The 57,671-nt window shown below is 55.1% G+C and carries 50 protein-coding genes and 3 pseudogenes (1 of these 53 running past the window's edge); 26 read left to right on the top strand and 27 right to left on the bottom strand.

The genetic code is table 11. From position 1 onward, the window contains the following. The first annotated feature begins 33 nt into the window (after positions 1 to 33). Positions 34 to 267: a YdcY family protein gene (locus L3069_RS11490; RefSeq protein WP_022648243.1), complete on the top strand. Its 234-nt coding sequence runs from the start codon at positions 34 to 36 to the stop codon at positions 265 to 267. A gap of 3 nt (positions 268 to 270) precedes the next feature. Here the strand turns inward: L3069_RS11490 and L3069_RS11485 are convergent, their stop codons facing one another. After that, complete coding sequence (locus L3069_RS11485; RefSeq protein ID WP_032624186.1) at positions 271 to 720, bottom strand: DMT family transporter; 450 nt, start codon at positions 718 to 720, stop codon at positions 271 to 273. Next, positions 717 to 1,235, bottom strand: coding sequence for a GNAT family N-acetyltransferase (locus tag L3069_RS11480; protein WP_023306282.1), 519 nt, complete (start codon positions 1,233 to 1,235; stop codon positions 717 to 719). The genes L3069_RS11485 and L3069_RS11480 overlap by 4 nt, the downstream gene beginning before the upstream one ends. A 148-nt stretch (positions 1,236 to 1,383) precedes the next feature. Between L3069_RS11480 and L3069_RS11475 the strand changes: the two genes are divergently transcribed. The 3 genes from L3069_RS11475 to L3069_RS11465 all read left to right on the top strand — a co-directional run bounded on the left by L3069_RS11475 (position 1,384) and on the right by L3069_RS11465 (position 3,985). Then, positions 1,384 to 1,959: a helix-turn-helix domain-containing protein gene (locus L3069_RS11475; protein WP_017382277.1), complete on the top strand. Its 576-nt coding sequence runs from the start codon at positions 1,384 to 1,386 to the stop codon at positions 1,957 to 1,959. Positions 1,960 to 2,025: 66 nt separating this feature from the next. Then, complete coding sequence (locus tag L3069_RS11470; protein WP_063135836.1) at positions 2,026 to 3,060, top strand: NADP-dependent oxidoreductase; 1,035 nt, start codon at positions 2,026 to 2,028, stop codon at positions 3,058 to 3,060. Positions 3,061 to 3,316: 256 nt separating this feature from the next. Then, positions 3,317 to 3,985: a GntR family transcriptional regulator gene (locus L3069_RS11465; protein ID WP_038416119.1), complete on the top strand. Its 669-nt coding sequence runs from the start codon at positions 3,317 to 3,319 to the stop codon at positions 3,983 to 3,985. Positions 3,986 to 4,116: 131 nt separating this feature from the next. On the opposite strand, the gene pqqU is transcribed toward L3069_RS11465, so the two are convergent. Continuing rightward, the gene (pqqU, locus tag L3069_RS11460) at positions 4,117 to 6,234 is read right to left on the bottom strand and encodes a TonB-dependent receptor PqqU (RefSeq protein WP_038416118.1); all 2,118 of its coding nucleotides are present in this window, start codon (positions 6,232 to 6,234) and stop codon (positions 4,117 to 4,119) included. A gap of 247 nt (positions 6,235 to 6,481) precedes the next feature. Between pqqU and L3069_RS11455 the strand changes: the two genes are divergently transcribed. Continuing rightward, positions 6,482 to 7,543 (top strand): YncE family protein, encoded by a 1,062-nt coding sequence (locus tag L3069_RS11455; protein WP_038416117.1) that lies wholly within the window; start codon positions 6,482 to 6,484, stop codon positions 7,541 to 7,543. A 92-nt stretch (positions 7,544 to 7,635) separates the two neighbouring features. Here L3069_RS11455 and ansP read toward each other — a convergent pair whose 3' ends face one another. Next, a complete protein-coding gene (ansP, locus tag L3069_RS11450) occupies positions 7,636 to 9,132 on the bottom strand; it encodes an L-asparagine permease (RefSeq protein ID WP_038416116.1) in 1,497 nt (498 codons plus the stop codon). Positions 9,133 to 9,459: 327 nt separating this feature from the next. Further along, the gene (locus tag L3069_RS11445; protein WP_022648234.1) at positions 9,460 to 10,350 is read right to left on the bottom strand and encodes a LysR family transcriptional regulator; all 891 of its coding nucleotides are present in this window, start codon (positions 10,348 to 10,350) and stop codon (positions 9,460 to 9,462) included. Between the two features lie 112 nt (positions 10,351 to 10,462). Between L3069_RS11445 and L3069_RS11440 the strand changes: the two genes are divergently transcribed. The 12 genes and pseudogenes from L3069_RS11440 to L3069_RS11385 all read left to right on the top strand — a co-directional run bounded on the left by L3069_RS11440 (position 10,463) and on the right by L3069_RS11385 (position 21,443). Beyond that, a complete protein-coding gene (locus tag L3069_RS11440; RefSeq protein ID WP_022648233.1) occupies positions 10,463 to 10,861 on the top strand; it encodes a cupin domain-containing protein in 399 nt (132 codons plus the stop codon). A 108-nt stretch (positions 10,862 to 10,969) separates the two neighbouring features. Continuing rightward, the gene (locus tag L3069_RS11435) at positions 10,970 to 11,971 is read left to right on the top strand and encodes an MsnO8 family LLM class oxidoreductase (RefSeq protein ID WP_023306275.1); all 1,002 of its coding nucleotides are present in this window, start codon (positions 10,970 to 10,972) and stop codon (positions 11,969 to 11,971) included. Next, positions 11,968 to 13,089, top strand: a complete 1,122-nt coding sequence (locus L3069_RS11430) for an amidohydrolase (RefSeq protein WP_038416115.1) — start codon at positions 11,968 to 11,970, stop codon at positions 13,087 to 13,089. Before L3069_RS11435 ends, L3069_RS11430 begins: the two co-directional genes overlap by 4 nt. Positions 13,090 to 13,105: 16 nt before the next feature. After that, a pseudogene (locus L3069_RS11425) lies at positions 13,106 to 15,369 on the top strand (NtaA/DmoA family FMN-dependent monooxygenase). A 9-nt stretch (positions 15,370 to 15,378) separates the two neighbouring features. Continuing rightward, the gene (locus L3069_RS11420) at positions 15,379 to 15,888 is read left to right on the top strand and encodes a GNAT family N-acetyltransferase (protein ID WP_038416113.1); all 510 of its coding nucleotides are present in this window, start codon (positions 15,379 to 15,381) and stop codon (positions 15,886 to 15,888) included. A 9-nt stretch (positions 15,889 to 15,897) separates the two neighbouring features. Further along, a complete protein-coding gene (locus tag L3069_RS11415; RefSeq protein ID WP_022648227.1) occupies positions 15,898 to 16,824 on the top strand; it encodes an amino acid ABC transporter permease in 927 nt (308 codons plus the stop codon). Beyond that, positions 16,808 to 17,581, top strand: coding sequence for an amino acid ABC transporter ATP-binding protein (locus L3069_RS11410; protein ID WP_100167649.1), 774 nt, complete (start codon positions 16,808 to 16,810; stop codon positions 17,579 to 17,581). The genes L3069_RS11415 and L3069_RS11410 overlap by 17 nt, the downstream gene beginning before the upstream one ends. 9 nt (positions 17,582 to 17,590) lie before the next feature. After that, positions 17,591 to 18,478, top strand: a complete 888-nt coding sequence (locus tag L3069_RS11405) for a transporter substrate-binding domain-containing protein (RefSeq protein WP_038416112.1) — start codon at positions 17,591 to 17,593, stop codon at positions 18,476 to 18,478. Positions 18,479 to 18,644: 166 nt separating this feature from the next. Beyond that, positions 18,645 to 19,262: a glutathione S-transferase family protein gene (locus L3069_RS11400; RefSeq protein ID WP_022648224.1), complete on the top strand. Its 618-nt coding sequence runs from the start codon at positions 18,645 to 18,647 to the stop codon at positions 19,260 to 19,262. A 37-nt stretch (positions 19,263 to 19,299) separates the two neighbouring features. Beyond that, complete coding sequence (pptA, locus tag L3069_RS11395) at positions 19,300 to 19,530, top strand: tautomerase PptA (RefSeq protein ID WP_022648223.1); 231 nt, start codon at positions 19,300 to 19,302, stop codon at positions 19,528 to 19,530. Positions 19,531 to 19,715: 185 nt separating this feature from the next. Next, complete coding sequence (locus L3069_RS11390) at positions 19,716 to 20,717, top strand: Kdo(2)-lipid IV(A) acyltransferase (RefSeq protein ID WP_038416110.1); 1,002 nt, start codon at positions 19,716 to 19,718, stop codon at positions 20,715 to 20,717. A gap of 90 nt (positions 20,718 to 20,807) precedes the next feature. Continuing rightward, positions 20,808 to 21,443, top strand: coding sequence for a helix-turn-helix domain-containing protein (locus tag L3069_RS11385; RefSeq protein WP_032624847.1), 636 nt, complete (start codon positions 20,808 to 20,810; stop codon positions 21,441 to 21,443). Positions 21,444 to 21,583: 140 nt separating this feature from the next. Here L3069_RS11385 and L3069_RS11380 read toward each other — a convergent pair whose 3' ends face one another. Next, entirely contained in the window at positions 21,584 to 22,060 is a 477-nt protein-coding gene (locus tag L3069_RS11380) for a GNAT family N-acetyltransferase (RefSeq protein WP_022648220.1), read from the bottom strand. Between the two features lie 85 nt (positions 22,061 to 22,145). Between L3069_RS11380 and L3069_RS11375 the strand changes: the two genes are divergently transcribed. Beyond that, the gene (locus L3069_RS11375) at positions 22,146 to 23,066 is read left to right on the top strand and encodes a LysR family transcriptional regulator (RefSeq protein WP_038416109.1); all 921 of its coding nucleotides are present in this window, start codon (positions 22,146 to 22,148) and stop codon (positions 23,064 to 23,066) included. Positions 23,067 to 23,075: 9 nt separating this feature from the next. On the opposite strand, the gene L3069_RS11370 is transcribed toward L3069_RS11375, so the two are convergent. Then, the gene (locus L3069_RS11370) at positions 23,076 to 23,378 is read right to left on the bottom strand and encodes a helix-turn-helix transcriptional regulator (RefSeq protein ID WP_022648218.1); all 303 of its coding nucleotides are present in this window, start codon (positions 23,376 to 23,378) and stop codon (positions 23,076 to 23,078) included. 161 nt (positions 23,379 to 23,539) lie between these two features. On the opposite strand from L3069_RS11370, the pseudogene fusA reads away from it, so the two are divergent. Beyond that, positions 23,540 to 25,641: pseudogene (gene fusA / locus L3069_RS11365) on the top strand (elongation factor G). A gap of 67 nt (positions 25,642 to 25,708) precedes the next feature. Here the strand turns inward: fusA and L3069_RS11360 are convergent. From L3069_RS11360 to L3069_RS11350, 3 genes are all read right to left on the bottom strand, one after another. Beyond that, positions 25,709 to 26,134, bottom strand: coding sequence for a DUF3828 domain-containing protein (locus L3069_RS11360; protein WP_038416107.1), 426 nt, complete (start codon positions 26,132 to 26,134; stop codon positions 25,709 to 25,711). Then, a complete protein-coding gene (locus L3069_RS11355; protein ID WP_038416106.1) occupies positions 26,134 to 26,496 on the bottom strand; it encodes a hypothetical protein in 363 nt (120 codons plus the stop codon). The genes L3069_RS11360 and L3069_RS11355 overlap by 1 nt, the downstream gene beginning before the upstream one ends. A 125-nt stretch (positions 26,497 to 26,621) precedes the next feature. After that, the gene (locus L3069_RS11350; RefSeq protein WP_023300182.1) at positions 26,622 to 27,194 is read right to left on the bottom strand and encodes a flavin reductase family protein; all 573 of its coding nucleotides are present in this window, start codon (positions 27,192 to 27,194) and stop codon (positions 26,622 to 26,624) included. Positions 27,195 to 27,299: 105 nt separating this feature from the next. Here L3069_RS11350 and nhoA point away from each other — a divergent pair, with 105 nt between their 5' ends. After that, entirely contained in the window at positions 27,300 to 28,145 is an 846-nt protein-coding gene (gene nhoA, locus L3069_RS11345; RefSeq protein WP_038416105.1) for an N-hydroxyarylamine O-acetyltransferase, read from the top strand. A 76-nt stretch (positions 28,146 to 28,221) separates the two neighbouring features. Here the strand turns inward: nhoA and narI are convergent, their stop codons facing one another. The 6 genes and pseudogenes from narI to L3069_RS11315 all read right to left on the bottom strand — a co-directional run bounded on the left by narI (position 28,222) and on the right by L3069_RS11315 (position 37,113). Next, a complete protein-coding gene (gene narI, locus L3069_RS11340) occupies positions 28,222 to 28,902 on the bottom strand; it encodes a respiratory nitrate reductase subunit gamma (RefSeq protein ID WP_022648214.1) in 681 nt (226 codons plus the stop codon). Further along, complete coding sequence (gene narW / locus L3069_RS11335; protein ID WP_100167650.1) at positions 28,899 to 29,594, bottom strand: nitrate reductase molybdenum cofactor assembly chaperone; 696 nt, start codon at positions 29,592 to 29,594, stop codon at positions 28,899 to 28,901. The genes narI and narW overlap by 4 nt, the downstream gene beginning before the upstream one ends. Next, positions 29,594 to 31,137 (bottom strand): annotated as a pseudogene (gene narH, locus L3069_RS11330) (nitrate reductase subunit beta). The gene narW and the pseudogene narH overlap by 1 nt, the downstream one beginning before the upstream one ends. Continuing rightward, positions 31,134 to 34,874, bottom strand: a complete 3,741-nt coding sequence (locus tag L3069_RS11325; RefSeq protein WP_038416104.1) for a nitrate reductase subunit alpha — start codon at positions 34,872 to 34,874, stop codon at positions 31,134 to 31,136. Before L3069_RS11325 ends, narH begins: the two are co-directional and overlap by 4 nt. A 67-nt stretch (positions 34,875 to 34,941) precedes the next feature. Then, a complete protein-coding gene (locus L3069_RS11320) occupies positions 34,942 to 36,327 on the bottom strand; it encodes a NarK family nitrate/nitrite MFS transporter (RefSeq protein WP_100167651.1) in 1,386 nt (461 codons plus the stop codon). Positions 36,328 to 36,537: 210 nt separating this feature from the next. Beyond that, entirely contained in the window at positions 36,538 to 37,113 is a 576-nt protein-coding gene (locus L3069_RS11315; RefSeq protein WP_038416103.1) for a TetR family transcriptional regulator, read from the bottom strand. A gap of 116 nt (positions 37,114 to 37,229) precedes the next feature. Between L3069_RS11315 and L3069_RS11310 the strand changes: the two genes are divergently transcribed. Beyond that, positions 37,230 to 38,720 (top strand): MFS transporter, encoded by a 1,491-nt coding sequence (locus L3069_RS11310; RefSeq protein WP_100167652.1) that lies wholly within the window; start codon positions 37,230 to 37,232, stop codon positions 38,718 to 38,720. A gap of 44 nt (positions 38,721 to 38,764) precedes the next feature. Here L3069_RS11310 and ompC read toward each other — a convergent pair whose 3' ends face one another. Both ompC and yddG read right to left on the bottom strand, forming a co-directional pair. After that, positions 38,765 to 39,838, bottom strand: a complete 1,074-nt coding sequence (ompC, locus tag L3069_RS11305) for a porin OmpC (protein ID WP_022648207.1) — start codon at positions 39,836 to 39,838, stop codon at positions 38,765 to 38,767. A 625-nt stretch (positions 39,839 to 40,463) separates the two neighbouring features. Next, positions 40,464 to 41,342 carry an aromatic amino acid DMT transporter YddG gene (gene yddG / locus L3069_RS11300; protein WP_023300177.1) on the bottom strand — a complete coding sequence of 293 codons (879 nt, stop codon included), beginning with the start codon at positions 41,340 to 41,342 and terminating at the stop codon, positions 40,464 to 40,466. Between the two features lie 220 nt (positions 41,343 to 41,562). Between yddG and fdnG the strand changes: the two genes are divergently transcribed. Genes fdnG through fdnI form a run of 3 tightly spaced genes read left to right on the top strand, consistent with a single transcriptional unit; the run spans position 41,563 to position 46,155 of the window. Beyond that, complete coding sequence (gene fdnG / locus L3069_RS11295) at positions 41,563 to 44,610, top strand: formate dehydrogenase-N subunit alpha (protein ID WP_103791372.1); 3,048 nt, start codon at positions 41,563 to 41,565, stop codon at positions 44,608 to 44,610. 11 nt (positions 44,611 to 44,621) lie between these two features. Further along, positions 44,622 to 45,506, top strand: a complete 885-nt coding sequence (gene fdxH, locus L3069_RS11290; protein ID WP_003857048.1) for a formate dehydrogenase subunit beta — start codon at positions 44,622 to 44,624, stop codon at positions 45,504 to 45,506. Continuing rightward, positions 45,499 to 46,155 carry a formate dehydrogenase-N subunit gamma gene (fdnI, locus tag L3069_RS11285; RefSeq protein ID WP_023300174.1) on the top strand — a complete coding sequence of 219 codons (657 nt, stop codon included), beginning with the start codon at positions 45,499 to 45,501 and terminating at the stop codon, positions 46,153 to 46,155. The genes fdxH and fdnI overlap by 8 nt, the downstream gene beginning before the upstream one ends. A 51-nt stretch (positions 46,156 to 46,206) precedes the next feature. Here fdnI and L3069_RS11280 read toward each other — a convergent pair whose 3' ends face one another. Together L3069_RS11280 and ppk2 are read right to left on the bottom strand one after the other, a co-directional pair. Next, positions 46,207 to 46,530 carry a CcdB family protein gene (locus L3069_RS11280; protein ID WP_022648204.1) on the bottom strand — a complete coding sequence of 108 codons (324 nt, stop codon included), beginning with the start codon at positions 46,528 to 46,530 and terminating at the stop codon, positions 46,207 to 46,209. A gap of 289 nt (positions 46,531 to 46,819) precedes the next feature. Then, positions 46,820 to 47,638, bottom strand: a complete 819-nt coding sequence (gene ppk2, locus L3069_RS11275; RefSeq protein WP_022648203.1) for a polyphosphate kinase 2 — start codon at positions 47,636 to 47,638, stop codon at positions 46,820 to 46,822. 161 nt (positions 47,639 to 47,799) lie between these two features. Here ppk2 and araJ point away from each other — a divergent pair, with 161 nt between their 5' ends. After that, on the top strand, positions 47,800 to 48,975 hold the full coding sequence (gene araJ / locus L3069_RS11270) for an MFS transporter AraJ (RefSeq protein WP_023300172.1): 1,176 nt from the start codon (positions 47,800 to 47,802) through the stop codon (positions 48,973 to 48,975). Positions 48,976 to 49,014: 39 nt separating this feature from the next. Here araJ and L3069_RS11265 read toward each other — a convergent pair whose 3' ends face one another. Further along, positions 49,015 to 50,217 (bottom strand): NAD(P)/FAD-dependent oxidoreductase, encoded by a 1,203-nt coding sequence (locus tag L3069_RS11265; RefSeq protein WP_038416100.1) that lies wholly within the window; start codon positions 50,215 to 50,217, stop codon positions 49,015 to 49,017. 130 nt (positions 50,218 to 50,347) lie between these two features. On the opposite strand from L3069_RS11265, the gene L3069_RS11260 reads away from it, so the two are divergent. Beyond that, positions 50,348 to 50,857, top strand: coding sequence for an Rrf2 family transcriptional regulator (locus tag L3069_RS11260; protein ID WP_038416099.1), 510 nt, complete (start codon positions 50,348 to 50,350; stop codon positions 50,855 to 50,857). 39 nt (positions 50,858 to 50,896) lie between these two features. Here the strand turns inward: L3069_RS11260 and adhP are convergent, their stop codons facing one another. The 6 genes from adhP to sra form a co-directional block, all read right to left on the bottom strand. Then, positions 50,897 to 51,907, bottom strand: a complete 1,011-nt coding sequence (adhP, locus tag L3069_RS11255; protein ID WP_022648199.1) for an alcohol dehydrogenase AdhP — start codon at positions 51,905 to 51,907, stop codon at positions 50,897 to 50,899. Between the two features lie 205 nt (positions 51,908 to 52,112). Next, positions 52,113 to 53,822, bottom strand: coding sequence for an ABC-F family ATP-binding cassette domain-containing protein (locus L3069_RS11250; RefSeq protein ID WP_038416097.1), 1,710 nt, complete (start codon positions 53,820 to 53,822; stop codon positions 52,113 to 52,115). A 586-nt stretch (positions 53,823 to 54,408) separates the two neighbouring features. Continuing rightward, a complete protein-coding gene (locus tag L3069_RS11245) occupies positions 54,409 to 54,891 on the bottom strand; it encodes a DUF2778 domain-containing protein (RefSeq protein WP_038416096.1) in 483 nt (160 codons plus the stop codon). Then, the gene (locus L3069_RS11240; RefSeq protein ID WP_032624212.1) at positions 54,888 to 55,373 is read right to left on the bottom strand and encodes an Hcp family type VI secretion system effector; all 486 of its coding nucleotides are present in this window, start codon (positions 55,371 to 55,373) and stop codon (positions 54,888 to 54,890) included. The genes L3069_RS11245 and L3069_RS11240 overlap by 4 nt, the downstream gene beginning before the upstream one ends. 301 nt (positions 55,374 to 55,674) lie before the next feature. Further along, the gene (locus L3069_RS11235; RefSeq protein WP_038416095.1) at positions 55,675 to 57,372 is read right to left on the bottom strand and encodes an NAD-dependent malic enzyme; all 1,698 of its coding nucleotides are present in this window, start codon (positions 57,370 to 57,372) and stop codon (positions 55,675 to 55,677) included. Between the two features lie 176 nt (positions 57,373 to 57,548). Next, positions 57,549 to 57,671 carry the 3' portion of a stationary-phase-induced ribosome-associated protein gene (gene sra, locus L3069_RS11230; protein ID WP_023300167.1) on the bottom strand. Its footprint extends 15 nt past the window's final position, so 123 of the gene's 138 nt are visible here — the last part of the coding sequence; the start codon falls outside the window, past its right edge — the gene reads right to left on this strand; its stop codon occupies positions 57,549 to 57,551.

The following is a 57,671-nucleotide window of genomic DNA, read 5'->3' as shown; positions in this document are numbered from 1 at the left end:
GTAGCGCCACCGGGCACGTGAAAAGGAGTGACAATGTCACATTTAAATGATGTTATCGCCCGCGTCGATGCCACCATCGAAGAGAGCGTAATTACTCACATGAACGAACTGCTGATCGAATTAAGCGATGATGCAGAGCTCAGCCGTGAAGATCGCTATACCCAGCAGCAGCGCCTGCGTACCGCGATTGCGCATCATGGTAAGCAGCATAAAGAAGAGGCGGAGGCACGCCATGCCCACCTTACGCAGGGTGGGACTATTCTGTAAGGGTTAAAACTGGCGCCGTGCCACCAGCCAGGCGCCGACCACCAGCATCACTGCGCCGCAGACCGGGCCAACCAGCGCGCGCAGGGGAACGCCGTTGCTCTTGAGGATGTCCATCACCAGACCGCCAATCAGCTGGCTTGCCACCAGGACGGCAATGGTCGTTGCCGCGCCCACATTCTGATAGCCGCTAATACTGGCAAAGACAAAAAAAGACCCCAGCAGGCCGGGGATCAACGTCCACCAGCGCACCGTTGACGCCAGTTCGTTAAACCCCGCCAGGCCATTTTTCACCAGCAAAATGCTGACAAACAGCACAATCCCCACCAGCGAGTTCAGCAGCATGGCGATAAGAATGGTGGAGGTAGATTGCGTAATGCGCACCATCAGGGTGTTTTGCACCACCAGCCCAATCCCGGCGGCTACCAGAAACGCTAACGTCAACGATTGATTCATGGCAGAGCATCCGGATCGCTGCGCTCATCAAGCTGGAGCTGCATAAAGGTTAAGTCCAGCCAGCGACCGAATTTGGTTCCCACCTGCGGCATATTGCCGGTGGTAATAAAGCCAAGGGTTTCGTGCAGATGAATTGACGCCTGGTTCTGCGCCTCAATACCGGCAACCATCACGTGTTTACCGATCTGGCGGGCTTCCTTGATTAACTCCGTCATCAGCAGCCGGCCAATGCCTTTGCCCTGATGTTCGGGATGAACGTACACCGAGTGCTCCACCGTGTGGCGAAATCCGTCGAACGCTCTCCAGTCGCCAAATGAGGCGTATCCCGTCACCACTCCGTCTTCTTCACTGACCAGCACTGGATAACCCGACAGAGTACGCGCCTCAAACCATGCGATACGGTTATCGGTGTCGACAGTTTTATCATTCCAGATGGCGGCGGTGTGCAGCACCGCATGGTTATAAATTTCACCGATAGCGGCACAATCTTCTTTGCAGGCATGACGAACAATCATGGGTAACCTCTGGCTGTGGTGTTCACTATAGTAGTACGATTTACTCACAATATTACACAGTTCTTGTATTGCATCGCTACGACAAAATCCCTATTTTTTTGTCACAAAACTGCCCCGAAAAACCATCCGTACACTATAGTATGACGTCATGAATACAATGACAGACAATATGAATCAACGCATTAGCGCCCGCATACGCCTTGAACGCGAGTCGCGGGGCTGGTCATTAAGCGAACTGGCCGAACGGGCAGGTATCTCACGCGCCATGATCCACAAGATTGAACGGGGAGACAGTAGCCCAACGGCGACGCTGCTTGCGCGGTTATCCGGTGCCTTCGGTATTAGCATGTCTACGCTTATTGCGCGCGCGGAAATGCAGGAGGGCAAACTGTTACGTCTGGCGAATCAGCCCGTCTGGCGCGATCCGCAAACCCACTATTTGCGTCGCCATGTGTCGCCGCGCAGCGATATGCCTATCGACCTCGTCCAGGTGGAGCTACCCGCAGGTAGCGATGTGCCAATGCCCGCCTCCTCTTATGCGCTGGCACGACAGCTGATTTGGTTGCAGGCAGGTGAACTGGTCTTTCTGGAGGGGGATACTCGCCATGAAATGAAGGCCGGAGATTGTCTGGAACTCGGGCCGCCGAACGACTGCCGGTTTATCAACGAAACGGATGAATCGTGCCTTTATCTGGTCGTGCGGCTTAATCAGTCCGGCTCATAATGCACAGGCGATCCGCAGGATAACGTGCCAGACTTGAATGACATTTTCAGCAGTAAGGAGCGATGAATGAGTCAATCTACTACGCAAAACCGACGCTGGGTACTGGCTTCCCGTCCACACGGCGCGCCGGTTGCCGATAATTTCCGCCTGGAAGAGCAGCCGATCCCCGCGCCCGCAGAGGGGCAGGTGTTATTACGCACCGTATGGCTCTCGCTTGATCCGTACATGCGAGGCCGTATGAGCGATGCGCCATCCTATTCACCTCCGGTCGAGATTGGCGCGGTGATGGTGGGCGGCACGGTAAGCCGCGTCGAGACCTCCCGTCATCCGGATTATAAAGAGGGTGAATGGGTTCTGGGTTACAGCGGCTGGCAGGAGTATGAACTATCCGACGGGCAGGGGCTGGTGAAGTTGGGTGAAAACCCGTCGCATCCTTCATGGGCACTCGGCGTGCTGGGAATGCCGGGCTTCACCGCGTATATGGGGCTGCTCGATATCGGCCAGCCTCAGGCAGGGGAAACCCTTGTCGTGGCGGCGGCCACGGGGCCGGTCGGCGCAACGGTGGGGCAGATCGGTAAAATCAAAGGATGCCGGGTCATCGGCGTGGCTGGCGGGGAGGAGAAATGCCGTCATGCGGTCGACGTGCTCGGTTTCGATACCTGTCTGGATCACCATGCGGATGATTTTGACGAACAACTGGCTAAAGCCTGCCCGCAGGGCATTGATGTGTATTACGAAAACGTCGGCGGTAAAGTCTTTGACGCCGTGCTGCCGCTCTTGAATACCTCCGCGCGCGTGCCGGTTTGCGGACTGGTCAGCGGCTACAATGCGACCAACCTGCCGGAGGGTCCGGACCGCTTACCGCTACTGATGGGGACCATCCTGAAAAAACGCATCTGTATGCAGGGTTTTATTATCGCGCAGGACTATGGTCATCGTATTGACGAGTTCCAGCAGGAAATGGGCCGCTGGGTGCAGGAAGGCAAAATTCACTATCGCGAGCAGGTTACGGAAGGGCTGGATGCGGCGCCGGACGCCCTGATTGGCCTGCTTGAGGGGAAAAACTTCGGCAAGGTTGTGATCCGCGTGGCGGCCGACTAAACAGAGCATCGGTTATGGCGGGCAGTGTCCGCCATAATTATTTGTGAAGATACGATATATTGTCTTTAATTAATCCATAAGCTTTGCGCGCCTCGGCCCAGCTGAGCCAGAAGTGAAAAATGCAATATTATTTGAGCGATTTTAATATTACGCGCGCCCCTCATACCAGGCATGACGATACAGGATATATCTAACCGGCGATGTTTTTTTAAACAGACGCTGAAAATGGCATTTCGTTTGGCTACGGGAATTAAACATGCTTGATTTGGAACATATGGAAAAAGCACAAAGAATCAGTCTGACTTTGCAAGTAGAGAACAGTTTAAAGGGAGCATTAATTACGGGCTCATTAAAACCTGGGGCTCGACTCGTTACAAAAGAGATTGCGGATAAATTGGGCACCAGTATCACACCGGTGCGCGAAGCCCTGCTGCGCCTGGTGTCGGCGGGGGCATTACAGGCCACGCCAGCGCAGGCGTTTTTGGTGCCAGAAGTGACGCTGGAACGCTATAACGAAATTAACGCCATCAGAAAGCAGCTTGAACCGATGGCCGTTGCGGCGGCGTGCCAGAATATGACCGAGACCAAACTGGATGCGTTACGCGCGCTGTCAGATAACTTCAGTGCCGCCATGCATCAGGGCGATATACAGAAAGCGATCCATGCCAACCGCGTGTTCCGGTTCACGCTCTATCAGTATGCCGAGATGCCGACCCTTCACTCGCTGATTGAGCAGCTCTGGGTACGGATTGGTCCGTGCATTCACTATCTGCATGAAGAGTTAAGCGAGGTTCCCGCAGCGACCTATCATTATGACGATCTGCTTTCTGCGCTTGAGCAAAGGGATGTGACGGCCAGCCGGGAAGCGATCGACAAAGCCATTGATGAAGCCAATATTCTTCTGCAACGGCAATACTACAGTTAAGGATCCCTCTGGCGCACTTATTTGTTTATTTGTATCAAACGTCCTTGATAATATTCCCGGCGCATCAGGCAACCGGGAATGATGTTATTTTGCTTATTTTTTACCGGCAACGTGCGCTGCCGGAGAATGGTTTACTCAAAACGATAAGAGACCGACAGGCCCACGCCATAGTTACGACCAGGGGCAGGTTCGTAAAAGCGGTTGTAGCCAGCGTTAACAATCTCTGAACCGGCGTACTCTTTATCGAACAGGTTATCGACGCGACCAAAGACGTCCATTCCCCATTTGCCGTAGTTGAGTTTATACCCTGTATTCAGGCCCACTACGGTATAAGAGGGCGCTTTAGCGGTGTTGGTATCGTTGGCCATGACATCACTCATGTAGCGGGCATCTGCCCCTGCGTACCAGCCTTCCTCAGGCTCCCAGCCAAACGACGCATATCCCATGTTACGGGCGATCCCCGGCATCCGGTTGCCGCTACAGTCTGCATTGCTACAGACGTTGGTGCGGTAGGTGGCATCAAGATAGGTCCACGCCATCTTCAGCTTCCAGTTCTCGGCAAACTGCTGGTCGAGCGCAATTTCCACACCCTGACGGCGCGTTTTTCCCGCGTTTTTATAAGTCGTGCGACCATCCTTGCTTTCGTCCACCACGATCTCATTGTCGGTATCCGTGCGGAACAGCGCCGCCGTCAGGATGCCATTGCCGATGCGGGTTTTGCTGCCAATCTCATAGGTGTTGTTGGTGGACGGTTGCAGGTTCATATTGAGGCCACCTTTGCCATCAGAACGGTAGGAAAGTTCGTTGATGGTCGGCGTCTCAAATCCCCGTCCTGCCGCGGCATAAAGGTTCCATGCGTCGGTCACGGCGTATTTCACCGCACCTGCCGGGAGCCATTTGTGGTAGCTGGCGTCGCCGCTGTCATCACCGTTTTGCGGGGTAATGTAACGATCGTTGGAGTCAAACCAGACGGAGCTATAACGTACACCCGCCTCTAAGGACAGTTTTTGCGTTAGCTGCCACTGGGTTTGCAGGTAGGGATCCAGGTTCCACATCAGATTGCGTTCGTCACGACGTTTATTACCCTTCACGCCATAATCTGGCACGCCGTTGTCCATCACGAAGTTCTCATACCCGCGACGATTCTCGCTCATGTTTTCGTAGTTCAGCCCGGTGGTGAATGTCACCGGAACCAGCAGCTCACCGCGGTGGGTCCAGCGCGTATCAATACCCTGATAGTGACGCTGCATATCAATCACACCGCCCGAATGCGCAGGATTCTCGCGCTGAGTGGACGCCGGAATGGACTGGTACTGAGTCATTTCACGCTCCCCGGCATACATCATCACGCTGAGGTCGTCCTGTTCGCTCATCTGACGGTCGTAGCGGATCCCGGCCTGGGTCTGCTTAATGGTCTTACGCGTGTTGTACTGATCGCCACGTGGTGACTGGCGCGGGTTGTTCTGCCACTCCTGATAGCTCAGTCCGCCCGGATCGTTGGCTTTCATGTGCACGCTGTTAAAAATCAGCGTCAGCTTGCTGACATCATTAATGCGCACGCCCAGTTTCGCGTTGGCGAGGTTTTTGCGCGCGCCGCTGTGGTCGCGATAGCCATGGGTGGTGAAACGGGTAGTGGATACGGCGTAATCCACCTCGCCCGCCTGAGTACCATCACCCACCGCCCCGGTGGCCTTCATACCGTAACGCCAGGTGCCGTAGCTGCCGTAATAGCTGCTGGCTTCAATGGTGGCTGGCTGTTGTCCGGTCTGGGTGTTGATGTTGATCACGCCGCCGGAGGCATTACCGTACAGGGCCGAGAAGGGGCCGCGCAGCACGTCGACGCTCTCTATGCTGTTGAGGTCAATGTTTGATGTCTGCCCCTGGCCATCGGGCATGGTTGCCGGAATGCCGTCCACGTACATGCGGATCCCGCGTACGCCGAAGGTTGAGCGCGCGCCGAATCCGCGAACGGAAAGTTGCAGATCCTGAGCATAGTTCTGGCGGTTCTGGATTTGCAGGCCAGGTACGCTCCCAAGGGATTCAGAAAGGTTGATGCGCGGTGTGGCATGTCGCATATCCTCGCCGCTCACCACGCTGACGGCGGCCGGGGTGTCCAGTTCTGAGACGGTTTGCGGCGTGGCGCTGACGATCATGGTCTGTTCATCCGCGGCCATCGCACTCAGCGGGCCAAAAATGACGGGAACGAACAACAGGGGTAGTGATGCCTTATGGGCAGTAATAATTTTCATGGAGTAAGCCGGTTAAGAAAAATTTCGAACCAAATCAACTGGAACCTGTGTATATATGTTAAATCCTTTGTAAATGTTATGAAAACTATAACCGCACATTTCGTGAATGTAAGGTTTTGCAGGAAAGAAATACTCCACATTCAACTCATTAATGATTACTATTCTCATTAAAATAACGGCAAAGCGATGACTTTGCCCGCCGGAAGCGATGTCAGCGGTAAATATCCTCATTTAAAAAGGAATTGTTATGTCTTTACGTCATCTGTGCTCGCCGCGCCTGCGTGGGTCTCTGCTGTTGGGCTCTTTACTGTTTGCCGGTACGTTCCAGGTTCATGCCGCTGAAGAGATGCTGCGCAAAGCGGTCGGCAAGGGCGCGTATGAAATGGCCGTCAGCCAGCAGGAAAACGCGCTGTGGGTTGCGACGTCACAAAGCCGCAAAACCGATAAGGGCGGCGTGGTCTATCGTCTGGATCCGGTCACGCTGGAAGTGACGCAGGCGATTCATAACGATCTCAAGCCGTTTGGCGCCACGATCGATAACGCCACCCAGACGCTGTGGTTCGGTAACACCGTCAACAGCGCCGTGACGGCGATTGACGCCAAAACGAGCGAGGTGAAAGGGCGCCTGGTGCTGGACGATCGCAAACGTAGCGACACGGTGAAGCCGCTTCAGCCGCGCCAGCTGGTGGCCGATGACACGACCAATACGGTATACATTACCGGCATCGGCAAGGAGAGCGTGATCTGGGTTGTTGATGGCGCAACGCTGAAGCTGAAGGACACCATCACGAACACCGGCACGTTCAGCACCGGACTGGCGCTGGATGCGAAGGCAAAACGCCTGTATACCACCAATGCGGACGGTGAGCTGGTGACCATTGATACCGCGACCAACAAAATCCTCAGCCGTAAGAAAGTACAGGAAGACGGAAAAGAGCACTTCTACCTGAACCTGAGCCTGGACACTGCCGGCCAGCGTGCGTTTGTGACGGATTCAAAACAGCCTGAAGTGCTGGTGGTGAATTTGAAAGATGGCAGCGTAATGCAGAAAATCGCCGCGCCAGAATCGCTGGCCGTACTGTTTAACCCGGCGCGTAACGAAGCCTATGTGACGCACCGCGAGGCGGGCAAGGTGAGCGTGATTGACGCCAAAACTTACAAAATGACCAAAACCTTCGATACGCCGGTTTACCCGAACAGCCTGGCGCTGTCTGCGGACGGTAAAACGCTGTACGTGACGGTGAAACAGAAGTCTACCCGTCAGCAGGAAGCCACTCAGCCTGACGATGTGATTCGTATCGCGCTTTAAGGTAGGAATTACCCGGTGGCGCTGCGCTTACCGGGACTGGAAAACCATGAAATGCAGGCCGGGTAAGGCGTAGCCGCCACCCGGCTTTTTTATTAACGCGACGTCTCTTCCACCAGCGGACCATCCTGATTGTCATCTCCAGGATGAACCGGGGCGGTACTGTGGATTTCATTCACGCGTTTACGCACGCCAAACCAGCCAGCAATCAACAGCACCGCCAGCAGCGGGATTGTGGCGATGGTGTAAGTACCGTTCGGGTAGTCGAAGGCCATCAGCACCAGCACGCTCAACAGGAATAGCAGGGTAAGCCAGGAGGTTACCGGCGCGCCCGGCAGCTTGAAGCTGACGTCAGCCGCTTTCCCTTCTTTAATTGCTTTGCGCAGACGCATCTGACACACCACGATAAAGGCCCAGGAGGCGATGATGCCCAGCGCAGCGACGTTCAGCACGATCTCAAACACCTGAGACGGCACGAGATAGTTCAGGAACACGCCAAAGATATACACCACCAGCGTAGCCAGAATACCCGCGTAAGGCACCTGCTGCTTGCTCATCTTCGACATAAACTTCGGCGCAGAGCCCCCCATCGACATGGAGCGCAGGATACGGCCCGTCGAATAGAGCCCGGAGTTCAGGCTGGAGAGCGCGGCAGTCAGTACCACGATGTTCATGATGCTGCCCACGTACGGCACGCCCAGCTTAGAGAAGAAGGTCACAAACGGACTTTGCCCCGCCTGGTATGCATTCCACGGCAGCAGCAGTACCAGCAATACCACGGAGCCCACATAGAACAGACCGATACGCCAGATCACGCTGTTGATGGCTTTAGGCACCATCGTCTGCGGATCTTTACATTCACCTGCCGCCGTACCGACCAGTTCGATGGAGGCAAAGGCGAATACCACGCCCTGGACCAGAACCAGCGCTGGCAGCAGGCCGTGCGGGAAGAAACCACCGTTATCGGTAATCAGATGGAAGCCGGTGGCGTTGCCGTCCAGCGGTTTACCGGTGCCGAGGAATACGGTCCCGACCACCAGGAAGATCACAATGGCCAGCACCTTCACCAGCGCGAACCAGAACTCCATCTCGGCGAACCATTTCACGCCAATCATGTTCATGGTCCCGACGATTGCCAGCGCCCCGAGGGCGAACACCCACTGCGGCACATCGCCAAACGCGCCCCAGTAGTGCATGTACAGCGCAACGGCGGTGATATCGACGATACCGGTCATTGCCCAGTTAACGAAGTACATCCAGCCCGCGACATACGCGGCCTTTTCACCGAGAAATTCACGGGCGTAAGAGACAAAGCTACCGCTGGAAGGGCGGTGGAGCACCAGCTCGCCGAGGGCGCGAAGAATGAAGAAAGAGAAGATACCGCACACCAGATAGACCAGGGCGAGAGCGGGGCCAGCCATTTGCAGACGTGCGCCTGCACCTAAAAAAAGACCTGTACCGATAGCGCCGCCGATGGCGATCATCTGAACCTGACGGTTGCCCATCGCCTTGTGATAGCCCTCTTCATGAGAGTTCAACCAGCGACGTTTAGCAGCATGATGATCGGCTGCGCTTTTATTGCTTGTTTTCATTGAGTTACCTGTTTGCCTGTCTGAACCATTAACGTGATAGTCCTGCCTGGCAGAAGCCGAAACAAACGATTGCTTCTGCGCAGACACATGCTGCCTTTCCAGTCATTCTGTGTATGGATAAGGCAAAACATGGCGAGGCATCCTACCCGCAATTGATAAGCGACGCAAAATATAACCGTGCCGAAAGTGATGCTCGTCGAAGGAAATCGTGTGGTCAGAGCAGACTGCGATCACAACGCGCTGAATCGTGACGTTTTTTTAGGCAAAAAGGTCGGCGAATGCTGATTTAATCATCAGGTTTACTTAATAGTTACCTATAGGTAGAACTTATGGATGCCGCAGAGCTGCGATAAGTAATGAAAACGCGGAAGTGTGCTGGCGGCGGCTCGGATAATAGAGATGATAACCGGCAAAAGCCGGACACCAGGCTTCAAGCACACGCACTAACCGGCCCTCAGCAAGGGCGTCCTGAACCGCATCTTCCGGGACGTACGCCAGCCCCAGACCGTTTTCGGCGGCATCAATGCGTTGCGGCAGGCTGTTGAGGATCAATTGGCCGTCAACCCGCACGCGCAGCTCACGTCCGTCCCGTTCAAATTCCCAGGCATATAATCCGCCGCGTGTGGGCAGGCGCATATTAATGCAGCGGTGCTGATCAAGCTGCTCCGGCGTTTCCGGTACCCCGAAACGATGCAAATAGTCTGCCGACCCGACGACCGCCATGCGCATGTCCGGGGCAATACGTATCGCAATCATATCTTTCGCCACCTGCTCACCCAGACGCACCCCCGCGTCAAAGCGGCCATCGACAATATCTGTCAGCCCATCGTCCACCGTGACTTCAACGTTGATGTCAGGATACTGCGCCATAAAGGGTTTAAGCACAGGCCACAGCACGGCAGACATGGCGTGCTCCCCGGCGGTTAGGCGAATATTCCCGGCAGGTCTGTCGCGGGTATCACGCAGCGCGGTAAGTTCCTGCTCGATCTCCAGCAGATGGGGGCTTAAGCGCATGAAGAGTTGCTCGCCGGCCTCGGTAGGGGCCACGCTGCGGGTGGTGCGGGTTAACAGACGGACTTCCAGCCTCGCTTCCAGATTGCGCATCGCGTGACTGAGCGCCGACTGAGATACCCCAAGCTGCGCCGCGGCGCGGGTAAAGCTGCGCTCCCGGGCGACAACCATAAAGGAGAGCAGATCGTTGAAGTTGTCTTTTAACATGGCGGCTTATCCTATTTATGAATTGAACTCATAGTTCCTTTCTGATTATGCACTCTAATGCTCCCCATGGCTTTACGCTACTGTTAACGCAATAGCAAACGAGGAGTAGATCATGAAAATTATCCGTAGCGGTTCGCTACCTTCCGTTCATGGGCCAGAGGCCTGGTTTACCGGCAGCGTGCGCATTGACGCACCTTTCCAGGCGACTGAACCGGCAAAAGTCGGCGGCGCGACCGTCACCTTTGAACCCGGCGCACGTACCGCCTGGCATACGCATCCTCTTGGACAAACGCTGATCGTGACGCAGGGGCGCGGCTGGTTACAGGAGTGGGGGAAAGAGGCGGAACCGCTGAATCAGGGTGATATCGCCTGGATCCCACCCGGCGTGAAGCACTGGCACGGCGCAAGCGCGCAGACGGCCATGACCCATATCGCCATCGCAGAAGCTGTCGACGGGAGCCCGGTGGCATGGCTGGAGAAGGTCACCGACGAGCAGTATCCGAACGAGTAGCGGTAAGCTATAGCTGATTTCCGGCAATCCAAATGTAAATTAATTGTTTCTCAGAGGTGAAATCCGCCTTTAATAATGACGACATGTTAAGTCAAACGAGAACGCAACATGTCATGGCGAATCAGCATTCTGGATAAAAGCCCCGTCGCAGAACACGAAACAGCCGCCGATGCGCTGGCGCGAACCTTAGCACTGGCGCAACAGGCAGAAACGCTGGGTTATCACCGCTTCTGGATTGCCGAACACCACAATACCCCGCAGCTTGCCAGCCCCTCGCCGGAGCTGCTGATTGCCTGGATCCTCGGGCAAACAAAACGTATTCGCGTGGGCTCAGGCGGCGTCATGCTGCAACATTACAGCCCCTATAAAGTCGCCGAAAATTTTAACGTACTGGCCGCCATTGCGCCGGGCCGGGTTGATCTGGGCGTTGGCAAAGCGCCCGGCGGTCTGCCGCTTTCTACCCGCGCCTTGCAGTACGGCCTAAATCCGCAGGAAAAAGGCAGCTTTACTGAACAACTGACGCAGCTTGATCGCTGGATCCGCCCTGAAAATCAGTCAGCGGAGGAGGACGTTCGCGCCACGCCGCTGCCGCCGGTGCCTGCCCGAGGATTTCTGCTGGGCGCCAGTACCGAAAGCGCGCTACTGGCGGCCTCCCTCGACTGGCATTTTGTCTTTGCCGCCCATCTGAACGGTGATCCTGAGCTGCTGCGCGAGGTCGTCACAGCGTGGCGTCAACACAGCGTCCGGGAGGTGATTGTGGCCGTGCAGGTCATTGTTGCCCCAACCCAGGCTGAGGCCGATGCGCTGGCGCAGAAGGTTGAAGTGTGGGGCGTGGAGCTGGTAAACGGACAGCGCGTCACCGTGGCCAGCGAAGAACAGGCCTACGCCTTTGCGCGGCAGGCGGGGAGTGACCCGGTGCGCATCGCGCGTCGGGCGCAGTCTCTGCTGGCCGGAACGGCGGATTCGGTGCTTGAACAGCTCAACGCGCTGCATCAGCAGTGGGGAATTGACGAATTTATCATCGACACGCCGGTCGCTGATGGCGCAACGCGCGTGCAGTCACTGCGACTGCTGGCCGAGGCGCGATTTAACAGGGAGGTGACCGTATGAGCTTTAGCGAACAACTGATTGCCTGGCGCCGTGAGCTGCACCAGAACCCTGAACTCTCCGGTCAGGAGGTCGAAACAACGGCCCGCCTGTGCGAGTGGCTGACGGCAGCCGGGATTGCACCGCTGCCTTACGATCTCCAGACCGGGCTGGTTGCGGAGATCGGCATGGGCAACGCACTGATTGCGCTGCGCGCCGATATCGACGCGTTACCCATTGACGAGCGCAGCGGGGTGCCGTTTAGCTCCCGGCGCGCCGGGGTGATGCATGCCTGCGGACACGACATTCACACCAGCGTGATCCTCGGCGCCGCGCTAAAGCTGAAAGAGCGGGAAGCCTCGCTTAACGGTCGCGTGCGGATCCTGTTCCAGCCTGCGGAAGAAAATTTCGGCGGAGCGAAAAGCATGGTGCGGGCCGGGGCGTTACGCGACGTACGCGCGATTTTCGGAATGCATAACGAGCCTTCACTGCCGGTCGGCGAATTTGCCACGCGCGGCGGCCCGTTCTATGCCAACGTCGATCGCTTCGTTATTCACGTTACCGGCAAAGGCGCGCATGCCGCACGTCCCCATGAAGGCAACGACGCCATCGTGCTGGCAAGCCAGCTGGTAACCGCGCTGCAAAGCGTAGCCAGCCGTAACGTCAATACACTGGATTCGGTTGTTCTGAGCGTGACGCGCATCGCCGGGGGGAATACCTGGAATGTGCTGCCGGAAAGCGTTGAGCTGGAGGGCACGCTGCGCACGCACCGCACGGAAGTGCAGCAGAACGTGAAAGCGCGCGTCGGTGAAATCGCCGCCGGATTTGCCAGCGCTTTTAGCGCGCAGATCAACATCACCTGGTACGCCGGGCCCACCGCGCTGGTGAACGATGAGCACTGGGCCGGGTTTGCCACCTCGGTCGCGCGCGAAGCGGGATATGAAACCCGGCATGCGGAGCTGCACATGGGCGGGGAGGATTTCGCGGTCTATCTGCAAAACATACCCGGCGCGTTTGTCAGCATTGGCAGCAACAGTCCGTTTGGGTTACATCACCCGGCATTTAACCCGGACGAAGCATTAATCGAACCCGCTGCCCGCTATTTTGCTCAGCTCGCGGAAAAAGCCCTGCAACACGTTTAATTAATTTGAGGTGAATATGACTGCACATCGTCAATTGCGGCTGGGGACCATTTTGCATGGTGCATCCGGAAATATGTCTGCCTGGCGCCATCCCGCGGCGGTCGCGGATGCCAGCATTAATTTTGATTTCGTCAAAGAGACGGCTTTAAAAGCAGAAGAGGGCAAGCTCGACTTTATATTTGTGGCCGACGGTCTTTATATTAACGAGAAATCCATTCCGCATTTTTTAAACCGCTTTGAGCCGCTGACGCTGTTGTCCGCGCTGGCGAGTATCACCTCGCGCCTGGGGCTGGTCGGCACGTTATCCACCTCGTACAGCGAGCCTTTCACCGTTGCACGCCAGTTCGCCAGCCTCGATCACCTGAGCAACGGACGCGCGGGCTGGAACGTGGTGACGTCGCCGCTGGAAGGGTCAGCGAAGAACTTCTCCCGCGAAAAACACCCGGAGCATGCGCTGCGCTACCGCATTGCCGATGAGTATCTCGACGTGGTGAAAGGGCTGTGGGACTCCTGGGAAGGGGATGCCTTTATCCGCAATAAAGAGAGCGGACAGTTCTTTGATGCGTCGAAACTGCATACTCTGGATCACCACGGTGATTTCTTCCGGGTTTCTGGCCCGCTGAATATTGGCCGCACCCCGCAGGGACGTCCGATTGTCTTTCAGGCTGGTGCGTCCGACGACGGTAAAAAGCTGGCGGCAAAACATGCTGACGCGATTTTTACCCACCATGACACGCTAGAAGAAGCCCAGGCTTTTTACCGCGATGTTAAACAGCAGCTGGAAAGTCACGGCCGCCGCGCAGGGGATTTACATATATTCCAGGGCGTCAGCGTGATTGTTGGAAACGACGCCGATGACGTAGAAAACCAGTATCAAACCACGGCGGCACTGGTCTCCATTAATGATGCGCTGAATTACCTCGGACGTTATTTCGAGCATCACGACTTCAGCCAGTATTCCCTCGACGCGCTGTTCCCGGACATTGGCGATTTGGGCAAAAACAGCTTCCGCAGCACCACCGATGAAATCAAGCGTAACGCCCGTGAGCGCAACTTAACCCTGCGTCAGGTCGCGCTGGAAGCCGCATCGCCGCGCCCGCGTTTTTCCGGCACACCGGAGCAGGTGGCCGATGGTTTACAGGCCTGGTTCGAGGAGAAGGCGGCGGATGGCTTCATCATTCAGGGCGGTACGCCGGACACCTTCCCGCGCTTTGTCGACCAGGTGGTGCCCGTTTTACAGGCGCGCGGCCTGTTCCGCACCGACTATCCCGGCACCACGCTGCGCGAAAGTCTGGGCTTAGACGAGCCCAAAAATCAGTTCACACAACAATAAAAGAGAAAAACGCTATGCAGAAATCATCGCTTATTCTGGCGCTTGCGCTGGCTTTTACCCCTGCCGTCTGGGCAGAGAACGTCAATATTAACGGCACCGGCGTGAGCATTGAGGCCAATAAAACGCCGATCAATACCGCCAAAAACAGCGATGCGATCGCGCAACTGCCGAAAGACTATCGCTTTGCCGTGCCCGGGAAATTTACCGTGGCGGTGGCGGGACTGAATCAACCGCCGCTGACGGTCTTTTCCGACGACAACAAGACCCTGCTGGGAAGTGAGGTCGACATTGCGCGTCTGGTGGCGGACAGCCTTGGGCTGGAGCTGAACGTGGTTCCCACCTCCTGGGAGGACTGGCCGCTGGGGGTGGCCTCCGGGAAATACGATGCGGCTATCAGCAACATCACCGTCACCAAAGCGCGCAAAGAGAAGTTCGACTTCGCCACCTATCGCAAGGATTCACTTGGCTTCTACGTGAAATCCACCAGTCCCATCAACTCGCTTGTGAAGGCAGAGGATATCGCCGGGCTGCGCATCATCGTGGGTTCCGGCACCAACCAGGAAGCCATTCTGCTGGCATGGAACGAAGAGAACCTCAAAAAAGGGCTTAAACCCTTTACGCCGATCTACACCAAAGACGACGCGGCCCAAACGCTGGCGCTTCAGTCCGGACGCGCGGACGCCTACTTTGGCCCGAACGTGATCGGCGCCTGGAAAGCGGCGCTCAACGGTAAAACCAAACTGGTCGGCAGCGTCGACGGCGGCTGGCCGAAGGCGGCGCATATCGCGGTGACGCTGAAAAAAGGCAGCGGTCTGGTCGAACCGGTTCAAACCGCGCTGAACGGCGCGATCAAGAACGGAGATTACGACAAGGTGCTAAACCGCTGGGGGGAAGGCGTGGAGCGTATCTCCAGTTCCGAAGTTAACCCGGCGGGTCTGGGCGATTAAGGAGGCGCTATGCAGGAACAATTTCGTGACGTTTCGCCGGAAGATGCCGATCTTCAGCCCATTATCGCGGGGCTTTTCGGTGAGTACGCCGCTCGTTACGGCGACTACTTTTCAAAGGATGCGGAAGTCGAGCTGACAGAGTGGTACCTGGCGCCGCAGGGGCTGTTTATCGTCCTGGAGCGCGATGGCGAGATCATCGCCACCGGGTCGTACAAGCCCTTCGACGAACATACCGCAGAGATCAAACGTATCTGGACGAATAAAACGCTGCGCCAGCAGGGACTGGCCGCGCGCGTGGTACAGGAGCTGGAGCGCCGGGCGGTGCTGGCGGGTTACAGCCACATCTACCTGACTACGGGGTTTCGTCAGCCGGAGGCGGTGCGGCTCTATCTCAGTCAGGGGTATCAGCCGCAGTTCGATCTCAACCGCGACCCGGAAGAGTATAGCCAGCCGCCGTTCGACGGTCGGCTGCGTTTCACCAAGACGCTGATCCGCGAAGCGCTCAGCAAAACCGCATAAGGAGCGACGATGAGCAACGTTGAAACCATAAAAGTGGTCCCGGCACGTTATCCGCTGCGCGCTGCTGGCGCCGTGGTGGCGCTGTTTGTGCTGGCTGTCGTGATCCAGTCCGTGGCCTTTAATCCGCGCTGGGAGTGGGCGGTATTTGCCCGCTGGTTCTTTGACCCGGTGATCCTCGAAGGCGTCGGACAGACGCTGCTGCTGACGTTGATAAGCACCGTATTGAGCGTGGTGATTGGCGGCATGCTGGCGCTGGCTCGGCTCTCGTCATCATGGCTGTTGAGCAGCCTGGCGTGGGGCTACATCTGGCTGTTCCGATCGCTGCCGCTGATCGTGGTGCTGATTATCCTCTATAACTTCTCCTATCTCTACGACACGCTCTCTCTCGGCGTGCCTTTTACCGGCATTACCTGGGGCAGCTTTGAAACCATCAACGTTCTCGGGCAGTTTTCTACCGCCATCGTGGGGCTGACGCTGGTGCAGAGCGCCTATACGGCGGAGATCATTCGCGGGGGCTTCCTTGGGGTCGACCACGGTCAGTATGAGGCGGCCGCTGCGCTGGGTCTGCCGGCGTGGCGTCGCACCGTGCGCATAATTCTCCCCCAGGCGCTGCGCACCATCCTGCCGTCCGGGTTTAACGAAATCATCAGCCTCGCCAAAGGGACGGCGATGGTTTACGTGCTGGCGATGCCGGAACTGTTCTACACGATCCAGATGATCTACAACCGCACCCAGGAGGTGATCCCGCTGTTGATGGTGGGGGCCGTCTGGTATCTGGTGATCACCACCGTACTGTCTGCCATCCAGCATGTTATTGAGCGTGGACTCGCCCGCAGCGAGCGCCGCTCCGCCGTAAACCAGAGCCGGGCGACCAGCCGCGCGCGTTCCGTCACCACTTCGTCAGCACAGGAGCCCGTTCATGCAAGCCTCTCCTGAAGGACACATTTCCATAACCGGCGTCAGTAAGTTTTTTGGCCGACATAAAGCGCTCGATAACGTCACGCTTGAGATCCCACCGGGCTCCGTGACGGTGATCCTCGGACCCTCTGGTTCGGGAAAATCGACGCTGCTGCGCACTATTAACCATCTGGAGCGCGTAGACGAAGGCTTTATTCAGATCGACGGTGATTACATCGGCTATCGCCGTCAGGGTGACAAACTCTACGAGCTCAAAGAGAAAGAGATCCTCAAACAGCGCGTCAACGTTGGGTATGTGTTTCAGAACTTCAATCTTTTTCCGCATCTTACGGTGCTGGAAAACCTGGTTGAAGCACCCATCGCGCATAAAAGGTTCAGTAAAAAAGAGGCTATTGAAAACGCCTACAGCCTTCTGGATGTGGTAGGTCTGCGAGATAAAGCCGATGCCTGGTCGCGTCACCTCTCCGGCGGCCAACAGCAGCGCATCGCCATTGCCCGCGCGCTGGCGCTGCGCCCGCGCGTGATGCTGTTTGATGAGCCAACTTCGGCGCTGGATCCGGAGCTGGTTGGCGAAGTGCTGGACGTGATTAAAAAGCTCGCCCGCTCCGGCACTACGCTGGTGGTGGTCACCCATGAGATCGGCTTTGCACGGGAAGTGGCGGACCAGGTGGTATTTATGGTCGACGGTAAAATTGTGGAGCAGGGCAGCAGCGACGACGTGTTAAACCGACCGTCGCATCCGCGAACGCGCCAGTTCCTCTCAAAAGTGCTGTAAGGAGCGCAGATGAAATATGGACTCCTGGCGGGGCTGGTCTTCACGACAGCGAGCCACGCAAGCATTGATTTAAAGGCCAACGAACAGCCGCTGCCAGTGACGGTTGATCAACAGGCAGTGGCGAAAATCCCGGCGAACTATAAATTTGTTGAGCCGGGTACCCTCACGGTGGCGATTTCAGCCCTGAATTCTCCGCCGCTGGCGCTGCTGGCCAGTGATAACCGCACCCGTATTGGCAGCGACCCGGATATCGCCCGGTTACTGGCGGGCAGTCTGGGGCTGAAGCTGAAGCTGGTGCCAACGGCGTGGGAAGACTGGCCGCTGGGGATCACTTCCGGGCGCTATGACGTGGCGTTGGTGAATATCGCCGTCACCGAGCAACGTAAGGAGAAGTTCGATTTTGCAACCTATCGCGTCGATTCCCTGGCCTTCTCGGTGAAATCCACCAGCAACGTACAGTCGATCACCAGTGCGAAAGATCTGGCCGGTAAAAAGGTGATTGTCGGGTCAGGCACCAATCAGGAACGTATTCTGCTGGGCTGGAACGAAGAGAATAAAAAGGCCGGACGCGAGCCTGCGTTGCCGGTTTATCTGACCGACGACGCCTCAGGCAATCTCTATATTCAGTCCGGCAGGGCGGATGTCTTCTTTGGACCGCAGTCCATTTCGGCCTACAAAGCCGCGTTAACCGGCAAAACCCGCGTCGTGGGATTAGGCCCGAAGAAAGCCTATGTCGCCACCACAACCAAAAAAGGCAATGGGCTGGTGTATGCGTTGCAGGCTGCGCTGGACGGTGCGATTAAGCGCGGGGATTATCAAAAGGTGCTGGCGCGCTGGGGGGAAGCGGGCGAAGCGGTGACGTCTTCAGACGTTAATCCGCCCGGGATAACCTACTAATGGTGCTCTATACCCTAAATAATTCGAGTTGCAGGAAGGCGGCAAGGGAACGAATCCCCGGGAGCGTACATAAGTACGTGACTGGGGTGAGTGAATGCAGCCAACGCACCTGCAACTTGAAGTATGACGGGTATACACTTAGGGTTTTCATCCCTGAGGAGGCAACATGATCAAACTCTATGGCGTACCCGGCTGGGGATCGGCAATCAGTGAAGTGATGCTGACTCTGGCAGACATCCCGTATCAGTTCGTCAACGTGGACGGGTTTGACCAGCCCGGCCCGCAGCGCGAATTGCTGTTGAAACTGAACCCGCTGTGCCAGGTGCCGACGCTGGAGCTGGAAAACGGGGCGATCGTGACGGAAACCGCGGCGATCGCCCTGATGGTGCTCGACAGACGACCCGACCTCGCGCCGCCCGTTGGGCAGGCCGAGCGCCAGCAGTTTCAGCGCCTGCTCATCTGGTTTGTGGCGAACGTCTATCCCACCTTTACGTATGCAGATTACCCGGAACGCTGGGTGCCTGATGCCCCGGAACAGCTGAAGAAAAACTGTATTGAGTACCGGAAATCCCTCTATCTGTGGTTTGACAGCCAGCTCAGCGCCTCGCCTTATGCCTTTGGCCAACAGCTAACGCTGCTTGACGTCTATATTGCCGTCGTGCGTACCTGGGGGCCAGGTCATGAGTGGTTTACCACCAACGCACCTAATATCACCGCCATCGCGGATGCCGTCTGCGCGTTGCCAGAACTGCACAAGGTGCTAAAAGCTAACGACATAATCTGATAACGTGGAACGCTAACCTATAAAAGGAGCCCTGCCCATGCCTCACGTTGATATCAAATGTTTTCCACGCGATCTGACTGACGAACAAAAAACGGCCCTGGCGGCGGATATCGCCGAAACGATAGTCCGTCATCTGAACAGCAAAGATCGCTCAATTTCCGTGGCGCTTCACGAAGTCCAGGAAGCTGACTGGAAGGCGCAGGTCTGGGATACCGAGATTGGACCTAAACTGGATGAACTGATTAAGAAGCCCGGCTATTCGATGTAACTCGCCTGCCGGGTGGTGCAGTATCACCCGGCGATCCCCGCTTTTCATTCCTTTCGCAAAAATCGATAATAAACAGCACAACGTTTCCGCTACAATTCACTCCTCCGAACAATATTCGTTAAATCAGCAGGTAAGCACTACAACTGCACCAGATTAAGTACAGATAGTAAAAGGATAATTTTTTCATGACAAAATTACCTCGGTTTTCACTCGCCTTTATTCATCCTCGTTACTGGTTCAGTTGGGCAGGCATCGCCGCACTCTGGTGTACGGTCCAGCTCCCATATTCGCTTCTGTTAAAAGCAGGGCACGGACTCGGGCGTCTGGCTATGCGCATGCTTCCACGCCGCGTGGAAATCGCCAGACGAAATCTTGAGCTTTGCTTTCCGGAGATGAAAGAGGGTGAGCGCGAGCGTTTGCTTGAGCGTAATTTTGAATCGGTTGGAATGGGCGTTATCGAAACGGGCATCGCGTGGTTCTGGCCTGACTGGCGCGTGCGCAAACACTTCAGCGTAACCGGCTACGAACATATGGAACAGGCAAGGGCGCAAGGAAGGGGCGTGGTGCTCATTGGCATGCATTTTCTCACGCTGGAATTAGGCGCACGCATCTTTGGCATGCTCAACGCGGGTATTGGCGTCTATCGTCCCAACAACAATGCGTTGCTCGACTGGCTACAGACGCGCGGTCGTCTGCGTTCCAATAAAACCATGCTCGACCGTTACGATTTGAAGGGCATGATCCGCGTGCTTAAGCAAAATGAGATCCTGTGGTATGCCCCGGATCACGACTATGGAAAAACGAATAGCGTGTTTGTGCCGTTTTTTGCCGTCCCGGACGCCGCGACAACTGCCGGGAGCTATATGCTGGTGAAAAGTGCCAGACCGGCCGTGATCCCGTTTGTACCACGCAGAAAAGCAGACGGCACAGGGTATGAGCTGATTATCCTGGACGATATTAGCGATACCTTGCAGGGAGGCGATAAAGTGGCCGTAGCTACGCAGATGAACAGGGCGATTGAGCGTGCGGTGATGATGGCACCCGAGCAATATATGTGGCTGCATCGTCGCTTCAAAACGCGTCCTGAAGGGCAACCGGACTGGTATGCGCGAAAAAAACAGGTCCAGTCCTCAGTCAGAACTTTCTCTGCCAGCGATATGTCGGATCGGTCGAGTATCCAGCAGTAACACAGGGGGCGGATGCCGTTGCGCTCCGCCCTTTATAAAATCTGCGCCGCTGGATAGAATTACCGCATCCACCTTGTCGGGATGCAAAATATGACCGGAAGAGTCGACTATCACCTTGAAAAATATCTCCTCACCGAAGTCGCCGAGCCAGAACGTCTGACCCGCCAGTGGGCAGAAGTGATGCGCGAGTGTCGCGAGCAAAAATCCGGTGCGGAAGAGCGTTTGCGTCTCGCGCTGCTGAATGTGGATTATGTGACCAGCTTTGAGCTTCCCTTCCGGTTACTCCTCACCCGCGCCCCGCAGTTGATTGATGGGATCAGAAATGAGTTCCAGCTCAGTCAAAAAAATGTCCTGTTCAACGGCAAGCGGTTTGGCTGCGTTTACAGCCTTAAACAGGACCTGGAAAGCGTTCCTGACGAATTTACCTATCACCTGAAAACGCGGATCCAGCGAAGCGACAGCACTGGCGGAAGTGAAGTACCTTACCGGCAAATTGCACAGCAGGTGAAAGCGCCCAGGGAACGACTCAAACTGGCACTCGAAAATGGACTATCTGTAACGGCGCTCGACGGGCTTTTCTGGTTTGGCATTCAGCGCATCGCGGCCGATGTGCAGAGGCTAAGAAAAACGGGCACGAGGATTGTGACGTCAGAGACTGAGGTGTTTGATACGCTAACGATGACAACCCGGCGGATCCCTGTCTACAGCCTGACGCAGCCGGAATGAGCCTCGGTCGCTGAATCGTCGAGCGTCTCAGAGAAAACAAAAAAAGACGGTAAGCTCTTTCTCAGATATACCGTGCTTCAGCAACGCTTTCATTGACATTATGCCCCTTAGAAAGAGGGGCGTTTCACGCGATGGCATTGCTACTCAGCAAATGCCCGCAATGCCTCGCCATCAAGACGATAGCGTACCCATTCGGACTGCGGTACCGCGCCGATGCTCAGATAAAAATCAATTGCAGACTGGTTCCAGTCAAGCACGCTCCATTCCAGCCGGCCGCAGTGACGTTCCACTGCGCATTGCGCGATATTTTTAAGCAGTGCTTTTCCCGCACCCTTGCTGCGGTATTCCGGGGAGACATACAAATCTTCCATATAGATGCCGTTGCGACCAAGCCAGGTGGAATAGCTGGTGAAAAAAACGGCATACCCCACAGCATGGCCTGCATATTCGGCAACCAGCGCTTCGGTTTTACTGTCTGCACCAAACAGCGTTTTACGGATTTCGTCCGGCGTGGTGACCACTTCTTCTGGCGCTTTTTCATAGACTGCGAGTTCGTAAATCATATCGTATATTGCCGCTGCATCTTCAGGTCGCGCCTGACGAATCGTAATGCTCATTCCTTTCCCTTTATCTTTGTTTGTAGTTGATGGGGATAAGCATAAAGGCTAATGTCAGAAGAATTAAGTGCAATGAAATCAATAAATGATGAATATTATGCATCCGGCCTTAAGGCGCCTTGATTTAAACCTTCTGCCGGTTTTTGACGCGATTTATCGCCACAGTTCCGTTCGACTTGCGGCAGATGAGCTGGCGATGAGCACCTCGGCGCTCAGCCATGCCCTGTCACGGCTGCGTGTTTCGCTCAACGACCCGCTGTTCTACCGGGAAGGACATCGAATGTGTCCCAGCGTCTATGCCACCCAGCTTGCGCCAGTTATTGCATCGGCCCTGAAATATCTCGACCAGGAGCTGTCGCCGCAGCCGGAATTTGATCCTGCTGTCAGTACAGCGTGTTTGCAGATCGCGATAACGGACTTTACCGCGTTCTGCATATTCCCTGCGCTCATGAATACGCTTCAACATGCGGCGCCTGGTTTGCGTCTGGAATTACGATATTTGCCGCACAGCCCGGCATTGACGGAATTACTGGCAGGAGAGGTGGATCTGGCCCTGGGATTCAGCACCATTGAGGATCGCCGGTACCCGGAGCTGGAAGAGATCAGCTGGTTCGAAGATGAATATGTGGTGATTAGCAATGCGAGCCGGAGCGCGCTCACGCTGGAGGATTATCTCGCCGCCCGGCATCTTGTGGTTACGCCGTGGAATGAGAAGCAGGGGGTGCTGGATTTGCAACTGGAACGCATGGGTTATACCCGACACATTGCGATCAAAACCCCGTCTATGCTCAGCGCCCCGTTTGTTATTGCAGAAAGCGATCTGCTGATGGCGTTACCTCGATTCGCCGCTGAAAAGCTGCTGCCAGCTACCCGTATTAAAATTTTTGATTTACCGTTCCACATCAGTCCGTTTGAAGTAAAAATTTATTCGCACAAGCGCAGCGGGAAACGAGGCGTCACGAACTGGCTCAAAGCTACGCTGCGCGCGCTGGCCGAAGGGCAATAGTCAGAGCGCTTATGATTTCGACTGTAACAGGATCGCCATCAGCCCCGGAAAGCGGGCGTCCAGATCTTCTCTTCTCAGTGAAATCATATTCTCGCGCCCCTGCGGGCGCTGCCAGATCACGCCGCTGTCGCGCAGTACACGCCAGTGGTGAGTCATGGTTGATTTCACCACCTCGTCCGGGCGCAGCGCGTTGCAGCTCAGCTCACTGCCGTCGGCCAGCCGTCGAATAATCGCCAGCCGCAGCGGATTGCCGAGGGCGAACAGCACATTTTCCAGCAGTATTTGTTCAGGTTCCGGGTGGTTTGGGATCATCGTTTTCCTGCGTCTCGCGTGAGATTGAGCTATATCAACAATAGGTCAACCGTTAAAAAATAGTTCGATAATACTCGTACAATAGGACTATTATAACAAACGAACAAACACGCGACTATCCTGGTCGTCACAAACCCGTCATGAAGACGTAAGGAAATATCATGCCCCGACCCATTCCACTCGAACGTTATCGCAACATCGGTATCTCCGCGCATATCGATGCGGGCAAAACAACCACCACTGAGCGCATCCTGTTTTACACCGGGATGAGCCACAAGCTGGGTGAAGTACACGATGGCGCGGCAACCACCGACTGGATGGCGCAGGAGCAGGAGCGCGGGATCACCATTACGTCGGCGGCGGTGAGCTGTTTTTGGCCCGGCATGGACAGAGGCTTTGAACCGCACCGCATCAATATTATCGACACCCCCGGGCATGTGGATTTCACCATTGAGGTGGAACGTTCCATGCGTGTGCTCGACGGCGCGGTGATGGTTTATGACTCCGTCGGCGGCGTGCAGCCGCAGTCGGAAACCGTCTGGCGTCAGGCGAATAAATATCACGTCCCGCGTCTGGCATTCGTCAACAAAATGGACCGCCCGGGTGCGGATTTCTTCCGCGTGGTGCGGATGATGCAGGAGCGGCTGAAAGCTAATCCGGTCCCGATTGTGATCCCCGTGGGCGCAGAGGAACACTTCACCGGCGTGGTTGATCTCATCAAGATGCGCACCATTCTTTGGGATGATGCGACCCAGGGCATGGCGTTCACCTACGCGCCGGTGCCCGACGATCTGCTGAGCACCGCGCAGACGTGGCGAGAAAAAATGGTCTCGTCTGCGGCAGAAGCCAGCGATGAGCTTATGGATAAGTACCTTGAGACGGGTGAACTGGATGAAGCGGAAATCATCAAAGGGCTACGGATCCGGACGATCTCCGGTGAAATACAGCCCATGCTGTGCGGCAGCGCTTTCAAGAACAAGGGGGTGCAGCGCATGCTCGACGCGGTGATTGAATTGATGCCGTCTCCACTGGACGTGCCCGCTATCGATGGGGTAGACGAAGACGGACAGCACGCCGAGCGCCACCCAAGCGATGATGAACCATTTTCTGCGCTGGCCTTCAAGCTGATGAGCGATCCGTACGTCGGACAGTTGACCTTTATTCGCGTCTATTCCGGCATACTGCGCAAAGGCGACGCGGTTTATAACCCGGTAAAGGGCAAAAAAGAGCGAATCGGGCGCATCGTGCTGATGCATGCCAACGACCGCCATGAGGTGGACGAGCTGCGCACAGGGGATATCGCAGCCTGTGTCGGGCTGAAAGACGTCACCACCGGTGACACGCTGACCGACCCGAATGCGTTGATCACCCTTGAACGGATGGAGTTCCCGGACCCGGTTATTTCGCTGGCGATTGAGCCGAAAACCAAGGCCGATCAGGAGAAAATGGGGATCGCCCTACAGCGCCTGGCGGCGGAGGATCCGTCTTTCCGCCTGCACACGGACGAAGAGTCCGGTCAGACCATTATCTCCGGGATGGGCGAACTGCATCTCGAAATCATCGTTGACCGCATGAAGCGTGAGTTTGGCGTTGAGGCAAACATTGGTCGTCCACAGGTCACCTACCGTGAAACCCTGCGTAAAGCGGTGAAGGATATTGAAGGTAAATTTGTCCGACAGTCCGCGGGAAAGGGCAGTACGGTCATGTGGTCCTGAGTCTGGAGCCGTTAGCAGCCGGAAGTGGTTTTGTGTTTGAAGATGCCACCAAAGGCGGGGTAGTGCCGCGGGAGTACATCCCGTCGGTGGAAAAAGGCTTGCGAGAAGCCATGAATACGGGTGTGCTGGCGGGCTATCCGGTTGTCGATGTGAAAGCGACCCTGACGTTTGGTTCCTACCATGACGTTGACTCCTCGGAGATGGCCTTCCGCATGGCGGCGATCCTCGGCTTCAAAGAGGGCGCGCGGCGGGCGGATCCGGTTATTCTTGAGCCGGTGATGCACGTTGAGGTGGAAACGCCGGAAGAGTATGCCGGGAACATTATGGGCGATCTCTCCTCCCGCCGCGGCATGGTGCAGGGGATGGCAGAGCAGTACGGCAGCCAGATTATTCGCGCTGACGTCCCGCTGGCTGAAATGTTTGGCTACGCCACCACGCTGCGCTCGATGTCCCAGGGGCGCGCGACGTATACGATGGAGTTCCATCATTTTGCGGAAGCTCCGCGGAATGTGGCGGATGAGATTATTGCGAAGCGCGTGAAGAGCTAATTAATTACACATGGTAGTCATTTGGCTACCATGTGCCTTTATTATTACGACAGGGAGTTTATGCCTGTTACTTAATTAGCGTCGCCGATCGCACTTTCCATTTTCCTTGCTCTTCAACGAGACAATCTGCAATAACATGATCTTGCTTCTTACCAAATGCGACATAGACGTTTGTGCAAACGGCGTCAAAATCAGAATGTAAGACGGTTATCTGATTCCAGTCATCATCCCAGTCCTGCGCTTTGATAAACATATCCGCATCGGGCATATCTTTGTCGTTACTGTCGCCAGAGTACATTTCTTTAATTGCTGCAATGGTCCCTGAGGCTACGTACTCGTTCATAATATCTGGATTGAGTACGGGCGGTTTGTTCTGATCTAACTGCGCTATATACCATTGATTGAATTTAAGCGCCGCCTGACCCGGTGCATAAATGTTTTCTGCGGCCGCGAGCGGAGACAGGGCGAAAAGTAAAAAGTAGTGTGGTTTCATTAATCATGCCTGAACAGTTCGTAATGAGGTTGTATGTTGCGGTAAGCCTGCCCAGGATACATGGTGCGTTGCACAAAATCGCTGATCCACTGTTGACCATCGTATATACAAACGTGACCGCTATCATGACCAACTATATTTTGGATAACTGCGACGTCACCAGCATGGGGTTGATCATATACCAGGTGAAAGCCTGCATTGACTAATGTGCGCCCCATATCTTTTGCCAGACGCGTGTTGGGGATTTTTAATCTACCACCCGCTCTGATCGCTTCTGTTACGTAACGAGCACAATAACCCGTGCTGCTGGGCTGCGCGTGTGATTTCGCATATGATATTGCGCCATCTTTGTTCCATGACATGGATAGTTCCTTTACGAAAGATTGTTTATGCAACAGCTTCTGAAATATCCTCCGTTTAACATCGTTATGATAAACATAAAATGCCATAGAAATTTTATATAATTCAGATGGGTATAATTAAAAAATCAATCCAGCGCCTTCACCATCTTCCCACTCGTCACAAACGTCCCGGCCCCCAGATGATGCAGCGTATTCAGCTTATCCCCGTCAAACTGCCAGCGTCCGGCGACAAATGCGCGTTCATCTGCCGCGGCGGAAACCACTTCGCCAAACAGGGTGTCATATTTCTCGGCCGCAGAAGTGACAGGTAATAACCGACACTCCATCCACGCCAGACATTTCTCTTCTATAACCGGCAGACCAAGCTCAGGGCCATGAATAACCGGGATCCCGTAGCAGTTAAATTTATCCTCGTCGCGCCCGCTGACGCTGCCGACCGCCCAAGTCCAGTTGGCTGCCGCCACGCCGGGGATCACAATGCCGAATTTCCCGCTGCGTTCGATCAACTCCCGTGACCACGCGCTTTTGTCTACCACGATCGCGATACGCGGGGGTTCAAATTCCACCGGCATAGACCATGCGGCGGCCATGACGTTGCGACGATCGATGGTCTCATCCCGGCTGGTGATGAGCACGGTTGGACCGTGATTCAGAAGACGGCTGGCATGACGTAATTCAACAGGACGAAAGTGGCTCATAGGATCTCCTCATGTACACGATGAGTATGCCGAAAAAGCACTTTTGCGCATATGCATTAGGGAAAATAGTTTATAAACAGGGGATATCACATCATGGAGCAAATCATGTCCCCATTTCTGAGTGCTTATTTTGCCCGCACGGGCTGGCAGCAGCCCGTACAGGTTAATATCGATACCCTGCGGGGGCTCCATTTACACCATAACTGCGCGATCCCTTTTGAAAATATTGACGTCGTTTTGCCGCGGGAAATCCATCTGGACGACGGGTGTCTGGTGGATAAACTGGTCACCGCGCGTCGGGGGGGATATTGCTTCGAGCAAAACGGCCTGTTTGAGCGGGTGTTGCGCGAAGTTGGGTTTACGGTACGCAGCGTGCTGGGGCGGGTTGTACTGGCGAATCCGTCGCAGATGCCGCCGCGCACGCACCGGTTGCTCCTGGTTGAGCTGAACGGCGAGCGCTGGATCGCTGATGTAGGATTTGGCGGACAAACGCTGACGGCGCCGATTCGTTTGATCGCCAACGAGGAGCAGGAAACCCCGCACGGGTGCTATCGTTTGCTGAGCGAGGGTAACGACTGGGTACTGCAATTCCGCCATCACGAGCACTGGCAGTCAATGTACCAATTTGACCTGGGGAGGCAGTACTTCAACGATTACGTGATGGGTAACTTCTGGTCGGCGCACTGGCCTCAGTCCCATTTTCGTCATCACCTGCTGATGTGTCGCCACCTGCCGGACGGGGGCAAGCTGACGCTGACCAACTTTAATTTTACCCACTGGCAGAACGGTCATGTGGAGGAGCAGATCCATTTGCCGGATGCGGAGGCGCTATATAAGCTCATGCAGGACCGGTTTGGCCTGGGCGTTGATGACCCGAAGCACGGCTTTACACTGGCAGAGCTGACGGCAGTAATGGCAGGGTTTGATACGCATCCGCAGGCGGGGAAATAGCCCGGTGGCGGCTACGCCTTACCGGGCCTACGGGAGTATACGTAGGTCGGGTAAGGCGTAGCCGCCACCCGACAAATCAACGGCGCGATCTCACCACCTGATACCGACGCGTGAAGTACTCAAACGGCGCGCTCCACACGTGCACCAGGCGGGTGAACGGGAAGATGAGGAAGATCGTCATCCCCAGCACCAGATGCACGCGGAAGATCGGCGCGACGCCGCTCAGCATTTCCGACGAGCCGCCCTTAAACGTGACGATCCCCTGCGCCCAGCCGACCAGCTTCATCATCTCGCTTCCGTCAGGGTACTGAGCGGAGAAAGGAATGGTCGACAGCCCAAGGATGCACTGAAGCAGCAGGATACTCATGATGATAATATCCGGCGTGGTGGACGTGGCGCGCACCCGCTGGTTGAACAGGCGACGGATCAAAAGCATCGACCCACCGATCAGCGTCAGCACCCCGCAAATACCTCCTGCAATCATGGCTAACTGCTGTTTAACCGCGACGGGTAAAAACCAGGCGTACATCCAGTGCGGGGTTAACATGCCGAACAGGTGCCCGAAGAAGATCCCCAGAATCCCAATATGAAACAGGTTCGAAGCCCAGTTCATCCCGCGCTTGCTGAGCATCTGGCTTGATGACGCCCGCCAGGTGTACTGCCCATAGTCGTAGCGCAACCAACTGCCGAGGAAGAAGACGGTGGCGCAGATGTACGGATAAATGTCATAGAAAAACACGTTCAGGTAATGAGTCATTTTGGGCCTCCGGCGCTGACGTCCACGTACTGCGGCGCGACGTCCTGGCTAAAGCGTCGTTGATATTGCTGCATCGGCGAACTGTCGCACGATGTGGCGTTGTCTTCGATAAACTTGACCTGTTCCTCTTCCCACACGGCGTCCAGCGCCTGACGGGTATCATCCCGTTTTTCACCTGATATCTGTTTCGCCACGCTGTCGCTGGAAAGCCGTGTTTCCGCCAGCGACAGCAGGGCGTCAAACAGCGGGTAATGCGCTACCTCGCGCTGTTTCAGGCGGCCTCCAATCAGCGCCAGTATAGGCGCGACGTTTTGCAGCCCTTCACGCGCCTCGTCGTCGCTGACGATACTGAGATATTCCAGATAGAGCGGCAGATAGTCCGGCAGCTCGCGGCAATCCAGCTCCAGCCCGGCTTTCTCATACTGGCTCATCAGGTCGACCATCGCCTGACCGCGATCGCGGGACTCGGCGTGAACGTGCTCGAACAGCAGTAGTGAAGTCGCGCGCCCCCGCTCGAAAACTTCACACCATTCGGCCTGCTTATCCAGCAGCGGGGCGCTCAGGTGCTGCTGCGCAAACGGCAGTAGCATGGGCGCATCCTGTTCCACCAGGGAAAGCGCTTCTTCACGGTTATCCCAAAGCAGCTCATCGGGATACTCAATCAGTAGCGCGATGATTTTAAGGATCTGCATTATTCTCCCTCCCCGTGATCGCGCACCTCGGTAATGTTGATCGCGTCGATGCGGCTGCTGTTGAAGAGGTTGAACCTGGTGTCGGAGCCGTGACAGCCGTCACCGAAGGTGAAGCCGCAGCCGTTTTTCTCAGGGAAGGCGTCGCGCGCCATTTCGCGGTGGCTGGTCGGGATCACGAAGCGGTCTTCGTAGTTAGCGATGGCCAGATAGCGGTACATCTCCTCAACCTGCGCTTCGGTCAGGCCACTTCCTCAATGGCGCGGGTATCGGTCACGCCTTCCACGGTCTGGGAGCGTTTGTAGTGGCGCATCGCCATCATGCGCTTCAGAGCGCGCAGCACCGGGCCGGTATCGCCCGCGCTGAGCATATTTGCCAGGTATTGCACCGGGATGCGCAGGCTTTCGACCGCAGGCAGTACGCCGTCGCTCTGCGGCAGGCCACCCGCGTCCGCGTAGGACTGAATCGGTGACAGCGGCGGCACATACCAGACCATCGGCAGGGTGCGGTATTCCGGATGCAGCGGCAGGGCGAGCTTCCAGTCCATCGCCATTTTGTAAACCGGGGAACGCTGCGCTGCGTCGATGACGTTCTGCGGGATGCCCTGCTTCAGGGCTTCTTCAATCACCGCCGGATCGTTCGGGTTAAGGAACACGTCGCACTGGCGCTCATACAGATCGGTTTCATGCTCGGTGCTGGCCGCCTCTTCAATACGGTCCGCGTCATACAACAGCACGCCAAGGTAGCGGATGCGTCCAACGCAGGTTTCTGAGCAGACGGTCGGCTGGCCGGACTCGATGCGCGGATAGCAGAAGATGCACTTCTCTGACTTGCCGCTTTTCCAGTTGAAGTAGATTTTCTTGTACGGGCAGCCGCTGATGCACAGTCGCCAGCCGCGGCATTTGTCCTGGTCGATCAGCACAATGCCGTCCTCTTCGCGTTTGTAAATCGCACCGCTCGGGCAGGTGGCGACGCAGCTCGGGTTGAGGCAATGCTCGCACAGGCGCGGCAGGTACATCATGAAGGTGTTTTCGAACTGACCGTACATCTCTTTCTGGATCTTCTGAAAGTTTCGGTCGCGGGCGCGTTTTTCGAACTCGCCACCCAGCAGCTCCTCCCAGTTTGGTCCCCAGACGATCTTATCCATCCGCTTACCGTCAATCAGCGAGCGGGGGCGGGCGGTAGGGAGGTGATCCCCCTCCGGGGCGCGGTGCAGATCCTGGTAATCGAAGGTGAAAGGTTCATAGTAATCGTCAATCTGCGGCAACACGGGGTTGGCGAAAATTTTCGACAGGACGCCCATTTTTCCGCCGAGGCGCGGGGTCAGCTTGCCGTGAATACTGCGGATCCATCCGCCTTGCCACTCATCCTGATCTTCCCAGTTTTTCGGATAGCCGATACCCGGTTTGGTTTCGACGTTATTAAACCACGCATACTCCATCCCTTCGCGCCCGGTCCAGACGTTCTTACAGGTGACCGAGCAGGTGTGGCAGCCAATGCATTTATCGAGATTCAGTACCATGCCAACCTGTGAGCGTATTTTCATTTTTTCGCCTCCTGAACCTGATCCCGACCTTCGCCGTCCAGCCAGTTAATGTTTTTCATTTTGCGGATCATAATGAACTCGTCGCGATTCGAGCCGACGGTGCCGTAATAGTTAAAGCTGTACGCCAGCTGCGCGTAGCCGCCAATCATGTGGGTCGGTTTCGGACAGACGCGGGTGACCGAGTTGTGGATCCCGCCGCGCCGTCCGGTCACTTCTGACCCCGGAATGTTCAGAATGCGCTCCTGAGCGTGGTACATCATGGTCATGCCCGGCGGCACGCGCTGGCTGACCACCGCGCGGGCGGTGAGGGCGCCGTTGGCGTTGAAGGCTTCGATCCAGTCGTTGTCCTCAATCCCCAGCTCGCGCGCGTCGGTTTCGCTGATCCAGACGATTGGCCCCCCGCGTGACAGGGTCTGCATCAGCAGGTTTTCGCTGTAGGTGGAGTGAATGCCCCATTTCTGGTGCGGCGTCAGGAAGTTAAGCGCTTTTTCCGGGAAGCCGTTCGGCGGGATCTCGCGCATGTGGGTGACGCTGCGGGTATCAATCGGTGGACGATAGGCCACCAGACTTTCACCGAAGGCGCGCATCCAGGTGTGATCCTGATACAGCTGCTGGCGGCCGGAAATCGTGCGCCACGGGATCAGCTCGTGAACGTTGGTATAGCCTGCGTTATACGACACGTGCTCGCTCTCAAGGCCGGACCACGTTGGGCTGGAGATAATTTTGCGCGGCTGCGCCTGAATATCGCGGAAGCGGATTTTCTCGTCTTCTTTGTTCAGCGCCAGATGGGTGTGATCGCGCCCGGTCAGTTCGCCGAGGGCTTCCCAGGCTTTGACCGCGACCTGACCGTTGGTTTCCGGCGCAAGAGCGAGGATCACCTCTGAAGCATCAATGGCGGTTTCAATGCGTGGTCGGCCTTTGGCCGGTCCGTCGAGCTTGACGTAATTGAGCTTGCCGAGGAAATCGACTTCGTTTTGCGTGTTCCACGATATGCCTTTTCCGCCGTTGCCGAGTTTGTCCAGCAGCGGACCGAGAGAAGTGAAGCGCTCGTAGGTTTCCGGATAGTTGCGCTCGACGACCGCAATGTTTGGCGCGGTTTTACCGGGGATGAGATCGCACTCGCCTTTGCGCCAGTCCAGAATATCAAAAGGCTGCGACAGTTCCCCCGGGGAGTCATGCTGTAGCGGCTGTAGCACCACGTCAGTTTCGGTGCCGAGATGCCCGACGCACACTTCAGAGAAGACTTTGGCGATGCCTTTGTAGATCTCCCAGTCGCTGCGGGACTCCCACGCCGGGTCAACGGCGGCAGAGAGCGGGTGAATAAACGGATGCATGTCCGAGGTATTCATATCGTCTTTTTCATACCAGGTGGCGGTCGGCAGGACGATATCGGAGAACAGGCAGGTGCTGGACATACGGAAATCGAGCGTCACCAGCAGATCCAGCTTGCCCTCAATGGCGGCGGTTTGCCATTCCACCTCTTCAGGTTTGACATCATCCGTTGAGCCTAAATCCTCGCCCTGAATTCCGCTCTCGGTGCCAAGCAGGTATTTGAGCATGTACTCATGGCCTTTTCCGGACGAGCCAAGCAGGTTAGAACGCCAGACAAACAGGTTGCGCGGGTGGTTCTTGCCGTTGTCCGGCTGTTCGCAGGCAAAGCGAATATCGCCCGATTTTAACGCCTGCACGGTGTAATCCTGCGGCGACATCCCGGCGGCGTCGGCGCGGGCTTTAACGTGCAGCGGGTTGAGGTTGAGCTGCGGCGCGGAAGGGAGCCAGCCCATGCGCTCGGCGCGGACGTTGAAATCAATCAGATGTCCGGTGAATTTCGACGCGTCTGCAAGAGGAGAAAGCAGCTCCTGTGCGGTGAGCTTCTCATAGCGCCACTGGCTGGCGTGGTTGTAGAAGTAAGAGGTGCTGTTCATCTGGCGCGGCGGACGGTTCCAGTCCAGCGCGAAGGCCAGCGGCAGCCAGCCGGTTTGTGGACGCAGTTTCTCCTGGCCGACATAGTGCGACCAGCCGCCGCCGCTCTGCCCGACGCAGCCGCAGAAGACCAGCATGTTGATCATCCCGCGGTAGTTCATGTCCATGTGGTACCAGTGGTTCACACCGGCCCCGAGGATGATCATCGAACGACCATGGGTCTTGTGCGCCGTGTCGGCAAATTCACGGGCGATTTTTTCTATCAGGTAAGCGGGTACGCCGGTAATTTGTTCGCCCCAGGCCGGGGTGTAGGCTTTGATCTCGGCGTAGTTTGCCGCCGCGTTATTGTCTTCCAGACCGCGATCGAGGCCGTAGTTTGCGAGCACCAGATCGTACACGCTGACCACGCGTCTCTGGCTGCCGTCGGCCAGCGTCAGGGTTTTACTCGGTACGCGGCGCGTCAGCACCGGCTCCTGCTTCACGCTGCGGAAATGCGGGTTCTCGTTGCCCCCGAAGTAAGGGAAGGCCACGTCTGCCACACTGTCGTGGGTGATGAGCAGGGAAAGCGTCAGCTCGGTCTCCTGTCCCGCGGCCAGCGACTCCAGGTTCCATTTGCCTTTTTCGCCCCAGCGGAAACCGATAGAGCCGTTCGGCGCCACCAGATTTCCGGCGACGTCAAAGGCGATGGTTTTCCACTCCGGATTATTGGTTTCACCCAGCCCGTCGGCCAGATCCGACGCGCGCAGCATGCGGCCCGGCACCACGCGACCGTCAGCCTGTTCATCCAGCAGGACCAGCATCGGCATGTCGGTGTAGCGGCGGCAATAGTTGAGGAAGTAATCGCTCGGGTTATCAAGGTGGAACTCTTTGAGGATCACATGCCCCATCGCCATGGCAAGGGCACTGTCAGTACCCTGTTTGGGGGCCAGCCACTGGTCGCTGAGCTTCGCCACCTCCGAGAAGTCCGGCGTAATGGCGACGGTCTTGGTGCCTTTGTAACGTACTTCGGTAAAGAAGTGGGCGTCCGGGGTACGCGTCTGCGGCACGTTCGAGCCCCAGGCAATGATATAGCTGGAGTTGTACCAGTCCGCCGATTCCGGCACGTCGGTCTGCTCGCCCCAGGTCATCGGCGATGCCGGAGGCAAATCGCAGTACCAGTCATAGAAGCTCAGGCAGGTGCCGCCGAGCAGGGAGAGATAGCGCGTACCGGCGGCATAAGAGACCATCGACATGGCCGGGATAGGCGAAAAACCGGCCACCCGATCCGGGCCGTAATTTTTGATGGTCCAGACGTTGGCGGCAGCAATCAGCTGGTTAAGCTCTTTCCAGTTTGAGCGGATAAACCCGCCTTTACCGCGCGCCTTTCTGTAGCTTTGCGCTTTCTGTGGATCGTTCTGAATGGCATCCCAGGCCAGTACTGGATCGGTATGCTGCGCCAGCGCCTCGCGCCAGAGTTCGATCAGCCTGCGGCGTACCAGCGGGTACTTGAGACGGTTGGCGCTGTAGAGATACCAGGAGTAGCTTGCGCCACGCGGGCAGCCGCGCGGTTCGTGGTTAGGCAGGTCGGGGCGGGTACGCGGGTAGTCGGTCTGCTGGGTTTCCCATGTCACCAGGCCATTTTTGACATAAATCTTCCAGCTACAGGAGCCGGTGCAGTTAACGCCGTGGGTGGATCGCACAATCTTGTCGAACTGCCAGCGCTGACGGTAGCTGTCCTCCCAGTCTCGGTTGGTGTGGTACACCTGGCCGTGCCCATCGGCGAAACTGTCGCCTTTTGTTTTGAAGTAACGGAAGCGGTCCAACAGTTTGCTCATGACATTTCTCCTGCTTCGATAACATGGCCGGAGGGTGAGGCATCACGCTCCGGCGAAGAGGTAGTTATTATTTTTGTGAGGATTTGCGGCCGTACACCAGCCAGGTGACGAGCACGCAGACGATGTAAAACACGAGGAAGACTTTCATGGCGCCCACCGGGGAACCGGTCATCGCCAGGGAGGTGCCAAAGGCTTTGGGAATAAAGAACCCGCCCACCGCACCGATGGCAGAGATAAAGCCCAGCGCCGCAGCCGTTTCGGTCACCGCTTCATGCTGTGCCTGTTCATCGCTCCCGCCCTGTTTTTTCACGCGGTCGAGGGTGATTTGGCGAAAGATAATCGCGATCATCTGGAAGGTCGAGCCGCTACCCAAGCCTGCGGTCAGAAACAGGCCCATAAAGACCAGATAGAAGGCGATAAAGCTGCCTGAACCAGACCCGGGGAGCGTCAGGAAAATCAGGGCGCTAAAGATGGCCATAAAGACGAAGTTGATCAGCGTCACCCTTACGCCGCCCAGTCTGTCCGAAATCATTCCGCCAGCCGAACGCGCCAGGGCGCCGATCAGTGGGCCAAAGAAGGCGAGGTGGAGGATATTAACGTCCGGAAACTGGGTTTTCGACAGCATGGCAAAGCCTGCCGAGAAACCGATAAACGAGCCGAAGGTTGCCAGATAAAGCAGGCTCAGCAGCCAGAGATGAAAGCGCTTAAGCACCGGAAGCTGGCTGGCAATGGACGCTTTCGAGCTGGCGATGTCATTCATGCCAAAAAACGCCGCAATGGTGGCCAGAATCAGCAGCGGCGCCCAGATCCACGCCGCGTTCGCCAGCCACATCGTCGAGCCATCCTCCTGCGGTACGCCGTGCACGCCGAGGAAGGTAAACATCGGCAGGAAAATCACCAGCGGCGCAACCAGCTGCATCACACTCACGCCCAGGTTACCCAGCCCGCCGTTAATGCCCAGTGCGCTACCCTGTCTGGCTTTCGGGAAGAAGAAGCTGATGTTTCCCATACTGGAAGCGAAGTTGGCACCGGCAAAACCGCACAGCAGTGCGATGATGATGAAGATCCAATAGGGCGTGGCGGTATTCTGGATGGCGATCCCAAGCCAGACACAGGGTACGACCAGGATAACGGTACTTAACACGGTCCAGTAACGTCCGCCAAATATCGGTACCATAAAAGAGTAGGGGACACGCAATATCGCGCCGGAGAGAGAAGGTAATGCCGTTAGCATAAAAAGCTGATCGGTGCTGAAATTAAATTCGACCTTATTAAGATTTACCGCAATAGCGCTAAACAACATCCAGACGCAAAACGCGAGCAGCAAACACCCCACGGAAATCCACAGGTTTCTTCGTGCGATATGTTTCCCTTTATTCTCCCAAAATTGCGCGTTTTCCGGTTTCCAGTTACTCAACAGATGCTGATTACTCTTCTCGCTTTGATGTGACATATCACCCTCTTGCTTACCGAAGTGGAGAGAAAAAAGAAGGAAAAACAGAAAGATACCTGTCAGTGGCGTATGAAATTTATAGGATGTTATGGGATACATCTGAAAGGATAGATAAAAAAGCGAATCCCTGAGTTTGAAATGGGAATCAGGGTTCGCTTTATGTGTTACTAATTGTAACTCTTTGCGGAAATTAATACTCCGATGGGAGTATTAAAACAATTCGAGGGAGATAAGTTTATCCAGATGCTTATTAAATGCCGCGTCGTCCATTTCAGGCATATTTAAGACGTATATGCCATCCAGGCCACATACCAGACCAATTAAACGCCAGGCGATATTTTCCGGCTGATCAGCAAGCGTAAAGGCGTTGGCCTCCGCCCCGGCGCGGATAATTGCGACCGTTTCCTGGTGCCACATCTCCATGGTCAAAACGTAGGCGCCTTTGATATCGCTATCCCGGCTGGCGAGAATTTGCGCCTCCCGCCACAGTCGAATGTAGGGCTCAAACCCGCCGTCATCGCTGCCGAGCATGGCATGCAGGCGCTCGCGCCAGCCTGCGTTTTCGCCAACGATTTCAGCATCCAGCAAATTGCGGATCAGCCTGACAAACGCCAGCGATTTAAGCTCGCCCGCCGACGCAAAGTGGTGATGCACCTGCCCGGTGGCGACGCCCGCTTCGGTAGCGATTCGGCGCACGGTCATCGCAGCGAATCCTTCGGTCAGCGCCACGCGCATTGCGGCCTGTAGGATCTCTTCCCGCCGCTCGTCCTTGCTCAGATAACGCATAATTTCTCACTCTCAATGGCAACGAAACGAGTGTAACAAAGAGCTGGACAAGTGTTCAACTTTACGTAGGATCGCAATCTGGACATGTGTCCAGTTTTTAAATGAAAAGGAAATTTATGTTTCGTCAGTGGTTAGCGTTAGTGATTATCGTGCTGGTGTATATCCCGGTGGCGATTGACGCGACGGTGCTGCACGTGGCGGCGCCAACATTGAGCATGACGCTGGGTGCCAGCGGCAACGAATTGCTGTGGATTATTGATATTTACTCGCTGGTGATGGCGGGGATGGTGCTGCCGATGGGGGCGCTGGGCGATCGCATAGGTTTTAAGCGCCTGCTGATGATCGGCAGCGTGCTGTTTGGCCTGTCATCGTTAGCGGCGGCTTTTGCGCCGTCCGCGGGCTGGCTGATTGCCGCCCGCGCGTCGCTGGCGATTGGCGCGGCGATGATCATTCCGGCTACGCTTGCAGGGATCCGCACGCTGTTTATTGACGTGCGGCACCGTAACATCGCCCTTGGCGTCTGGGCTGCCGTTGGGTCGGGCGGCGCGGCGTTTGGCCCGCTGATTGGCGGCATGCTGCTGGAGCACTTTTACTGGGGTTCGGTCTTCCTGATTAACGTGCCGATCGTGCTGATCGTGGTTTCGCTTGCTGCGCACTTTGTGCCTGCTCAGCAGGGGCGGCCCGAGCAGCCGCTCAATATCAGCCATGCCATTATGCTGATTGTCGCCATTTTACTGCTGGTCTACAGCGCCAAAACCGCCCTGAAAGGGGTGCTGTCGCCGTGGATGGTGGCCTCTACGCTGCTTACCGGGGCGGTGATGCTGTTTATTTTCGTCCGTATCCAGCTGCGCGCGCGCGTGCCAATGATCGACATGCGTCTGTTTTGCCATCGCATTATTTTAAGCGGCGTGGTCATGGCGATGACCGCCATGTTTGCGCTGGTGGGCTTTGAACTGCTGATGGCGCAGGAGTTGCAGTTCGTGCATGGTTTTACGCCGTTTGAAGCAGGGATATTTATGCTGCCGGTGATGGTGGCGAGCGGATTTAGCGGGCCGATCGCGGGTGTGCTGGTCGGGCGTCTGGGGCTGCGCATTGTCGCGGCCGGAGGCATGGGGCTAAGCGCGATCAGTTTTATCGGCCTGTCGACGCTCGATTTCAGCACCCAACAGTGGCAGGCGTGGAGCCTGATGGTGCTGCTGGGCTTCAGTGCCGCCAGCGCACTGCTGGCATCGACGTCAGCGATCATGGCTGCCGCGCCGAAAGAGAAAGCGGCCGCGGCAGGCGCGATCGAAACCATGTCCTACGAGCTGGGCGCTGGTCTCGGGATCGCCATTTTCGGTCTGTTGTTAACCCGCAGCTTTTCGGCGTCAATTGTACTGCCGCAGGGGCTGAGCGCGTCGCTGACCGATAAAGCCTCGTCGTCCATCGGTGAAGCGATGAAGGTCGCGCAGGAGCTGACGCCGTCACTGGCCGAGCCGGTGATGACGGCGGCGAAAACCGCGTTCATCACCTCGCACAGCGTGGCCCTGGGCAGTGCGGGAGCCATGCTGATGATTCTGGCGATCGGGATCTGGTTTAGTCTGGCGAAGGTCGGAGGGCAGCAGTAAAAAAAAGGCCAGCCGCGAGGGCTGGCCTTTTGAACTAACACATCTTAGAACTGGTAGGTCAGACCTACAGCCACGATGTTGTCGGTAGCCACTTTGGCATCTTTGGTGAACTGGCTGTCATCCACGAGGTTGATTTTGTAATCAACGTAGGTGGACATGTTTTTGTTGAAGTAGTAGCTCGCGCCAACGTCAACGTATTCAACCAGGTCCTGGTCGCCATAAGAACCGATGTCTTTACCTTTGGATTTCAGGTAAGCGATGGATGGACGCAGACCGAAGTCAAACTGGTACTGAGCCACAACTTCGAAGTTCTGTGCTTTGTTGGCAACGTGACCGCTACCGAACGCCGTCATGTTGCGGGTTTCAGAGTAGGTGGTTGCCAGGTAGATGTTGTTCGCATCGTACTTCAGGCCAGCAGCCCAGACTTCTGCGTTTTCGCCACCGGCGTTCAGGTTGCTTGCAGCACGAACCTGACGGTCAGTACGGTCAGATTTAGCGTAGGTCGCACCCACACCGAAGCCGTCGAATTCATAGGTAGAAGACAGACCCCAGCCGTCACCGTTGGATTCGGTGATCTCTGAACGGTCGTTTTTACCCTGGTACTGGGCAGCCACGTTCAGGCCGTCAACCAGACCAAAGAAGTCGGTGTTACGGTAGGTGGCAACGCCAGTGGTACGACCGGTCATGAAGCCGTCAGTCTGCGTCCAGGTATCGCCACCGAACTCTGGCAGAACGTCAGTCCATGCGCCGATGTCATAAGCAACACCGTAGTTACGACCGTAGTCGAAGGAACCGAATTCATCGAATTTCAGACCAGCGAAGGCCAGACGGGTTTTGTTGCCGTCGGAACCCTGAGCTTCAGAGCGGTTGCCCTTGAACTCATATTCCCACTGGCCGTATCCGGTCAGTTGATCGTTGATCTGAGTTTCACCTTTGAAGCCCAGACGAACGTATGTTTTGTCGCCGTCGCTACCAGCATCATCAGAAAAATAGTGCAGACCAGTAACTTTGCCGTACAGATCCAGTTTGTTACCGTCTTTGTTAAAAACTTCAGCCGCGTTAACAACGCCAGCCGCCAACATGGAAGTCACTGCCACTGCAACTAATTTAAGTTTCATCTTAACTAACCCTTATAATTTTATTTAGGTATTTCCTAAGCCACCTGAGCGATTTTTAAACGAGGCTTATCGTCAATGGCAGACTATTTTTAAAATTCCGTAGACTGCTTTCAATAATAAGTTTCAAAATATTAAAGATAATTTCAATTAGTGTGATCCTGATCCGATAAATTTCCCTTAAATCGCTCAATAAGGTTAATTTATATACATAAATTGATTATTAACAAAACACGATAATAAGGCTGGAAATAGTTGCCATGCGTTTTTGTTTTTAGAGGGAGATAAAAGGGCTTGGCAGATAATCTCAAGGAATGGGGCGCGTTATTGACTTTGAAAACAGTGGTTTGTGGATTTGTCCGGAAGCCAGCAACTGCTTTTTAAAAGAAACATCCAGAAATAAACTATTGCACTATGTGCTATATAGCGCGGGAATATTGGGGTTGAATTAATTACCTGCGTTGTCAGTTTATGTCAATTTCCACAACGGATCTGACTTTGTGTGAATACTCTATACAGAAATAGAAATACACACGAATGTTATAAATAATATTCTTTACTGTGATCACATATTAAAATAATGTTAATTTTTACCGGGCATAATTCGTGCCCGGTAAAAATAAAAATGCTATTTGCGGGTGGCATACCAGCAAAGTAATGATCCGGCGCAAACCATTAATGCACCTTGCCAGAATGAGAATGAAAGCGGAGAGCTCAGCATAATAGCCGCCAGCGCGGCAGAGAGTACCGGGGTGAAGTAGGAGACGGCCGCAAGCACCGTGACGTTACCGTGGAGGATCCCAATGTTCCAGGCGGCGTAGCCAAAGCCAAGGGCAACACCACACATCAACAGCTTCACGACTACCGGCACGCTGAATACCATTTCGGGCTGATCGCTGACGGCATATTTGACCCACAGGCTCAGGGCGGTCAGCAGGACGAAAAGAGTAATGCCATTTTGCCCTCTGGCATACCTGCTGGTGACGGTGCAGTAGGCGGCCCAGATAAAGGCACCGGCAAATGCCAGCCCGTAGCTCAGCGGGCTGGAAACGATGTTCTGCATGATGTCGTGAACGTGCAGCCCGTTTTCGCCGCCTAAGACCCAGCCCACGCCCAACAGGGAGATCGCTAAGCCGGGGATCACCCACAGGGTGGATTTTTGTCCGTTGAACAAAATGGCGAACAAAATCGTCAGGCTTGGCCAGAGATAATTGACCATGCCCACCTCAATTGCCTGCGAGCGCGTCGCGGCAAAGCCAAGCGACAGGGCAAGGCACATTTCATAGCTGACAAACAGGACGCTGCCCGCAATGAGATAGCCTTTCGAAAACCGTTTAATATCAGGGAAACCTACCGTCGCCAGACACAATAATCCGCTGACGGTGTAGATCATCGCTGCGCCCCCCACCGGGCCAAGTCCCTCACTGACGCTGCGGATGAGACCCACCATGGTGCTCCACAGCAGTATGGCCACCAGGCCAATCAGCGTTGCTCTTTTTCTGTCCATTACCCTGCCAGTCTCATAAAAATCAAAGGGTAAACTTATAGCATCTAACCCATTCACCAGGCGAATTTTCTGTTTCGCGGTTAACCCGAAAGGAGTAATAAATCATACCGGCGGTGACTATTAAGGGGGCGAAGTTCGGCGACCTTGATTTGACGCAAAAAAAACAGGGGCTTTGCTGTTAGTTTGCGGCGCGAAGTCTTATCAGATAACGAGGACAGCAATGGACGTCAGCCGCAGACAATTTTTTAAAATCTGCGCGGGCGGTATGGCCGGAACAACAGCCGCAATGCTGGGATTCGCTCCCAAAATGGCGCTGGCTCAGGCACGCAACTATAAACTGCTGCGCGCGAAAGAGATCCGTAACACCTGCACATACTGCTCCGTGGGTTGTGGGCTATTAATGTATAGCCTGGGTGATGGCGCGAAGAACGCCAAAGAAGCGATTTATCATATTGAAGGGGACCCGGACCATCCGGTGAGCCGCGGGGCGCTTTGCCCGAAAGGGGCGGGGCTGCTGGACTACGTCCACAGTGAAAACCGTCTGCGCTATCCGGAATATCGTGCGCCGGGCTCTGATAAATGGCAGCGCATCTCCTGGGACGAGGCCTTCTCACGTATTGCAAAACTGATGAAAGCGGATCGCGACGCCAACTTTATTGAAAAGAACGAGCAGGGCGTTACGGTTAACCGCTGGACCTCCACCGGGATGCTGTGTGCGTCTGCGGCAAGTAATGAGACCGGCATGCTGACGCAAAAATTTGTGCGCTCCCTCGGCATGCTGGCGGTTGATAACCAGGCGCGCGTCTGACACGGACCAACGGTAGCAAGTCTTGCTCCAACATTTGGTCGCGGTGCGATGACCAACCACTGGGTTGATATCAAAAACGCAAACGTCGTGGTGGTGATGGGCGGTAACGCCGCTGAAGCCCATCCGGTGGGATTCCGCTGGGCGATGGAAGCGAAAAACAACAACGATGCGACGCTGATTGTCGTCGATCCACGCTTTACGCGTACGGCATCGGTGGCTGATATTTATGCGCCGATCCGCTCCGGTACGGATATTACGTTCCTTTCCGGCGTGCTGTTGTACCTGATCGAAAATAATAAGATTAACGCGGAATACGTTAAGCATTACACCAATGCCGGCCTGCTGGTGCGGGAAGATTTCGCCTTCGAAGATGGCCTGTTCAGCGGCTATGACGCAGAGAAACGTCAGTACGATAAATCGTCCTGGAACTATCAGTTCGACGAAAACGGCTACGCGAAACGCGATGAGACCCTGAGCGATCCGCGCTGCGTCTGGAACTTGCTGAAACAACACGTTTCCCGTTATACGCCAGACGTGGTGGAAAACATCTGCGGTACGCCGAAAGCAGACTTCCTGAAAGTATGTGAAGTGCTGGCCTCCACCAGCGCCGCCGACAGAACAACCACCTTCCTGTACGCGCTGGGCTGGACGCAGCATACCGTGGGCGCGCAGAACATCCGTACCATGGCGATGATCCAGCTGCTGCTCGGCAACATGGGGATGGCCGGTGGTGGTGTGAACGCCCTGCGCGGACACTCCAACATTCAGGGCTTAACCGATCTCGGCCTGCTGTCGACCAGCCTGCCGGGTTACCTGACCCTGCCGTCGGAGAAGCAGACCGACTGGCAAAGCTGGCTTGACGCCAATACGCCAAAAGCGACGCGTCCGGACCAGGTGAACTACTGGAGTAACTATCCGAAGTTTGCCGTCAGTCTGATGAAATCGTTCTACGGCGATGCGGCGCAGAAAGAGAATGACTGGGGCTTTGAGTGGTTGCCGAAATGGGATCAGGCTTACGATGTCATCAAGTATTTCAACATGATGGATAAGGGCGACGTCACGGGGTATATCTGCCAGGGCTTTAACCCGGTGGCGTCATTCCCGGATAAAAACAAAGTCGTTCGCAGCCTGAGCAAGCTGAAGTACATGGTGGTTATCGATCCGCTGGTCACCGAAACGTCTACGTTCTGGCAGAACCACGGCGAGTCTAACGATGTTGATCCGGCATCCATTCAGACTGAAGTGTTCCGCCTGCCATCGACCTGCTTTGCGGAAGAGGACGGTTCTATTGCCAACTCTGGCCGCTGGCTACAGTGGCACTGGAAAGGTCAGGATGCGCCGGGTGAAGCGCGTAATGACGGCGAAATTCTGGCCGGTATTTACCATCGTCTGCGCGAGATGTACCGCACCGAAGGCGGCAAAGGCGCTGAGCCGCTGCTGAAGATGAGCTGGAACTACAAGCAGCCGGATCATCCTGAGTCCGAAGAGGTGGCAAAAGAGAACAACGGCGTGGCGCTGGCCGACCTGTACGATGCCAACGGCAATCTGGTGGCGAAGAAAGGCCAGTTGCTCAATAGCTTCGCGCTGTTGCGTGACGACGGCACCACGGCCTCGTCCTGCTGGATCTACACCGGCAGCTGGACGGAGCAGGGTAACCAGATGGCCAACCGTGATAACGCCGATCCGTCAGGCCTGGGTAACACCCTGGGCTGGGCATGGGCGTGGCCGTTAAACCGCCGCGTACTGTACAACCGTGCCTCCGCAGACGTGAACGGTAAGCCGTGGGATCCGAAACGCATGCTGATCGAGTGGAACGGCACGAAGTGGACGGGGAACGATATCCCGGACTTCAACACCGCCGCGCCGGGCAGCAACACCGGGCCGTTTATCATGCAGCCGGAAGGGCTGGGACGTCTGTTTGCCATCGACAAACTGGCGGAAGGGCCGTTCCCGGAACACTACGAGCCGATGGAAACGCCGCTCGGCACTAACCCGCTGCACCCGAACGTGGTGTCAAGCCCGGTGGTGCGCATCTACGAAGACGACGTGCTGCGTTTAGGTAAAAAGGACAAGTTCCCGTATGTCGGCACCACCTACCGCCTGACCGAGCATTTCCATACCTGGACCAAGCACGCGCGGCTTAACGCCATCGCGCAGCCGGAACAGTTTGTGGAGATAAGCGAAACCCTGGCGAAGGCGAAAGGCATTGCCAACGGCGATCGCGTGAAGGTCAGCAGCAAGCGCGGCTTTATTCGCGCGGTGGCGGTGGTCACCCGTCGTCTGCAAACGCTGAACGTGCATGGCCAGCAGGTGGAAACCGTCGGCATACCGCTGCACTGGGGCTTTGAAGGGGTGGCGCAGAAAGGCTACATCGCCAATACCCTGACGCCAAACGTCGGCGATTCCAACTCGCAAACGCCGGAGTATAAAGCGTTTCTGGTCAACATCGAGAAAGCGTAAGGAGCGATTAAATGGCGATGGAAACACAAGACATTATTAAACGCTCCGCGACCAACCCGATAACGCCCGCGCCTCGTGCGCGGGACTACAAGGCAGAAGTCGCCAAGCTGATCGATGTCTCCTCCTGCGTGGGCTGTAAGGCCTGCCAGGTGGCCTGCTCGGAGTGGAACGATATCCGCGACGAGGTGGGGCACTGCGTTGGCGTTTACGATAACCCGGCTGATCTGAGCGCCAAGTCCTGGACGGTGATGCGCTTTAGCGAAACCGACCAGAACGGCAAGCTGGAGTGGCTAATCCGTAAAGACGGCTGTATGCACTGTGAAGATCCGGGCTGCCTGAAGGCATGCCCGTCTGCGGGTGCAATTATTCAGTACGCCAACGGGATCGTCGACTTCCAGCAGGATAACTGTATCGGCTGCGGCTACTGCATCGCAGGCTGTCCGTTTAATATCCCGCGCCTCAATAAAGAAGATAACCGGGTCTATAAATGCACGCTGTGTGTCGATCGCGTCAGCGTCGGACAGGAGCCTGCCTGCGTGAAGACCTGTCCTACCGGGGCTATCCACTTCGGCACCAAAAAAGAGATGCTGGAAGTGGCGCAGCAGCGGGTGGATAAGCTCAAAGCGCGCGGCTATGACAAGGCCGGGATTTATAACCCGCAGGGCGTGGGCGGTACGCACGTCATGTATGTTCTGCACCACAATGACCAGCCGGAGCTGTATCACAATCTGCCGAAAGATCCGGCGATCGATACCTCAATCAACCTCTGGAAAGGGGCGCTTAAGCCGCTCTCAGCGGCGGGCTTTATCGCCACCTTTGCCGGGCTGATTTATCACTACATCGGTATCGGGCCGAATAAAGAGGTGGATGACGACGAGGAGGAGCATCATGAGTAAGTCGAAAATGATAGTGCGCACAAAATTTGTCGATCGCGCCTGTCACTGGACGGTGGTCATCTGCTTCTTCCTGGTGGCGGTATCCGGCATTTCGTTCTTCTTCCCGACGCTACAATGGCTAACGGAAACCTTCGGGACACCGCAGATGGGGCGCATTCTGCATCCGTTCTTCGGCGTACTGATTTTCGTGGTGCTGATGTTTATGTTTGTGCGTTTCGTTCATCACAACATCCCTGACAAGCAGGATATTCCGTGGCTAAAAGGGATTGTTGAGGTTCTGAAAGGCAACGAGCATAAAGTCGCGAAGGTGGGCAAATATAACGCCGGGCAGAAGATGATGTTCTGGACCATCATGAGCATGATTTTTGTGCTGCTGGTGACCGGGGTGATCATCTGGCGTCCGTATTTTGCGCACTATTTCCCGATTCAGGTAGTGCGCTACGCGCTGTTGATCCACGCGACCTCGGCCATTATTCTGATCCACGCCATTCTGATCCATATGTATATGGCATTCTGGGTGAAAGGATCGATTAAAGGCATGATTGAAGGGAAGGTGAGCCGCCGCTGGGCGCAGAAGCACCATCCGCGCTGGTACCGCGACATTGAGCGTCTTGAAGCGCAAAAAGAGAGTTCGGAAGGGTTGAAGTAAACCTCGCGCCGTCGGCATTGTCCGGCGGCGCTGCGCTTGCGTGGCTTTTAGCTACGTATTGGTAATTAACGCATCAATTCCTGCAAGAACACTGCTTCTTGCACTGCGCAGATTACATACATAATCCTTATTATTAAGTTTTTTTGTCTCCACGTGTGTGATGTTGGCTGTATTAAGAAAATATGTCTGGAATTCAAGGTTCACCAGTGGCGTTGCAGCGTTTGAATATCCTCTTAAATGATTGTGATAGCTTAACGGGACAATAAGTCTCGTTGATAAGTCGTCATAATAATCGTGCTGAATAATCATAAAATAGGGTTGATATTCACACGTTCTGTTTGATGGATTGCGGTAAACATCAAACTGAAAACACATCAAAGCCCTCCGAAATAAGGGTCATCCGATAATAGCCCGGCTTTGGCCGTTAATTCATTCATTGCTTTAATAAATCCTTGATCCTGTTGACGCTGCCGCTTGAGCTCTCCTGCTGTAGAGAGTGGGCGAGGTCTATTCCCCGTAGGTCGCTCTGTCGTAGCACATCTTTCTGTGCGGTTCGGTTTCATGTTTTCTCCTTTGTTGGTGCGGTCATTATCAACCGCAGCCAACAAAAAACAATACTGTTTCCCCTGGTAATCTACATTATGCGAGCCGTCTTCCAGTAATATCAAAACCGCTCTGCAATATACCGGAAGGGATATTTTGTTGGCTTCACTTTGCCGATCTTGCGTTTCGGTAAATCCACCTTGTCAACGTGAATTTCTTTATAGGGGATCTGTGAAAGCAGATGCGAAATAATATTCAACCGAACCCGTTTTTTATCTTCTGAGCGCGCCACAAACCACGGCGCCCAGGCGGTGTCGGTCGCTTTAAACATCGCATCACGGGCGAGGGTATATTCATCCCACAGATTGAAAGATTTTATGTCCATTGGAGACAGCTTCCAGATCTTGCGACCATCATTAATGCGATCGCGCAGGCGGCGTTCCTGCTCTTTTGGCGTTACTTCAAGCCAGTATTTCAACAATATGATACCGGCATCGACCATCGCTTTTTCCATCACCGGCGTTCCATCAAGAAATTTGTCGGCCTGCTCTTCGGTACAGAAACCCATTACTCTTTCCACGCCTGCGCGGTTGTACCAGCTCCGGTCAAAAATAACGATTTCACCGGCAGAGGGCAGATGGGGAACGTAACGCTGAAAATAGAGCTGACTTTTCTCTTTATCGGTGGGGGCCGGTAACGCAACAACGCGAAACACCCGGGGGCTGACGCGTTCGGTGATGGCTTTGATGGCGCCGCCTTTACCCGCGCCGTCTCGCCCTTCAAAAACAATACAGACCTTTAACCCTTTGGCGACCACCCATTGCTGGAGCTTAACCAGTTCAACATGGAGGCGGCGAAGCTCTTGCTCGTACGCTTTGGTTTTGAGCGGCGCGTTTTTAACGACATCATCAACAACACGGGTTTTCTTCTTACTGACCATGGCGGGTCTCCCTATGGGTCCGGTCGCGGGATCGAGGCCGTACTAAGCGTGTAATCGGCCTGAATGAATGGATTAATGTGTCAGAAAGCTGATTTGAACTGGTTCACCATACAAGTTTAATCAATAATGCACGCTGCGTATTTTTTAACAGTGGTCGCGGTATGAAAAAAACAATTTTTTCGTTAGCACTGGCTACCTTTGGCCTGGGGATGGCTGAATTTGGCATCATGGGCGTGCTGACAGAACTGGCTCATGATACGGGCATTTCGATTCCCTCCGCCGGAAATATGATTTCGTTTTACGCTTTTGGCGTAGTGATCGGCGCGCCGATTGTGGCGCTGTTCTCCAGTAAATTTTCGCTGAAAACAACGCTGCTGTTTCTGGTGGCGATGTGCGTCGTCGGTAACGCGCTCTTTACCTTCTCTGACACCTACATAGGGCTTGCGGCGGGGCGCTTAATCTCTGGTTTCCCGCATGGCGCGATTTTCGGTGTGGGGGCGATAATCCTGTCAAAAATTGCGCCACCGGGTAAGGTGACGGTTGCTGTAGCAGGGATGATTGCCGGGATGACCGTTGCCAATTTGCTTGGCGTCCCGCTCGGGACGTGGCTGGGACATGAATTTAACTGGCGTTACACCTTCTTTTTGATTGCCGTCTTTGATGCGCTGGTGATCCTCTCTGTTCTGCTGTGGGTGCCAGACATTCACGACACGACAACCACCCGGCTGACAGAACAATTCCACTTCCTGAAAAAACCGGAACCGTGGCTAATTTTTGCCGCAACGATGTTTGGCAATGCCGGGGTGTTTGCCTGGTTTAGCTTCGTGAAGCCGTTTATGGTCAACGTGTCAGGCTTTTCCGAGGGCGTCATGACCGCGATCATGATGCTGATGGGGCTGGGCATGGTGCTGGGTAATGTCTTCAGCGGCAAGCTGTCGTCGCGCTTTAGCCCGCTGCGCATTGCTGCCACCACCGACATGGTGATTGTGGCTTCGCTGCTGTTACTGTTCGCGTTTGGCGAGCTTAAAACAGCTTCACTGGTAATGGGGTTCGTCTGCTGCGCCGGGCTGTTTGCGCTCTCTGCGCCGCTGCAAATACTGCTGCTGCAAAATGCGAAAGGCGGCGAGATGCTTGGGGCCGCAGGCGGGCAAATGGCGTTTAACCTCGGCAGCGCAATAGGCGCGTATTTCGGTGGAATGATGATTACGCTCGGCTTTAGCTGGAGCTATGTCACGCTTCCGGCAGCGATCTTATCCTTCTCAGCAATGACCTCTCTGTTGATGTACGGTTTTTTATGTGCCAAAAAGCGTCAGACCAACGCAGGAGCGCTGGCCTGATGTCACGCTTTGCCCGCTGGTCGCGGGCACAGGAGGGGACTACACGAATTTCGCCAGCGGGTCAGCGGCGGCAAATGCGACAGCTTTGTCTGCTGCTGGCGGGTAAATCAGTTCGTTGGTGATGGCGACTTTGATCTTTTTGCCTTCCTCGCGCACGGATTTAACACGCTGTTCCCAGCCCTCGGTGTACACCGCGCCCCAGCCACCCAGATCCAGACAGGTGACGTAATTCACCTGACGGTAAGGGTACGGCTCCAGATTTAACAGGCTGGCAGCTGCGTTATGTCCGGCGAATTTCCCCAGCTGGATCGCGTGCTGGCAGGTCATCAGTGCCGTGTTGCCCGCATCGTCCGTTTTGGCGTGCGCCATATCACCCGTCGCGTAAACCTCCGGATGCGCAGGGACCTGCAACGTGTCGGTGACGATAAGGCGTCCCTGAGTGTCGCGTTCCCCGTCAATTTGCAGGCTGAGGGGGTTAGCTTCTACACCTGCCGTCCACACTACAGTCGCGCTGGCAATGCGCTCTCCGTTTTTCAGCGTCACGCCGCTGGCATCAATAGCTTCAATTTCACTGTTTAAACGCCATTCAACGTCCAGCGCGTTGCTTGCTTCTTCAATGGTGTTACGCAGCGCTTCGCTGTAACGCCCGCCAATGGTTGGACCTCTTTCAACTACGATCACTTTAGTCTTTGTATCGGCGCCGAAGCGGGTGCGAAGACGAGCAGGGAGTTCCGTTGCCAGCTCAATGCCGGTAAAACCGCCGCCACACACGACCACGGTATTGCGTTCTGGGGTGGAGGGGCGCGAAACCAGCGAATCAAGATGTTGCTCGAACAGCCTGGCGGAGTCGAGTTGGTCGATATCAAATGCGTATTCAGTCAGACCGGCAATCGGCGGACGTTTAGTCTGGCTACCGGTTGCGAGGATCAGACGTTCCCAGTTGACTTCGGCAATGGCGCCGTTTGAATCGCGATACAAAACGGTTTTAGATGAGGTATCAATACGTTGTGCTTCGCCCGAAATAAAGGCAATACCCAGTTCAGCAAACAGTTCGGTCAGTGGCGCGACCATCGTCGACACGTTCTCTTCATAAAAACGTGGACGAACGCGCAGTTCCGGCACCGGGGCCAGCACGGCAATGCTGAGGCTATTATTACCTTCCAGAGCAGAAAGACGCGCGGCGCTGACCGCAGCCCACATACCGGAAAACCCACTACCCACAATTAAAATCTGCTTTTTCATACTCGATCCTTTTGTTCGTCAGGCTGTGTGTCTGACATAACTGCCACTATACTTGTCGGAGTTAACTGCGACAACTTCTTTCTGAGTTAAAATTCGTTATAATGCAGCGAACAATGACCCGGAGTGAGCCATGGCGTTTTACAGTTCTGGTGTGGAATATGGCATTCATAGCCTGATGTGTATGGTGGATGCAAAAGGCAATGAGCGTGAGATGAGCGTCCGGGAGATGGCGGCCTTGCAGGGCGTACCGTACGACTATCTTGGGAAGATTTTCACTCGTTTGTCACGCGCGGGGCTGGTTATCAGCACCGAAGGCAAGGGGGGAGGATTCCGGCTGGCGCGTCCGGCAGAGCTGATCAGCGTGCTGGACGTGGCGCACGCCATCGACGGCGATAAGAATATGTTCGAATGTCGGGAAGTGCGTCAGCGCCTGGCGGTATTTGATGAAACGCCACCGGCCTGGGTCTGTGACGGACCGTGCGGGGTGCGATCGGTTATGGACAGCGCGCAGCAGCGGATGGAAGAGGAGTTAGGACGCCATACCATCCTGGATCTGGCGCGGAAGATGTATCGAAAAGCGCCGGACACGTTCCAGATCGAGGTTCAGGAGTGGATTTCCGATCGCCGTTTGTCTACGTGACAGGCCGGGCAGGGCTAACCCGCTACCCGGCCACCGCGGTTAAGAACGTAAATCAATCACCATACGGCCACGGATCTGGCCCTGTTCCATCTCTTTAAAGATGGCGTTGATATCTTCCAGTGGGCGCAGCGTGACTTTCGGAACCACCTTACCTTCAGCCGCAAACTGGAAGGCTTCGAGCAGATCCTGACGAGTACCCACCAGAGAGCCCACCACCTGAATCCCATCCAGGACCAGACGTGGAATATCCAGGCTCATCGCTTCCGGCGGCAGGCCAACAGCCACCACGCGGCCTCCGGCGCGAACCGCGTCAACGGCAGAGTTGAAGGCCGCTTTCGCCACCGCTGTCACCACTGCCGCATGTGCGCCGCCGGTTTTCTCCTGAATCACTTTTGCCGCATCTTCACTGCGGGAGTTCACGGTTAAGTCTGCGCCCATGCTGGCAGCGAGCTTCAACTGCTCGTCATTCACGTCAATGGCGATAACTTTCGCATTAAAGACATTTTTGGCGTATTGCAGTGCGAGGTTGCCCAGACCGCCCAGGCCATAGATCGCAATCCACTGGCCGGGTTTGATCTCAGAGACTTTTACCGCTTTGTAGGTGGTGACACCGGCGCAGGTGATGCTGCTGGCCGCCGCAGAGTCCAGCCCCTCCGGGACTTTAACCGCGTAATCCGCGGTCACGATGCACTCTTCCGCCATGCCGCCGTCGACGGAGTAACCCGCGTTTTTTACGTCACGGCACAGAGTTTCGTTGCCGGTATTACAATATTCACAGTGGCCACAGCCTTCGAAGAACCACGCCACGCTTGCACGATCGCCAACTTTCAGTGACGTGACGCCCGGACCAATCTCTTTGACAATACCAATCCCTTCATGGCCGAGGATCACCCCGGTCTTGTCGCCAAAATCGCCATTTTTAACATGGAGATCGGTATGGCAAACGCCACAGCACTCCATCTTCAGCAGCGCTTCACCATGTTTGAGCGCGCGTAAGGTTTTCTCTGTAACGTTAACCTGATGATCCTGAGTGACAACAGCAGCCTTCATGTGTTTCTCCTTTTACTAATGAGTATCTGCATAGCAGGTGTAATACCCATTAAGGATTAATACTTTGGCGGTGTAATGCAAGGCAACCGCAACATAATGTCATCAATTAATTCAGTTTCAGATTAAGAATACGGTGATCCTCTAATAATCAGTAGGGGAAAACGCTAACGTAAAAAACCCGGCGTAACGACCGCCGGGTACAGATTTATAGTTGGGCTTCTATCTCCTCAATCTCTCTTCGCCATTGCGCCTGCAACTGCGGTTTTTGGTGTTTTGGCTTGCGCGCCAAATCCTCTTCCAGCAGCATTTCCAGGGCAACCAGGCGTTCGAGCAGATCGTTAGACGCTGAAGGTGGTGCCTTCGATGCAGTCTTCGACGCCTCAGGCACCACCGGACCGGTGCTCGCACGCAGGCGCTCAAACACCGCCTCCGCATCGTGCCATTCGCTAAGCCTGCCGTCCTCAATCAGCCAGTAGCGGTTACAGCTCTGGCTAATTAACTGACGATCGTGGCTCACCAGCAGCACTCCGCCTTCAAACTGTTGCAGTGTTTCCGCCAGCGCCTCTTTGCCTTCCATGTCCAGGTGGTTGGTTGGCTCATCCAGCATCAGAAGGCTATAGCGAGCAAGCGTCAGGCCGATGAACAGCAGGCGCGAACGTTCCCCACCGCTCAGCGTACTGACTTTTTGTCCGTGTCGCGCCCACGGGAACCCGGCACTGATGAAGGCCATTTTACGGGTCTGCGGATCTGGCGCGAAAGGCTCCAGCGCGTCAAAGATTGTTGCCTCCTCCGAAAGCTGATTCAGCGTCTGATCGTAATAGCCTGGCGACACGCGAGGATGAAGTTTCAGGCCAGCCTCTGAAGGTTCACCTGAGAAATGCCGCCAGATAAGCTTCATCAGTGATGATTTGCCGCAGCCATTACGCCCGACGATAGCCACGCGATCGCCACTTCTAAGCCGCGCAATGTCGACGTGAAACAGCTCAGACAGGCCAGGCTCAGGCGCTACGCTTAGGTTTTCCATCTCCAGTAGCCGGTCTGCCCGCAGGGCGTCACCGCGCAGGGTTAATGTCCACGGACTGCCTGCGGTGAGCTCTGTCTGACTCTCCTTAAGCCGTTCGACCTGCTTTTCCATCTGTTTGGCTTTGCGGGCCAGATCTTCGTTATCGTAGACCTTGCCCCAGGTGGCCAGCCGTCTGGCACTGGCGGTTACGCGGTCAATCTCCTTTTGCTCCGCCTTATGCCGCAGCGCATCACTTTCGTCTTTGGCTACCAGCGCCTGACGCGCGGCGGTGCAGGGAAGGGCGAAGTAGTGCAACATCTTATCGCGCAGGATCCAGCTGCCGTTGGTGACGGCATCCAATAGTTGCCTGTCGTGTGAGACCAGCACAAAGCTGCCGGACCAGTTCTGTAAAAACTGTTCCAGCCAGAGCAGGGTCGGCAAATCGAGGTGGTTACTCGGTTCGTCCAGCAGTAACAGATCTGGATCGCCGATCAGCGCCCGCGCCAGCAGAAGACGCGTGTGCTGCCCGCCGCTCAGCGTTGCCGACGTTAAGGCCATGTCCTGCGGTGTAAAGCCCATACCCGCCAGCAGCGTTTCAGCTTTCCAGTGCAGACTCTCGCGTTCAGTCGCGGGCAGTTGCGCCAGCACGGCATCCAGCATGGTCAGGGGATAAATGGCTTCTGGCAGGTGTTGCTCAACGCGCGCCATCAGACAGTATCCGGCCAATGCGACGGTTCCGGCAGCAGGGGAGTCTGTGCCGTCCAACACCTTCAGCAACGTACTTTTGCCGCAGCCGTTGTCGCCCAGCAGGCCAATACGGTCGCCTTTTTTCAGCGTAAAGGAGAGGGAGTCGAATAGCGTGCCAAACGCCGTATCAACACGTAAAGATTGTGCAGTGAGTAAAGTGCTCATTGTTGCTTACCCAAGAGTTACAGGCATGTTTATGCCTCGTCAAACATCGCTGACGATAACTCAGTAAGCCCGAGAGAAGGGATTTCAGGGGTTGGTGTCTTCGCTCAAGCGGAAGTTATCGCAGCACGATACCGATAACGCTTGAGCTGGTGCGATCACCAAATGTATGTGAAACATTGAAAATTTCACAGTACAGCATAATTGGCCTCCTTATAAGTTAAGTGATTATTAGTAACCATCACTATACAACATTTTCATAGAATGAACATACTACTGCGGCAAAAAGCGATATCTTCGGTTGCGGATACAGAACTAAGCGCGTGATGTGATAAAAGGAAGGGCAGCGTCGCTGCCCAGAATCATCTTTTTCGTATAAGCAAATACAGGGATAGCGTGATTACAGACGCAATGAATATGGCCATGCCGAAGAAAACATACAAAACAAAATCCATTATCCTTTCGTCGCCATATATTCCAAAAAGCTCCACAAAATCGTACTGCGTTTCTGGTGGAACAATCTTGTAGAGTGTGAACATTGATAGAAACACGGCTATACACCACAACAACACAAGGAATGCCGCCTTCATTAATAGACCTGCACAACGCCATGTGCAATCATGTAGTTTCCCAATTGCTGCCCTCCAGTTCGAAGTAAGGCTGATGCCAGAATCTTAAAATCGCTCTGACTATAAAGTGTAATACAACCCTTACTTATGCCAGATGGCCCGATAGGGTGTAACCGGAATTCACCTCGCCTTACGCCTTTCACAAAAGTCTCATCATTTATCAATCCGTCATCGCGATATAATGCAAACCATTCGTTCCGATTCGAACCGGTGAAAAATGCGTTAACACTATCCTTAGTTTGAGTATACCAACCCCCTAATCCACGTAAAAGTATGTAATAGCGACCAGGTGGGAGTGGGCCGTTATCAGGTATATTTGCGCTTTCTGCACGGTTCGTCGCGTCACCATTCCCTGAAAATGCAGGAAAAAAGCCAACTCCGGGCACAGACAAAGTAGCGTACGTACCTCCGTTGAGGTGGAAAAAGCACTGTAGGAGATTCATGATCTGTCATTCCAGGAATCAGCAAAGATGATATTACCGTCACAGTGTCGCCATGTGATCTTCTCGTAACGGAGGGAAATATTTTCTAAATGATTATGTTTTTCCATTGCTGGATTTTTTACGTCATGCATCACCGGGCATATTGAGACCACTTTAACGTTCTCAAGGAACATGTTGAAGTATTCGACCTCTTGACCAGCATCATTGATTTTGTACCACTTAAACTCGGCACTTTTTAGCGTTTGGCCTTTTGCTACAGCCTTGTATAAGTAAGGGCTGGAACTGTCGAACTCCTTTTCAAAAACCAGAGCGCTATGCATGCGCGTACCCGTGATTTTTCCTGTCATATTATCTGTCGGTAGATGCAGTCCATGACCGAATCCTAATACTTCAATACTGCCCTCGCGATATTGCACATCAACCGCGCCTTTGATATCTGCGCCGCCGTCATCTTTCAGCCATAGATATGCTGGGATTGCCATTTCAAAACTCCTTTTTCAATAAATGAATTTAGTGATGCAAAACGTTACTAAACTCTTAAGAAAAACTATTTGTTAGGCAAGAAGTGTTATGTAAAATTTATATATTTTAAAAGGATATAGATTTTTGATTAGGTATGCATTTTTCAAATGATCGATCCTGCTGCATTTTTAAAGCCAAATTATCATGAGTGACTTTCAACAAAGCATTTATAGGCAGGATTAAGGGAATTAGAGGAAAAAGGGAGAAGGGACTTCACGTTCCCTCTCCCTTGTGAAGAGAGGGAACGTTCAAAACTCCAATTTAAATCGAAGTACGACGATAGCTACGGTATTCCGGCATCCAGAAGTTATCATCAATCGCCTGCTGCAACGCATCGGCAGAGGTTTTCACCGCGACGCCTTGCTGCTGCGCCATTTTGCCTACCGCGAAGGCAATTGCGCGGGACACTTTGTGAATGTCTTTCAGCTCCGGCAGTACCAGGCCTTCACCGTTATTCACCAGCGGAGAGTGACCTGCCAGCGTTTCGCTCGCGGACATCAGCATTTCGTCGGTGATGCGGGACGCGCCTGAGGCGATAACTCCCAGACCAATACCCGGGAAGATATAGGAGTTATTGCACTGCGCGATGGGGTAGAGTTTGTCCTTCCACACCACCGGATCAAACGGACTGCCGGTTGCGACCAGTGCCTTACCTTCGGTCCATGCGATGATGTCCTGCGGCGTTGCCTCCACGCGTGAAGTCGGGTTAGACAGCGGCATCACGATAGGGCGTTCGCAATGCTTGTGCATCTCGCGAATAATCTCTTCCGTGAAGAGGCCGGTCTGCCCGGACACGCCGATCAGAATGTCCGGCTTAACGTTGCGCACCACGTCAAGAAGCGAGAGCACTTCGTTATCCGTATCCCAGTTTTTCAGGTTTTCGCGCTTCTGCACCAGTTTGGTCTGGAACGGGAGCAGGTTTGGCATGCCGTCGGTCAGCAGGCCAAAACGGTCCACCATAAAGACGCGGGAGCGGGCCAGCTCTTCGCTTAAGCCTTCGCGCTGGGTCTGGGCAATAATTTGCTCGGCGATGCCGCAGCCCGCGGAGCCTGCACCCAGGAAGACAATTTTCTGATAGCTGAGCTGACTGCCTGCCGCACGGCTCGCAGCAATCAGCGTACCGACGGTCACTGCCGCAGTGCCCTGAATGTCATCGTTGAACGAGCAGATCTCTTCGCGGTAGCGGTTCAGCAGCGGCATGGCGTTTTTCTGTGCGAAGTCTTCGAACTGCAACAGCACGTCAGGCCAGCGGTGCTTCACGGCCTGGATGAAATCATCCACAAACTGATAGTACTCGTCGTCGGTAATGCGCGGGTGACGCCAGCCCATGTACAGCGGATCGTTCAACAGTTGCTGGTTATTGGTCCCCACGTCAAGTACCACCGGCAGGGTGTAGGCCGGGCTGATCCCGCCGCAGGCGGTATACAGCGAGAGCTTACCGATGGGGATCCCCATCCCGCCAATGCCCTGGTCACCGAGGCCCAGAATACGTTCGCCATCGGTCACCACGATCACCTTGATGTTGTGGTTAGGCACGTTTTGCAGAATGTCATCCATGTTGTGACGGTTCTGATAAGAGATGAACACACCGCGGGAACGACGGTAGATCTCTGAGAAGCGTTCACACGCCGCGCCGACGGTGGGGGTGTAAATGACGGGCATCATCTCTTCAAGATGGTTCTGCACGAGGCGGTAGAAGAGGGTTTCGTTGGTGTCCTGAATATTACGCAGGTAGATGTGTTTATCGATTTCGGTTTTAAAGCCCTGATACTGGATCCAGGCACGTTCTGCCTGTTCTTCAATGGTTTCAACCACTTCAGGCAGCAGGCCCAGCAGGTTAAAGCTGCTGCGCTCTTCCATGCTAAAGGCGCTGCCTTTGTTCAGAAGGGGGAACTCCAGTAAAACCGGACCGGCGTAAGGAATATAAAGGGAACGATGTTTTTTCAGTTTGTTGTCCATGTCACTCACTCTTTTTAAGAAGACCCGTCCCTGACACTGCTGTTTGTCATCTTTCTGGCCTGTGCTACGGGGTGCGGTCGGTTGGTATTATAAAGGAGCTGAATATTAATTACCGCAACACATAAACAAAAACACCATCGGGATTACCGATGGTGTTGTGAATTTCGTGCCGGAACTTACTTGCCGGAAGGGCGTTTCCTGCCGGTGGCGTGGGTAACTTGCGTTTCGCTACCCTCCTCAATAACCACTTTACGCTGGTTAGAAAGCTTGTAGTTCAGTCCCAGAATATGGCGTGCCTG

The organism is Enterobacter cloacae complex sp. ECL411 (assembly GCF_021869665.1).
GTDB lineage: Bacteria > Pseudomonadota > Gammaproteobacteria > Enterobacterales > Enterobacteriaceae > Enterobacter > Enterobacter intestinihominis.
Note: the sequence above shows the minus strand (reverse complement) of the source record. Positions and strands in the feature narration are given on the sequence as shown.

Bases quoted from the DNA above. Each gene is read 5' to 3' on its own strand.
- L3069_RS11490 (WP_022648243.1), top strand. From the start codon at position 34: ATGTCACATTTAAATGATGTTATCGCCCGCGTCGATGCCACCATCGAA.
- L3069_RS11485 (WP_032624186.1), bottom strand. From the start codon at position 720: ATGAATCAATCGTTGACGTTAGCGTTTCTGGTAGCCGCCGGGATTGGG.
- L3069_RS11480 (WP_023306282.1), bottom strand. From the start codon at position 1,235: ATGATTGTTCGTCATGCCTGCAAAGAAGATTGTGCCGCTATCGGTGAA.
- L3069_RS11475 (WP_017382277.1), top strand. From the start codon at position 1,384: ATGAATACAATGACAGACAATATGAATCAACGCATTAGCGCCCGCATA.
- L3069_RS11470 (WP_063135836.1), top strand. From the start codon at position 2,026: ATGAGTCAATCTACTACGCAAAACCGACGCTGGGTACTGGCTTCCCGT.
- L3069_RS11465 (WP_038416119.1), top strand. From the start codon at position 3,317: ATGCTTGATTTGGAACATATGGAAAAAGCACAAAGAATCAGTCTGACT.
- pqqU (WP_038416118.1), bottom strand. From the start codon at position 6,234: ATGAAAATTATTACTGCCCATAAGGCATCACTACCCCTGTTGTTCGTT.
- L3069_RS11455 (WP_038416117.1), top strand. From the start codon at position 6,482: ATGTCTTTACGTCATCTGTGCTCGCCGCGCCTGCGTGGGTCTCTGCTG.
- ansP (WP_038416116.1), bottom strand. From the start codon at position 9,132: ATGAAAACAAGCAATAAAAGCGCAGCCGATCATCATGCTGCTAAACGT.
- L3069_RS11445 (WP_022648234.1), bottom strand. From the start codon at position 10,350: ATGTTAAAAGACAACTTCAACGATCTGCTCTCCTTTATGGTTGTCGCC.
- L3069_RS11440 (WP_022648233.1), top strand. From the start codon at position 10,463: ATGAAAATTATCCGTAGCGGTTCGCTACCTTCCGTTCATGGGCCAGAG.
- L3069_RS11435 (WP_023306275.1), top strand. From the start codon at position 10,970: ATGTCATGGCGAATCAGCATTCTGGATAAAAGCCCCGTCGCAGAACAC.
- L3069_RS11430 (WP_038416115.1), top strand. From the start codon at position 11,968: ATGAGCTTTAGCGAACAACTGATTGCCTGGCGCCGTGAGCTGCACCAG.
- L3069_RS11420 (WP_038416113.1), top strand. From the start codon at position 15,379: ATGCAGGAACAATTTCGTGACGTTTCGCCGGAAGATGCCGATCTTCAG.
- L3069_RS11415 (WP_022648227.1), top strand. From the start codon at position 15,898: ATGAGCAACGTTGAAACCATAAAAGTGGTCCCGGCACGTTATCCGCTG.
- L3069_RS11410 (WP_100167649.1), top strand. From the start codon at position 16,808: ATGCAAGCCTCTCCTGAAGGACACATTTCCATAACCGGCGTCAGTAAG.
- L3069_RS11405 (WP_038416112.1), top strand. From the start codon at position 17,591: ATGAAATATGGACTCCTGGCGGGGCTGGTCTTCACGACAGCGAGCCAC.
- L3069_RS11400 (WP_022648224.1), top strand. From the start codon at position 18,645: ATGATCAAACTCTATGGCGTACCCGGCTGGGGATCGGCAATCAGTGAA.
- pptA (WP_022648223.1), top strand. From the start codon at position 19,300: ATGCCTCACGTTGATATCAAATGTTTTCCACGCGATCTGACTGACGAA.
- L3069_RS11390 (WP_038416110.1), top strand. From the start codon at position 19,716: ATGACAAAATTACCTCGGTTTTCACTCGCCTTTATTCATCCTCGTTAC.
- L3069_RS11385 (WP_032624847.1), top strand. From the start codon at position 20,808: ATGACCGGAAGAGTCGACTATCACCTTGAAAAATATCTCCTCACCGAA.
- L3069_RS11380 (WP_022648220.1), bottom strand. From the start codon at position 22,060: ATGAGCATTACGATTCGTCAGGCGCGACCTGAAGATGCAGCGGCAATA.
- L3069_RS11375 (WP_038416109.1), top strand. From the start codon at position 22,146: ATGATGAATATTATGCATCCGGCCTTAAGGCGCCTTGATTTAAACCTT.
- L3069_RS11370 (WP_022648218.1), bottom strand. From the start codon at position 23,378: ATGATCCCAAACCACCCGGAACCTGAACAAATACTGCTGGAAAATGTG.
- L3069_RS11360 (WP_038416107.1), bottom strand. From the start codon at position 26,134: ATGAAACCACACTACTTTTTACTTTTCGCCCTGTCTCCGCTCGCGGCC.
- L3069_RS11355 (WP_038416106.1), bottom strand. From the start codon at position 26,496: ATGTCATGGAACAAAGATGGCGCAATATCATATGCGAAATCACACGCG.
- L3069_RS11350 (WP_023300182.1), bottom strand. From the start codon at position 27,194: ATGAGCCACTTTCGTCCTGTTGAATTACGTCATGCCAGCCGTCTTCTG.
- nhoA (WP_038416105.1), top strand. From the start codon at position 27,300: ATGTCCCCATTTCTGAGTGCTTATTTTGCCCGCACGGGCTGGCAGCAG.
- narI (WP_022648214.1), bottom strand. From the start codon at position 28,902: ATGACTCATTACCTGAACGTGTTTTTCTATGACATTTATCCGTACATC.
- narW (WP_100167650.1), bottom strand. From the start codon at position 29,594: ATGCAGATCCTTAAAATCATCGCGCTACTGATTGAGTATCCCGATGAG.
- L3069_RS11325 (WP_038416104.1), bottom strand. From the start codon at position 34,874: ATGAGCAAACTGTTGGACCGCTTCCGTTACTTCAAAACAAAAGGCGAC.
- L3069_RS11320 (WP_100167651.1), bottom strand. From the start codon at position 36,327: ATGTCACATCAAAGCGAGAAGAGTAATCAGCATCTGTTGAGTAACTGG.
- L3069_RS11315 (WP_038416103.1), bottom strand. From the start codon at position 37,113: ATGCGTTATCTGAGCAAGGACGAGCGGCGGGAAGAGATCCTACAGGCC.
- L3069_RS11310 (WP_100167652.1), top strand. From the start codon at position 37,230: ATGTTTCGTCAGTGGTTAGCGTTAGTGATTATCGTGCTGGTGTATATC.
- ompC (WP_022648207.1), bottom strand. From the start codon at position 39,838: ATGAAACTTAAATTAGTTGCAGTGGCAGTGACTTCCATGTTGGCGGCT.
- yddG (WP_023300177.1), bottom strand. From the start codon at position 41,342: ATGGACAGAAAAAGAGCAACGCTGATTGGCCTGGTGGCCATACTGCTG.
- fdxH (WP_003857048.1), top strand. From the start codon at position 44,622: ATGGCGATGGAAACACAAGACATTATTAAACGCTCCGCGACCAACCCG.
- fdnI (WP_023300174.1), top strand. From the start codon at position 45,499: ATGAGTAAGTCGAAAATGATAGTGCGCACAAAATTTGTCGATCGCGCC.
- L3069_RS11280 (WP_022648204.1), bottom strand. From the start codon at position 46,530: ATGTGTTTTCAGTTTGATGTTTACCGCAATCCATCAAACAGAACGTGT.
- ppk2 (WP_022648203.1), bottom strand. From the start codon at position 47,638: ATGGTCAGTAAGAAGAAAACCCGTGTTGTTGATGATGTCGTTAAAAAC.
- araJ (WP_023300172.1), top strand. From the start codon at position 47,800: ATGAAAAAAACAATTTTTTCGTTAGCACTGGCTACCTTTGGCCTGGGG.
- L3069_RS11265 (WP_038416100.1), bottom strand. From the start codon at position 50,217: ATGAAAAAGCAGATTTTAATTGTGGGTAGTGGGTTTTCCGGTATGTGG.
- L3069_RS11260 (WP_038416099.1), top strand. From the start codon at position 50,348: ATGGCGTTTTACAGTTCTGGTGTGGAATATGGCATTCATAGCCTGATG.
- adhP (WP_022648199.1), bottom strand. From the start codon at position 51,907: ATGAAGGCTGCTGTTGTCACTCAGGATCATCAGGTTAACGTTACAGAG.
- L3069_RS11250 (WP_038416097.1), bottom strand. From the start codon at position 53,822: ATGAGCACTTTACTCACTGCACAATCTTTACGTGTTGATACGGCGTTT.
- L3069_RS11245 (WP_038416096.1), bottom strand. From the start codon at position 54,891: ATGAATCTCCTACAGTGCTTTTTCCACCTCAACGGAGGTACGTACGCT.
- L3069_RS11240 (WP_032624212.1), bottom strand. From the start codon at position 55,373: ATGGCAATCCCAGCATATCTATGGCTGAAAGATGACGGCGGCGCAGAT.
- L3069_RS11235 (WP_038416095.1), bottom strand. From the start codon at position 57,372: ATGGACAACAAACTGAAAAAACATCGTTCCCTTTATATTCCTTACGCC.